50 protein-coding genes (1 of these 50 running past the window's edge) are annotated in these 56,453 nt (G+C 66.3%); 18 read left to right on the top strand and 32 right to left on the bottom strand.

Annotated features, from left to right (window positions below):
• From HPA01S_RS02720 to HPA01S_RS02700, 5 genes are all read left to right on the top strand, one after another.
• On the top strand, window positions 1–179 hold the final stretch of the coding sequence (locus HPA01S_RS02720; RefSeq protein WP_066266334.1) for an ABC transporter substrate-binding protein. 841 nt of this gene lie to the left of the window's left edge; 179 of the gene's 1,020 nt are visible here — the last part of the coding sequence; the start codon falls outside the window, past its left edge; it ends in the stop codon at window positions 177–179.
• Between the two features lie 23 nt (window positions 180–202).
• Window positions 203–1,225: a FecCD family ABC transporter permease gene (locus HPA01S_RS02715; RefSeq protein WP_370670978.1), complete on the top strand. Its 1,023-nt coding sequence runs from the start codon at window positions 203–205 to the stop codon at window positions 1,223–1,225.
• An 11-nt stretch (window positions 1,226–1,236) separates the two neighbouring features.
• On the top strand, window positions 1,237–2,070 hold the full coding sequence (locus HPA01S_RS02710) for an ABC transporter ATP-binding protein (RefSeq protein WP_066266735.1): 834 nt from the start codon (window positions 1,237–1,239) through the stop codon (window positions 2,068–2,070).
• Entirely contained in the window at window positions 2,067–2,543 is a 477-nt protein-coding gene (tsaA, locus tag HPA01S_RS02705; RefSeq protein ID WP_066266329.1) for a tRNA (N6-threonylcarbamoyladenosine(37)-N6)-methyltransferase TrmO, read from the top strand. The genes HPA01S_RS02710 and tsaA overlap by 4 nt, the downstream gene beginning before the upstream one ends.
• Window positions 2,544–2,629: 86 nt before the next feature.
• The gene (locus HPA01S_RS02700; protein WP_157084875.1) at window positions 2,630–3,802 is read left to right on the top strand and encodes an esterase-like activity of phytase family protein; all 1,173 of its coding nucleotides are present in this window, start codon (window positions 2,630–2,632) and stop codon (window positions 3,800–3,802) included.
• Between the two features lie 86 nt (window positions 3,803–3,888).
• Here HPA01S_RS02700 and HPA01S_RS02695 read toward each other — a convergent pair whose 3' ends face one another.
• The 9 genes from HPA01S_RS02695 to HPA01S_RS02655 all read right to left on the bottom strand — a co-directional run bounded on the left by HPA01S_RS02695 (window position 3,889) and on the right by HPA01S_RS02655 (window position 15,259).
• Entirely contained in the window at window positions 3,889–4,338 is a 450-nt protein-coding gene (locus tag HPA01S_RS02695) for a GAF domain-containing protein (protein ID WP_066266326.1), read from the bottom strand.
• A gap of 480 nt (window positions 4,339–4,818) precedes the next feature.
• A complete protein-coding gene (gene iolB / locus HPA01S_RS02690; protein WP_066266324.1) occupies window positions 4,819–5,661 on the bottom strand; it encodes a 5-deoxy-glucuronate isomerase in 843 nt (280 codons plus the stop codon).
• On the bottom strand, window positions 5,661–6,584 hold the full coding sequence (gene iolE, locus HPA01S_RS02685; protein ID WP_066266322.1) for a myo-inosose-2 dehydratase: 924 nt from the start codon (window positions 6,582–6,584) through the stop codon (window positions 5,661–5,663). Before iolE ends, iolB begins: the two co-directional genes overlap by 1 nt.
• A gap of 65 nt (window positions 6,585–6,649) precedes the next feature.
• Complete coding sequence (locus tag HPA01S_RS02680) at window positions 6,650–7,696, bottom strand: substrate-binding domain-containing protein (protein ID WP_084360410.1); 1,047 nt, start codon at window positions 7,694–7,696, stop codon at window positions 6,650–6,652.
• Complete coding sequence (gene iolD, locus HPA01S_RS02675) at window positions 7,693–9,552, bottom strand: 3D-(3,5/4)-trihydroxycyclohexane-1,2-dione acylhydrolase (decyclizing) (protein ID WP_066266315.1); 1,860 nt, start codon at window positions 9,550–9,552, stop codon at window positions 7,693–7,695. Before iolD ends, HPA01S_RS02680 begins: the two co-directional genes overlap by 4 nt.
• Window positions 9,549–11,534 (bottom strand): bifunctional 5-dehydro-2-deoxygluconokinase/5-dehydro-2-deoxyphosphogluconate aldolase, encoded by a 1,986-nt coding sequence (locus HPA01S_RS02670; RefSeq protein ID WP_157084888.1) that lies wholly within the window; start codon window positions 11,532–11,534, stop codon window positions 9,549–9,551. Before HPA01S_RS02670 ends, iolD begins: the two co-directional genes overlap by 4 nt.
• Window positions 11,535–11,657: 123 nt before the next feature.
• Complete coding sequence (locus HPA01S_RS02665; protein WP_066266312.1) at window positions 11,658–12,662, bottom strand: ABC transporter permease; 1,005 nt, start codon at window positions 12,660–12,662, stop codon at window positions 11,658–11,660.
• A gap of 29 nt (window positions 12,663–12,691) precedes the next feature.
• Window positions 12,692–14,266, bottom strand: coding sequence for a sugar ABC transporter ATP-binding protein (locus HPA01S_RS02660; RefSeq protein ID WP_218005316.1), 1,575 nt, complete (start codon window positions 14,264–14,266; stop codon window positions 12,692–12,694).
• Between the two features lie 30 nt (window positions 14,267–14,296).
• Entirely contained in the window at window positions 14,297–15,259 is a 963-nt protein-coding gene (locus HPA01S_RS02655) for a sugar ABC transporter substrate-binding protein (protein ID WP_066266310.1), read from the bottom strand.
• A gap of 240 nt (window positions 15,260–15,499) precedes the next feature.
• Here HPA01S_RS02655 and iolG point away from each other — a divergent pair, with 240 nt between their 5' ends.
• The 5 genes from iolG to HPA01S_RS02630 all read left to right on the top strand — a co-directional run bounded on the left by iolG (window position 15,500) and on the right by HPA01S_RS02630 (window position 19,307).
• A complete protein-coding gene (gene iolG, locus HPA01S_RS02650) occupies window positions 15,500–16,531 on the top strand; it encodes an inositol 2-dehydrogenase (protein ID WP_066266306.1) in 1,032 nt (343 codons plus the stop codon).
• A complete protein-coding gene (locus HPA01S_RS02645; protein ID WP_066266303.1) occupies window positions 16,528–17,562 on the top strand; it encodes a Gfo/Idh/MocA family oxidoreductase in 1,035 nt (344 codons plus the stop codon). The genes iolG and HPA01S_RS02645 overlap by 4 nt, the downstream gene beginning before the upstream one ends.
• A gap of 87 nt (window positions 17,563–17,649) precedes the next feature.
• Window positions 17,650–18,498, top strand: coding sequence for a MurR/RpiR family transcriptional regulator (locus HPA01S_RS02640; RefSeq protein ID WP_066266727.1), 849 nt, complete (start codon window positions 17,650–17,652; stop codon window positions 18,496–18,498).
• Between the two features lie 185 nt (window positions 18,499–18,683).
• Window positions 18,684–18,929 (top strand): hypothetical protein, encoded by a 246-nt coding sequence (locus HPA01S_RS02635; protein WP_066266300.1) that lies wholly within the window; start codon window positions 18,684–18,686, stop codon window positions 18,927–18,929.
• A 129-nt stretch (window positions 18,930–19,058) separates the two neighbouring features.
• Entirely contained in the window at window positions 19,059–19,307 is a 249-nt protein-coding gene (locus HPA01S_RS02630; protein ID WP_066266298.1) for a hypothetical protein, read from the top strand.
• Window positions 19,308–19,437: 130 nt separating this feature from the next.
• Here the strand turns inward: HPA01S_RS02630 and HPA01S_RS02625 are convergent, their stop codons facing one another.
• The 5 genes from HPA01S_RS02625 to HPA01S_RS02605 all read right to left on the bottom strand — a co-directional run bounded on the left by HPA01S_RS02625 (window position 19,438) and on the right by HPA01S_RS02605 (window position 23,378).
• Window positions 19,438–19,707 (bottom strand): hypothetical protein, encoded by a 270-nt coding sequence (locus HPA01S_RS02625; RefSeq protein WP_066266297.1) that lies wholly within the window; start codon window positions 19,705–19,707, stop codon window positions 19,438–19,440.
• Between the two features lie 529 nt (window positions 19,708–20,236).
• Window positions 20,237–20,560 (bottom strand): YnfA family protein, encoded by a 324-nt coding sequence (locus HPA01S_RS02620; protein WP_066266296.1) that lies wholly within the window; start codon window positions 20,558–20,560, stop codon window positions 20,237–20,239.
• Window positions 20,561–20,588: 28 nt separating this feature from the next.
• Window positions 20,589–21,908: a serine--tRNA ligase gene (serS, locus tag HPA01S_RS02615; protein ID WP_066266293.1), complete on the bottom strand. Its 1,320-nt coding sequence runs from the start codon at window positions 21,906–21,908 to the stop codon at window positions 20,589–20,591.
• A 52-nt stretch (window positions 21,909–21,960) separates the two neighbouring features.
• Complete coding sequence (gene ispH, locus HPA01S_RS02610; protein ID WP_066266291.1) at window positions 21,961–22,932, bottom strand: 4-hydroxy-3-methylbut-2-enyl diphosphate reductase; 972 nt, start codon at window positions 22,930–22,932, stop codon at window positions 21,961–21,963.
• A complete protein-coding gene (locus HPA01S_RS02605) occupies window positions 22,932–23,378 on the bottom strand; it encodes an FKBP-type peptidyl-prolyl cis-trans isomerase (protein WP_370670976.1) in 447 nt (148 codons plus the stop codon). The genes ispH and HPA01S_RS02605 overlap by 1 nt, the downstream gene beginning before the upstream one ends.
• Before the next feature lie 120 nt (window positions 23,379–23,498).
• Here HPA01S_RS02605 and radC point away from each other — a divergent pair, with 120 nt between their 5' ends.
• From radC to HPA01S_RS22945, 4 genes are all read left to right on the top strand, one after another.
• Complete coding sequence (radC, locus tag HPA01S_RS02600) at window positions 23,499–24,191, top strand: RadC family protein (protein WP_066266287.1); 693 nt, start codon at window positions 23,499–23,501, stop codon at window positions 24,189–24,191.
• A gap of 49 nt (window positions 24,192–24,240) precedes the next feature.
• Window positions 24,241–24,876 carry a Smr/MutS family protein gene (locus HPA01S_RS02595; protein ID WP_066266285.1) on the top strand — a complete coding sequence of 212 codons (636 nt, stop codon included), beginning with the start codon at window positions 24,241–24,243 and terminating at the stop codon, window positions 24,874–24,876.
• 307 nt (window positions 24,877–25,183) lie between these two features.
• The gene (locus HPA01S_RS22515) at window positions 25,184–26,596 is read left to right on the top strand and encodes an AAA family ATPase (RefSeq protein ID WP_084360409.1); all 1,413 of its coding nucleotides are present in this window, start codon (window positions 25,184–25,186) and stop codon (window positions 26,594–26,596) included.
• A 5-nt stretch (window positions 26,597–26,601) separates the two neighbouring features.
• A complete protein-coding gene (locus HPA01S_RS22945) occupies window positions 26,602–27,555 on the top strand; it encodes a hypothetical protein (RefSeq protein WP_157084874.1) in 954 nt (317 codons plus the stop codon).
• A 332-nt stretch (window positions 27,556–27,887) separates the two neighbouring features.
• Here HPA01S_RS22945 and HPA01S_RS02590 read toward each other — a convergent pair whose 3' ends face one another.
• The 10 genes from HPA01S_RS02590 to HPA01S_RS02545 all read right to left on the bottom strand — a co-directional run bounded on the left by HPA01S_RS02590 (window position 27,888) and on the right by HPA01S_RS02545 (window position 38,503).
• On the bottom strand, window positions 27,888–28,307 hold the full coding sequence (locus tag HPA01S_RS02590) for a group II truncated hemoglobin (protein WP_066266283.1): 420 nt from the start codon (window positions 28,305–28,307) through the stop codon (window positions 27,888–27,890).
• On the bottom strand, window positions 28,304–30,859 hold the full coding sequence (locus HPA01S_RS02585) for an ABC transporter permease (RefSeq protein ID WP_157084873.1): 2,556 nt from the start codon (window positions 30,857–30,859) through the stop codon (window positions 28,304–28,306). The genes HPA01S_RS02590 and HPA01S_RS02585 overlap by 4 nt, the downstream gene beginning before the upstream one ends.
• A 157-nt stretch (window positions 30,860–31,016) precedes the next feature.
• Window positions 31,017–31,649, bottom strand: a complete 633-nt coding sequence (upp, locus tag HPA01S_RS02580; protein WP_066266280.1) for a uracil phosphoribosyltransferase — start codon at window positions 31,647–31,649, stop codon at window positions 31,017–31,019.
• Window positions 31,650–31,775: 126 nt separating this feature from the next.
• Window positions 31,776–32,630 (bottom strand): formate dehydrogenase accessory sulfurtransferase FdhD, encoded by an 855-nt coding sequence (locus tag HPA01S_RS02575; protein WP_066266279.1) that lies wholly within the window; start codon window positions 32,628–32,630, stop codon window positions 31,776–31,778.
• 89 nt (window positions 32,631–32,719) lie between these two features.
• A complete protein-coding gene (locus HPA01S_RS02570) occupies window positions 32,720–33,115 on the bottom strand; it encodes a hypothetical protein (protein ID WP_066266273.1) in 396 nt (131 codons plus the stop codon).
• A gap of 40 nt (window positions 33,116–33,155) precedes the next feature.
• Complete coding sequence (locus HPA01S_RS02565; RefSeq protein WP_066266270.1) at window positions 33,156–34,385, bottom strand: formate dehydrogenase subunit gamma; 1,230 nt, start codon at window positions 34,383–34,385, stop codon at window positions 33,156–33,158.
• A gap of 11 nt (window positions 34,386–34,396) precedes the next feature.
• Window positions 34,397–34,651 carry a hypothetical protein gene (locus tag HPA01S_RS02560; RefSeq protein WP_066266268.1) on the bottom strand — a complete coding sequence of 85 codons (255 nt, stop codon included), beginning with the start codon at window positions 34,649–34,651 and terminating at the stop codon, window positions 34,397–34,399.
• Window positions 34,648–35,250, bottom strand: coding sequence for a formate dehydrogenase FDH3 subunit beta (fdh3B, locus tag HPA01S_RS02555; RefSeq protein WP_066266266.1), 603 nt, complete (start codon window positions 35,248–35,250; stop codon window positions 34,648–34,650). Before fdh3B ends, HPA01S_RS02560 begins: the two co-directional genes overlap by 4 nt.
• A 24-nt stretch (window positions 35,251–35,274) precedes the next feature.
• A complete protein-coding gene (locus HPA01S_RS02550) occupies window positions 35,275–38,250 on the bottom strand; it encodes a formate dehydrogenase subunit alpha (protein WP_066266263.1) in 2,976 nt (991 codons plus the stop codon).
• 19 nt (window positions 38,251–38,269) lie between these two features.
• Entirely contained in the window at window positions 38,270–38,503 is a 234-nt protein-coding gene (locus HPA01S_RS02545) for a hypothetical protein (protein WP_066266261.1), read from the bottom strand.
• A gap of 478 nt (window positions 38,504–38,981) precedes the next feature.
• Here HPA01S_RS02545 and HPA01S_RS02540 point away from each other — a divergent pair, with 478 nt between their 5' ends.
• Together HPA01S_RS02540 and HPA01S_RS02535 are read left to right on the top strand one after the other, a co-directional pair.
• Window positions 38,982–40,358, top strand: coding sequence for a sigma-54-dependent transcriptional regulator (locus HPA01S_RS02540; RefSeq protein WP_066266258.1), 1,377 nt, complete (start codon window positions 38,982–38,984; stop codon window positions 40,356–40,358).
• A 49-nt stretch (window positions 40,359–40,407) separates the two neighbouring features.
• The gene (locus HPA01S_RS02535; protein WP_066266256.1) at window positions 40,408–42,519 is read left to right on the top strand and encodes a sensor histidine kinase; all 2,112 of its coding nucleotides are present in this window, start codon (window positions 40,408–40,410) and stop codon (window positions 42,517–42,519) included.
• A 321-nt stretch (window positions 42,520–42,840) separates the two neighbouring features.
• Here HPA01S_RS02535 and HPA01S_RS02530 read toward each other — a convergent pair whose 3' ends face one another.
• From HPA01S_RS02530 to HPA01S_RS02495, 8 genes are all read right to left on the bottom strand, one after another.
• Entirely contained in the window at window positions 42,841–43,461 is a 621-nt protein-coding gene (locus HPA01S_RS02530) for a TorD/DmsD family molecular chaperone (RefSeq protein WP_066266722.1), read from the bottom strand.
• Between the two features lie 17 nt (window positions 43,462–43,478).
• A complete protein-coding gene (locus HPA01S_RS02525; protein WP_066266255.1) occupies window positions 43,479–45,551 on the bottom strand; it encodes a 4Fe-4S binding protein in 2,073 nt (690 codons plus the stop codon).
• Window positions 45,511–46,218, bottom strand: a complete 708-nt coding sequence (locus HPA01S_RS02520; protein WP_066266253.1) for a DUF3306 domain-containing protein — start codon at window positions 46,216–46,218, stop codon at window positions 45,511–45,513. Before HPA01S_RS02520 ends, HPA01S_RS02525 begins: the two co-directional genes overlap by 41 nt.
• A gap of 2 nt (window positions 46,219–46,220) precedes the next feature.
• Window positions 46,221–46,838: a DUF3305 domain-containing protein gene (locus HPA01S_RS02515; protein WP_066266251.1), complete on the bottom strand. Its 618-nt coding sequence runs from the start codon at window positions 46,836–46,838 to the stop codon at window positions 46,221–46,223.
• Between the two features lie 220 nt (window positions 46,839–47,058).
• On the bottom strand, window positions 47,059–48,363 hold the full coding sequence (gene boxA / locus HPA01S_RS02510; RefSeq protein WP_066266250.1) for a benzoyl-CoA 2,3-epoxidase subunit BoxA: 1,305 nt from the start codon (window positions 48,361–48,363) through the stop codon (window positions 47,059–47,061).
• Window positions 48,364–48,505: 142 nt separating this feature from the next.
• Complete coding sequence (boxB, locus tag HPA01S_RS02505) at window positions 48,506–49,933, bottom strand: benzoyl-CoA 2,3-epoxidase subunit BoxB (protein ID WP_066266244.1); 1,428 nt, start codon at window positions 49,931–49,933, stop codon at window positions 48,506–48,508.
• Window positions 49,934–50,071: 138 nt separating this feature from the next.
• On the bottom strand, window positions 50,072–51,739 hold the full coding sequence (boxC, locus tag HPA01S_RS02500) for a 2,3-epoxybenzoyl-CoA dihydrolase (protein WP_066266242.1): 1,668 nt from the start codon (window positions 51,737–51,739) through the stop codon (window positions 50,072–50,074).
• A gap of 151 nt (window positions 51,740–51,890) precedes the next feature.
• The gene (locus HPA01S_RS02495) at window positions 51,891–52,829 is read right to left on the bottom strand and encodes a helix-turn-helix transcriptional regulator (RefSeq protein WP_066266239.1); all 939 of its coding nucleotides are present in this window, start codon (window positions 52,827–52,829) and stop codon (window positions 51,891–51,893) included.
• 177 nt (window positions 52,830–53,006) lie between these two features.
• Between HPA01S_RS02495 and HPA01S_RS02490 the strand changes: the two genes are divergently transcribed.
• Window positions 53,007–54,584, top strand: coding sequence for a 3,4-dehydroadipyl-CoA semialdehyde dehydrogenase (locus HPA01S_RS02490; RefSeq protein ID WP_066266235.1), 1,578 nt, complete (start codon window positions 53,007–53,009; stop codon window positions 54,582–54,584).
• A gap of 106 nt (window positions 54,585–54,690) precedes the next feature.
• Window positions 54,691–56,271, top strand: coding sequence for a benzoate-CoA ligase family protein (locus tag HPA01S_RS02485; RefSeq protein WP_066266234.1), 1,581 nt, complete (start codon window positions 54,691–54,693; stop codon window positions 56,269–56,271).
• Window positions 56,272–56,453 lie beyond the last annotated feature (182 nt).

Genomic DNA, 56,453 nt, shown 5'->3' with positions numbered 1-56,453 from the left:
TCGGCTGGATCGACGGCCCGCCCGGCATCAACCGCCTGCTCGGCTTGCGCTGGTTGCTCTCGGTGCTCTACGCGCAGCAGCCCCCGACAGCGGCGGCCGAAGCCGAGGCACGTGCGTTCTACCGGTTGTTCTACGGCACACCAGACGCGGCACCCCTGCCGGCGGGCGCCCTGCCGTGAGCGCCGCAGCCACCGTGCCGGCGGTGCCGAAACGCACCTTGTCCACCCCCACGGCCATCGCGGCGGCCCTGTTGTTCTGCCTGGTGGCGGTGGCACTGGCGCTCACCAGTGGCAAGTACCCGCTCACGCTGCTGCAGCTGTGGCAGGCGCTGGCCAGGCCGTTCTCGCCGGCAGACGGCGCCCTGGTGTCCGAAGCGGTCCACACGGTGGTCTGGGAGGTGCGCCTGCCACGGGTGCTGGCCGGCGCACTGGTCGGCGCGGCGCTGGCAGCGGCGGGTGCCACCTACCAGGGCATGTTCCGCAACCCGCTGGTGTCGCCCGACATCCTGGGCGTTTCGGCGGGTGCGGGCCTGGGTGCCACGCTGGGCATCTTCCTTGGCGGCAGCGTGCTGCTGGTGCAGGTGCTGGCCTTCAGCGGCGGCATGCTCGCGGTGGCCGCGGTGTGGCTGGTGGCCGCTGCGGTGCGCCAGCACGAGCCGGTGCTGGTGCTGGTGCTCGCCGGCATCGCGGTCGGCACCCTGCTGGGTGCGGGCATCTCCCTGCTCAAGGTGCTGGCCGACCCCTACACGCAGCTCGCGTCCATCACCTTCTGGTTGCTGGGCGGGTTGAGTGCGGTCACGCGCGGTGACCTGCTCACCACCGCGCCGCTGCTGCTCGCGGGTCTGTTGCCCATGGTGCTGCTGCGCTGGCGCGTGAACCTGCTGAGCCTGAGCGACGACGAAGCGCTGGCGCTCGGTGTGGACGTGCGCCGCATGCGCCTGTTCATGATCGCCGCCGCCACGCTGATGACGGCGGCCGCCGTCTCCATCACCGGCATCATCGGCTGGGTCGGGCTGGTGGTGCCACACGCCGCACGCCTGCTGGTCGGGCCCGACTTCGGCCGCCTGCTGCCAGTGGCGCTACTGCTGGGGGCCGGCTTCGTGGTGCTGGCCGACACGCTCGCACGCAACACCACCGGCATGGAGCTGCCCCTGGGCGTGGTGACCGCGCTGGTTGGCGCGCCCTGTTTCCTCTGGCTGCTGGCACGCAGCGGGCGGCGCGCATGACACACACCGGCATGCCAGACACGCCCGGCACCCGCACGCCGATTGCGCTGCAGGCGCGCGACCTGCGCATTGGTCACGGCCGCCGCGTGGTGGCCGAGGGCCTCACGCTGGACATGGCACCGGGCGAAATCATCGCCCTGCTGGGGCCCAACGGCGGCGGCAAGACCACCCTGTTCCGTACCCTGCTGGGACTGCTGCCACCGCTGGGCGGTGAGCTCACGCTGGACCACAAGCCGCTGCAGCAATGGCCGCGCCGCGCGCTGGCGCAACGCATCGGCTACGTGCCCCAGGCCGGCGCCAGTGTGTTTCCCTACACTGTGTTCGACACCGTGCTGATGGGCCGCGCCGCGCGCCTGCCGCTGCTGGCCCAACCCGGTGCGGCCGACCGCGCGTTTGCAGAACACTGCATGGAGTTGCTGGGCATCGTGCAACTCGCGCAGCGCTCGCTCAATGAAATCAGCGGCGGTGAACGCCAGCTGGCCCTGATCGCGCGCGCACTGGCCCAGCAACCCGGCCTGCTGATCATGGACGAGCCCACGGCCAGCCTGGACTTCGGCAACCAGCAACGCGTGCTCGATCAGATCCAGCGCCTGCGCGGCGAAGGCATGGCCGTGCTGCTGTCCACCCACCAGCCCGAGCACGCCCTGGCCGTGGCCGACCGCATCGCCCTGCTGCACGCGGGCTGCATGAGCGGGCCGGGCCCGGTGGCCGAGATCGCCACGGCACACCGGCTCGCCGAGCTGTACGGCGTGACACCCCGGCAACTGCGCGACCGGATGCCACGCGCGTGGTCCGAGCTGCAAGAGTCCCATGCAACCCGGGACCCACTGGAGGACACACCATGATCGAATGCCAAGCCATCGGTACCGTGCGAAGCCGTTTTCTGGACCCGGTGGGCATGCCGATCCAGACCGCGGCGGTGCCCGACGAAGCCGGGCGCGTCGAGCTGTTGCCGGCCTTTGCACCGGGGCTCAAGGACATCGAGGGGTTCGAGTTCCTGATCCTCATCACGCACCTGCACCGCGTGACGCAGGAGCGTCTGGAAGTCGTGCCCTTCCTGGACGACGTCGCACACGGCGTGTTTGCCACCCGGGCGCCGACACGGCCCAACCGCCTCGGCCTGTCCGTCGTGAGACTCGAACGTGTTGAAGGCACGGTCTTGCACTTCACCGGCAGCGACATGCTGGACGGCACACCGGTGCTGGACATCAAACCCTACGTGCCGCGGTTCGATGCACGCGAGACGCAGCGCATCGGCTGGTTCTCCCGTCGCATCGACGCGGTGGCCGGTGTGCGCGCGGACAATCGCATGGGATGAGGGCTCGGCAGGGGCTTGCGGCGACCGACACCAGACCGTCATGCAAGCTTTTTAACGTGGGGACTTTGCACCGGAGCCTCCCCACCATGCGGATTCATCACGCGGGCTTTCTTACGACCAGGCTGGCCGGCATTGCGCTGATGCTCACACTGGCCTTGGGCAGCGGCGCGGCCATCGGCAAGGACGATGCGCCGGACACCATCGGCTCCCTGCGGTTGATCGGTATGTACACCATCCCGACCGGCACCCTGTTCGACGGCGTGGAGTTCGGTGGCATCTCGGGCATCGACCGCGCGCCCGATGGCCGCTACTGGGCCATCTCGGACGACCGGGGTGGCGAACGCGGCACGCCGCGTTTCTACGCGCTGCAGATTGGCTTTGACCTGAACGCATTCCACAACGTCAACATCGAGAAGATGGTTTACCTGCGGGGGCCGGACGGCGAGGTGCTGTCCAGCGCGGCACGCACCGTCGACCCCGAAGGCATCCGGCTGGCACCCAACGGCCACCTGTACATCAGCAGCGAGGGCAACTGGAGTGCCACACCGGGCGCACGGTTCCAGCCCTTCGTGCGCGAGTTCCGCACCGATGGCAGCTTCGTGCGCGCCTTCGACATTCCCCCGGCTTTCCACTACGTCGACAACACCACGTCGGGCGGGCGCAGCAACAAGCTGTTCGAGGCCCTGGCACGCACACCCGATGGCACGGTGTTCACCGCCAACGAAGACGCGCTGATCCAGGACGGCCCCACCAGCAGTCTGCACGCCGGCAGCGTGTTGCGCGTGCTGAAGCTCGACCCGGCCAGCGGCCAAGCCGTGGCGCAATACGCCTACGCGCTGCCGCGCATCCCGATGGACCAGGCGCCGACTGGCCGCTTCCCGCCCGACAACGGGCTGACCGAGCTGCTGGCGGTGTCAGACACCGAGTTCATCGCGCTGGAGCGCGCGTACGCAGACGGCGTGGGCAACACCATCCGCCTCGTGCTCACCCGCATCGAGCCGGACACTACGGACGTGAGCGATCTCAAAAGCCTGGTGAATACCAGCTACCAGCCGATGAGCCGCAGGCTGCTGCTGGAGATGCCCATCACACACGAAGGCGTGCGGCTCGACAACATGGAAGGTCTCAGTTGGGGGCCACCCCTGTCCAACGGACATCGCAGCCTGTTGCTGGTCTCGGACAACAACTTCTCGCCCCTGCAGTCAACGCTGTTCATGGCGTTTGAAGTGCGGCCCGGCCAGGGCACGCCGCAACGCTGAGCGTCCGTCCGTTCGTGCTCGTATGAGCACCGGCCCCACGAAGCCGCGAAGCCCCCAAAGCCCGCCATCGAGCGGGCTTCTTTCTTTCACATCAGCGTGCCGGGCGCCGATTGGCGCTCGTGGAGCAGCGCCATCACGGCGTCGCCCAGCAGCTTGAGTTCCGCGAGTTTCTCCGGGCACACCGTCCTGGGTCGCATGTCGTAGGCACACAAGGTGCCGATGGTCTCGCCGTCAACCACCAGGCGCGCCGCAGCGTAGAAGCGGATGTGCGGTGCGCCCACCACCAGCGGGTGTGCCGCGAAGCGGGGGTCTGCGGTGGTGTCTTCGGCCACCACCACGTCATCACCACTGTGCAGGACCACCTCACAGAACGAGGTGGTGGCGGGTGACTCGGTGAATGGCAGCCCGACGACGGATTTGAACCAGTCGCGGTGCTCGTCCAGGATGTTGACCATCGCAATCGGCACATCCAGCCCCTTCGCCAGCGCGCGGGTGAGATCGTCGTAGGCGGTCTCCGGAGCGGTCTCCAGAATCATCAAATGCTTGAGCCGTTCGAGACGTGCAGAGTGTTGACGCATGGCGGCCTCTAGGTTGGATGGAGCAAACCGATATTACCCGCCGAGTCGCCGTTCCCTGCCGGACGCCGCCTCCGTGCAAGTGCCCGCGCCGGTGTCCATCAAGGCGCCGAGGCGAAAGGCAACAGGAAGAAGGACGGTCCGGGGACGATCTGCGTCAACACAGGCCGACCCGAGCACTTCAGAACAAAAGAATCCCCGCTCGCTGGCGGGGATCCGGAATTGGTGTCCCGATACTTTGTACCCGTCAGGACCAGCGGTAAGGTGATGGTAGTCACGCCCCGGCAACAACGCGTAGGCCAGGCGCCATGCCCGGTGTAGGACTGCGCCGACAGGTGCTCGTACACGTTGTGTTCGCAGCCTCTTCGTGACGGTTCACCGCACCCACCGTGGCGATGTGAGGGGCAGCGGCGTTGGCGCCCTTCACCGCCTGCAAGCGGTTCAAGCCTGCGGCACGTCGGTCCGCGGTGATGCAGCGGTCTGCAACATCCATTCGTGCGCCGGGTCGTTCTTGAAAACCCACTGCCGCCCGGGCCCGGCCATCACGTTCAGGTAGTACAGCTTGTAGCCGTGTGGCGCCACCACCGGGTGGTAGCCGCGCGGCACCATCACCGTGTCGTGGTTCTCCACCGCCATGGCTTCGTCCAGGCTGCGGTCGTCGGTGTACACGCGCTGGAAGGCGAAGCCCTGTGGCGGATCAACCCGGTGGTAATAGGTCTCTTCGAGCTGCGTCTCTTCCGGCAGCGCATCGCGGTCGTGTTTGTGAGGCGGGTAGCTGGACGAATGGCCGGCGGGCGTCACCACTTCCACCACCAGCAGGTGGGCGGCGGTCGGGTCGTTGTGCGGCAAGATGTCGCAGATGTAGCGCGTGTTGCTGCCCTTGCCGCGCTCGGACCGGGTCATGCCCGCCGGGTCGAGCCGGCGCACCTGGCGCTGCGTCGGCCCCGCCGGCGCGCTGCACAGCGCCACTTCCGCAGCGCGGCTGGCCTGCACAGTCACCTGGCAACCACCCGGCACAAAGAGCGCCGCCGGAGCAACGGGATCGAACACGCTGTCGCGCGTGCCCATGTCGGCATACGGCACACCGTCCACCTCCACCTGGGCGGTGCCGGTCAGCACCACCAGACACAGTTCACGATCACCGGTGTGCAGTGTTTCCTGTTCGCCCGCGCTCAGCCGCAAGACCCGGAAACCCACGTGCTGCCAACCGGCCGACGCGGGCGTCACCTCCACCACCGTGCGCCCCTGCGGCGCGGCCTTGACCAGAAGCGGGCTGCGTGCCATCAAACCACCTCCGCCGTCCTGGCGTTGAGCCGGGCCACGATGTCGCGCAGTGTCTCGAAGCCCTTCTTGGCATAGCGGTAACTGGGCGCCACCGCAGGGTCCTGCTCGGCCTCGACCACCAGCCAGCCCTGGTAACCCCCGTCGTGCAGCACGGTGAGCACTTCGTCAAAGTCGATACCGCCATCGCCCGGCACGGTGAAGGCGCCATTGAGCACGCTGTCGAGGAACGACCAGCCATCGTTGCGCGCACGTCGCACCATGTCGACCCGCACGTCCTTGCAGTGCACATGCACCACCCGGTGCACATGCCGCCGCAGCAGGTCGGCCGGCTTTTCCGCGCCGCCGAAAAACGCGTGGCCGGTGTCGAACAGCAGACCCACGCAGGCGGGATCGGTGAGCGCCATCAGCGTGTCCACATCCCGGGGCGTCTCCACGTACGCACCCATGTGGTGGTGGTAGGCCAGCGTGATGCCGTGCTTCACGCTCAGGTGCTCGCCAAATGCGTTGAGCTTTCGCGCGTACTCCTTCCATTGCCCGTCGTGCAGGAAGCTGGGGCGGCGGTTCAGTGCGGTGCCGCGCTGGCCCTGGATGGAGCCGGCGACCTCACCGTAGACCACCACATCGCAGCCGTTGAGGCGCAGCTTCTCCATGTGCGCCTCGCAGTTTTCGATTTCGCTGTCGAGCTGGCCGGTCGCCAGTGTGCCGGAGTACCAGCCCGACACACAGGCGAGGCCGTGCTCCGCCAGCCGGCGCTGCAGCACCATCGGGTCTTTGGGAAAGCTGCTGCCCAGCTCGAAGCCGGCATAACCGATCTGCGCCCCTTCTCTCAGGATCGAGTCGAGTGCGGTGCCTGCACCCAGCGACGGCAAATCGTCGTTGATCCAGGACAGCGGGTTGATGCCGATTCTGACGTTCCAAGACATGAGGAAACTCCTTTTTGGTATGTATGTGTATGTGTTGTTCGTGTGTGCGGTTCAGGGCGCGGATGTCACCGGAACTGGCCACTGAAGCGCTCGACCCTGTCGACGTTGATCCGGTTGACAAATCCCGGCCCGGAGTGGACGTGGCGGGTATCGCCGCTGCGCAGCGACAAACCGTACCGGGACATGCGCTGGTGCAGGACGGCATTGCTGTACACCGCCATCTTCAATGCCATGACACTGGTGCCTTTTGGCCAGCGCACCACCTGCGCCATCAGGGCGATCGACAGGTAACCCTGCAGATACGGTTGCTGGTCAATCGAAAAAAGCACCGAGCCGCTGCGGATGCCCTCCACGATGTCGGACGATATGTCGAAGGACACCAGCGGCGGCACCTTGCCAGACTTCACAAGCCGCGAGGCCGCGAGCACGGGGTGCGCCGACGTGGGTCCCAGTGCCAGAAAAACGTCAGCGCCTGGTGTCTTCTGCAACGCAGCGGCCACGGTGGCCTGGTTGCCGGCGCCATCGCCGGTGAGCGGCACCACCGTCATGCGCCCCTGCTCACCCAGGCCCGCCAGAAAGCCTTCGCAGCGCTCCGCTGCCGCGGGGTTGGACGGGTAGTGGTTGAAGCAGATGAAGGAATGGGCACCCAGCTTCGCCATTTCCTGTCCAGCGGCTTTGCCGGCAATGAACTCCGGCTGGCCAATGTGCAGGATCGCGCCCACGCTCTCGCTCTGCGCTTCCGAGCCCGAGTTGACGGTGATCAGGGGCAGCTTGCGCTCGCGCAAGGCCATCAACGCTGGGCTGAGCTTGGCGTAGTCCGCGATCGTGGAGATGACCCCGACATACCGGCTGGCATCGAGGCCATCCAGAATTTTCACCATGCCGGCAATGCTGCCGTCCGACGGATTCAGGTAGTCGACCTCGACACCAAAATCCTCACTGGCATGTTTGATTGCGTTGCGCACCACGTTCCACCAGACATCGCTGTCTGGTGCGTGGCTCACGAAGGCCATGCGCAGCGGCGCGCGTGCGTCATCGGCCCAGGCCATCGACGCAGCCGACAGAGCGCCTGCAAGCAGCAGGCGTCTAGTCTGCGATGGCTCGCGTTTCATCTCGCCTGCACCTTTTTGGCCGAGGCATAACGCTCGCGCGCCTGACGCACCTCGGCACGGGAAGACACCTCCGGCACGGCCACCTCCCACCAGCAGCCACCGTCACCGGTATGGCGTTCGGCCGTGGTGTCGATAACCAGCACCGAGGTGCGATCCGACGCGCGTGACTCGGCCAGCGCGGCCCGCAAGCCCTGCACGTCCGGCACATGCACGGCGTGCGCGCCCATGCTGCGCGCGTGCGCAGCAAAGTCGATGTTGCTCGCCTGGCCGCCCTCGGGCACGCAGTCGTCGAGCATGTTGTTGAAGGGTTCACCACCGGTGGCGCGCTGCAGGCGGTGAATGCAGCCATAACCCCGGTTGTCCAGCACCACCACGATGAGCTTTCTGCCCAGCAGCACCGCCGTGGCGATCTCCGAGTTGAGCATCATGTAGGAGCCGTCGCCCACCATCACCACGACTTCCTTGTCGGGACAGGCCAGCTTGACGCCCAGGCCTCCGGCGATCTCGTAGCCCATGGTGGAGTAGCCGTATTCCATGTGGTAGCCACCCGGTACGCCCGCGCGCCAGAGCTTGTGCAATTCGGCCGGCAAGGTGCCGGCGGCGCACACCACGATGTCGTTGCGTGGCGAGTCGGCAGCCGAGTCGCGCACCGCGCCGATCACTTCCGCGTCGTAGGGCAGCGCATCCTGCGGTGGCGCAGCGCGGGTCAGCGCGGTCACGCGTTCGCGCCAGGCATCGGCGCTCTGGCGGTTTCGTGTGGTCCACGCGGGATCGGCGAGCCATTGGCCCTGCAACTGCTGCAGGTGCTGCAAGGTCAGCTGCGCGTCGGCCACCACCGTCACGCCATGGTGTTTGGCGGCATCGAGCGCCTGCACGTTGATGCCGAGCACAGGCCGGTTGGCGAACAGGCTGTTGGACCCGGTGGTGAAATCCTGCAGGCGGCTGCCCACGGCCAGGATCAGGTCGGCTTGCGCTGCGGCTTCGTTGGCTGCGGGCGAGCCGGTGACACCGATGGCCCCCAGGTTGAGCGGATGGTCCCAGGCCAGGCTGCCCTTGCCAGCCTGGGTTTCGGCGACCGGAATGCCGAAGCGTTTCGAGAACTCGGCCAAAGATGCGGAGGCCCCGCTGTAGAGCACCCCGCCGCCAGCCACGATGAGCGGCTTGCTCGCGCGGCGCAACAAGTCCACCGCGCGTTCCAGCTCCCAGGCATCCCCAGGCAGGCGGCGAAAACGCAGGGTCTCGGGTTGCAGGAAGGCCGTGGGGCAATCGAAGGCCTCGGTCTGCACGTCCTGCGGCAAGGCCAGGCACACCGGCCCGCAGTTCGCCGGGTCGGTCATGACCTGCAGCGCGCGCGGCAAGGCGGTGAGCAGCTGCTCAGGCCGCATGAGGCGGTCAAAGTACCGCGTGACCGGACGCAGGCAGTCGTTGACGCTCAGGTCGCCGTGGTGGAAGTCTTCCAGTTGCTGCAGCACCGGATCGGGTGCACGCGAGGCGAACACGTCGCCCGGCAACATGAGCAGTGGCAGCCGGTTGACGTGCGCCATGGCGGCGGCGGTGACCAGGTTGGTGGCGCCCGGCCCGATGGAGGTCGTGACCGCCATGATGCGGCGGCGGAAATTCGCCTTGGCAAACGCCACGGCGGCGTGGGCCATGCCCTGCTCGGTGTGCGCGCGGTAGGTCGGCAAGGCATCGCGTTCGGCCGCCAGTGCTTCGCCCAGGCCCGCGACGTTGCCGTGGCCGAAGATGGCGAACACGCCACCCAGATAAGGCACCACGCTGCCGTCTGCCGTTTCCACCCGCAGTGCAGCGATATGGCGCACCAGCGCCTGGGCCATGGTGATACGCGTCGTGCTCATGCGGTCACCTGCAGAGGTGCTGGCGCGCCGGTGACGGCTGGCGCGCGTGAATCGCCCCAGGCCTCCACCAGCAGGCTGAATTTGCGCGCCACATCGGACACCAGACCCTCGTCGTCGAGTTCGCCCTTGAGCCAGCGCAGGCTTGCGTCGGCCCACAACGTGCGTCCGACCATGAAGCCCTTGACGACCGGATTGGTCGCGCCCGCGAAGCTCTTCACGAGGTATTCCATCGGTTCGTTCAGGCCCAGGATCACCACGCCCCGGCAGGCCGGATCGCGTTGGGCGATCAGCTCCGCCAGGCTGTCCCACGCGCTCGGGTGCAGCGGAGCGAGCTTCCACCATTCGGGCTTGAAGCCCAGGTTGTACAGCCGGCTGATGGTGCGCAGCACCGCCTCGTCGCGCGAGATGGTGCCGTCTGCCGCCGGCAACGAATCGCGCGGTGGAATGATCTCCAGCAGCAGCTCATGGCCGCTGGCACGGGTCGCTTCCCACAGCGTGCGCAGTTGCTCTTCCTGCTCAACCCGCAGGCTGCTGGCGTCATCGGGGTGGTAATACACCAGGCACTTGACGACATGTTCGGCCGGCCAGTGCACGAACTGCGAGGCCACCGAGGCGGTGCCGTCAAAACGCAGGGGACGCGACAAGGGGCGCTCCACCGGGCGACCCACCCACCAGCCCCGTCCGGTGGCCGCGGCCAGCGCGTCCACACCGTAGGTGCCGTCGATCAGCACGCCCACCCGGCCTTGCAACGCATGGCTGGCTTCCACCCGTTCAACCACAGTGACCAGCAGCCGCTTGAGTTCGTGCAGCCGCGCTTCGTCACACCCGGCCTGTTGCGCCAGCTCGAGGAACTGGGCCCGATGGTCAAACGCCAGTACCGCGAGCGAGGGCCAGGCATGCCGCGCCACCGTGGTGCGGTGCAGGTGCGCCAGCCCGGCATCGGCATCCACTTTGGGCAGGCGATCGCCGGCCATCCAGTGGTCGATCTCAGCCGGTGTGGGCATGGCGTCGGAACAACCGTGGCGCGAGACCACGATGGCACCGCAGGCATTGGCCAGGCGCGCGGCCTGTTCGAACGGCATGCCGCGCAACAGGCCGGTCATCAAGCCGGCCGCGAAGGCATCGCCAGCGCCGAGCACGTTCAGCACCTCCACCCGTTCGCCACGCACAGTGGTGGCGTCTTCGATGCGCTCGGGCACCGCATCCGGAATGAAGCAGCAGCCCAGTGCACCGAGCTTGACGACCATGGCGGCCGGTGTCACCGCGCGCACCGCGCGCAGCGAGGCCATCAGGTCGTTCGGCACACCGCCCGCGATGAGGAATTCCTCTTCGGTGCCGATCAACAGATCAAACTGCGGCAGCATCGCCTGCAGGCGATGCGTCACCGAAGCGTCGGCGACGAAGCGGTTGGCGCCCTCGCCTCGTTTCGTCAGACCCCACAGCACCGGCCGGTAGTCGATGTCGAGCACGCGGAGCACGCCGTTTCGCGCAGCGTGTTCCAGCGCGAAACGCGATGCGGCCAGCACCCCCTGCGTGCTCAGATGGGTACCGGTGATCAGCAGGGCGCGGCAGTCGGCGATGAAGCTGGCGTCGATGGCGGCCGCGTCGAGCGCCATGTCTGCGCAGTTCTCGCGATAGAACAGCAGCGGGAAGGTGTCGCGGTCTTTCAGGCCCAGCAGCACCAGGGCGGTCAACCGGTCCGGGTCGATCTGCACCTGCGAGGTGTTGCAACCTTCGCGTTGCAGGCTCTCGATGAGGAAGCGCCCCATCTGCTCGTCGCCCACCCGCGACACCATGGCGGCGCGCAGCCCCAGGCGCGCCGCGCCGAAGGCGATGTTGGCCGAACTGCCACCGAGGTACTTGGAGAAGCTAGTGGCGTCCTCCAGGCGGCTGCCGTACTGCTGTGCATACAGGTCGACGGCAAGCCGGCCCAGGCAGGCCAGGTCAAAACGCCGACCAGCGGGAATGGAGAACGGATACAGGTGGTTCTTGGACATGGTGGTTCAGGACGGACGGATACACAACGGCCACACGCATCCGGCGCGAGGCGGAGCATGGGTCGGATCAGGGTGTCGCATGGCAAGCTCTAGCAGCTGTTGCCGGTGTCAGTGCCTGGCGCCGCGGCGCGATTTGGCGTAGGTGTCGAAGGCCACCGCGATCACGATGATCACGCCGATCACGACCTGCTGGTAGTAGGCCGAGACGTTCATCATCACCAGGCCGTTGAGCAGCACACCCAGCAGCAGGGAGCCGATGATGGTGCCGCCCACGCCACCCAGGCCACCGAACAGGCTGGTGCCGCCGATCACCACCGCAGCGATGACGCGCAATTCGTACGACACGCCCGCCACCGCTTCGGCCGAGCCCAGCCGCGCCGCCAGCAGAAAGCCGCTCAGCCCGGCGAGCAGGCCGACGATGACGTACACGCTGGCCACGATGCGTTTCACGTTCAGCCCCGACAGGCGCGCGGCCTCCGGGTTGCCGCCGACGGCATAGACCGAGCGGCCATAACGGGTGTAGCGCAGGGTGATGTAGCCGACCAGGCAGACGATGAGGAACACCAGCACCGGCACCGGCAGGCCGAACACATCGCCGCGGCCCCACCAGCGAAAACCTTCGTCGAAGCCGGAGATCGGGCCACCGTCGTTCAGGATCAGGGTGGCTCCGCGCCAGATCGTCATGCCCCCCAGAGTCACGATGAAGGGTGGCACGTTGAGCGCCGTGATGGTCTTGCCGTGCAAATAGCCTGCCGCGGTGCCGACGGCGCAGGCCGTGATCAAGGCCACCAGCCATCCGTAGGGAAAATCCACCCCCAGCGCGACCACCGCGGTGGCCGCGCACATGGCGGCGAAGGCGAGCAAGGAGCCCACCGCCAGATCCACGCCGGCGGTCAGGATCACGAAGGTCATGCCCACCGCGATGATGCCGTAGATGGACACCTCGGTGAGGATGTTGGAGACGTTGCGCATCGAGATGAAGCGGGGGTTCTGCGTTGCAAAGAGCACCACCAGCAGCACCAGAAACAGCAGAACGCCATAGCGCTCCAGAAAGCCCACCAGATCGAACTTCGCCTCTTGAGTCGCGTTCGCGCGTGCCGTGATATCGGTCATGTGTTGTCCCCTGGATATGTCTGTAACGTTCATGCGGCAAGTGGCTGCACGGTTCTGAGCTGCCTGAGCATGCCCAACGGGCGCTCGATACCGAGTGCCATCAGGCTCATCAGCTGTTCTTCGGTGGCCTGGTGCGCCGGCACGGAGCCGGTGATGGCACCGTTCTTGAAAGTCACGATGCGGTCGCTCACGGCCATGATCTCGGGCAACTCCGACGAGATCACGATCACCGCGACACCTTGTTCGGCCATGTCGAACAGCACCTGATGCACCTCGGCCTTGGCGCTCACGTCGATGCCGCGGGTGGGCTCGTCAACGATCAGCACCTTGGGGTGCAGCGCCATGCAGCGCGCCAGCAGCACTTTCTGCTGGTTGCCGCCGGAAAGGGTGCCGATCATCACCTTGTCGCTGGCCATCTTGATGGACAGCTTGCGGCGGTATTCCTCCACCATCCGGGTCTCGGCCGATTCGTCCACGAACCAGCGCAGCTTCGACAACCGGCCCAGGCTGGGCAGCGTCATGTTCTGGCGGATCGAGTGGGCGAGAAAACAGCCTTGCTGCTTGCGGTCTTCGGGCACCAGCATGATGCCGGCGCGCATGCCGTCCTGAGGGGAGCGAAGGATGAGGCGCCGGTTCATGACGCGCACCGTGCCCGAGTCGCAGGGATCGGCGCCGAAGATCACGCGGGCCAGTTCGGTACGACCTGCACCCACCAGGCCGGCAAAACCGACGATTTCACCCGCGCGCACCTGCACCGAGAGGTTGTTCAGCGGCGTGGAGCTCACCCCCGCGACAGGCCGGGTGCGCGTGATGCCATCAACTTGCAACACCACCTCACCCAGCCTGTCCGGGGGCTTCCGCTTCGCTCCCACGACCTCCCTCCCCACCATTTGCTTCACGATGTCGTTGACGCTCACGTCAGCGACCGCACCCGAGGTGACAAAGCGGCCGTCGCGGAACACCGAATAGCGGTCGCAAAGGGCTTTGACTTCGTTGAGCTTGTGCGATACGTAGATGATGCTCAGCCCGCGCGCGCGCAGGTCGCGCACGATGTTGAGCAGTTGATCCACCTCACGACCGCTCAGCGCGGCCGTGGGTTCGTCCATGATGATCAGCTTGGCCTGCAGCGTCATGGCCTTAGTGATTTCGACCAGTTGCTGCTTGGCCACGCTGAGCGTTCGCACCTCGTCCCGGGGGTTGAGGTCGACGTTGAGGTCGCGAATGATGCGACCGGCCTCGGAAAACAGCCGGGCCCAGTGGATCAGCCCGTTGCGCAGAGGCTCGCGGCCGATGAAGAGGTTTTCTGCCACCGTCAGACCCGGCAGGAGGTTGAACTCCTGGTAGATCGTGACGATGCCGCGTTGCTGGCGTTGCAACGGCGTGTCGGACGCGCTCAGCGTCTGGCCGTCAAACACGATGCTGCCTGTATCGGCCGCCTGCGCACCGGACAGGATCTTCAGCAAGGTCGACTTGCCAGCGCCGTTTTCTCCCAACAGCGCGTGCACTTCGCCGCGGCGGACCTCAAGCTGCACACCGCCCAGCGCCTTGACGCCGGGAAACGATTTGCAGATGTCCTGCACGCTCAACAACGGGCTCTCCATCATGACTCCTTAAACGGGCCTCGTCGGTCGGTGTTACTTCACTTCGCCGATGCGCGCCGCTGCCGACAGGTTGTCCGAGGTGATCAACACGGGTTCGATCGCGGAAGAGCGGATTGCCGTCTTGTTCCTCAGCTGGCCCACCAGCAACTGGAGCGCGGTGCGGATCTGCTTGCCCGGGCTTTGTTCGACGGTGACAGCCATCTCGCCATCGCGCACCTTGCGGAGTGCATCGGGCGCGGCGTCATAGCCCAGCACCTTGATGCCCGCCTTGGTCAGGCCCGCCGACTGGATCGCCTCGACCGCACCCAGCGCCATGTCGTCGTTGGCGGCCAGGATCACTTGCGGCGGGTTGCCGCTGAGCGAGGTGAGGATGTTCTGCGTGACCGTCAGGCCCTGGTCGCGTGCCCAGTTGGCGGTCTGCTCGGCCACGATCTTGTACTTCGGACCGGCCTTCGCGAACGTGTCGCGAACGCCCTTGGCACGGTCGATGGCGGAGCTGCTGCCGGGCTGGCCGGTCAGGAACACGATGCGTGCGCCGTTGGGGAAGTTCTTGACCACCCACTCGGCCAGCATGCGCCCGCCGGCCACGTTGTCGGCGCCCACGTGGGGAATCGGCGTCTTCGCGCCATCGACACGACGGTCCACCGTCACCACCGGCACCTTGTCGGCCAGGATTTCGTTGATGGCAGGCACCATGGCCGTGACATCGGTGGGCGCAATGATGATGCCGTCCACCCCCTGCGTCAGTGCGTTGGCCACATCAGAAGTCTGCTTGGGCGAGCTGCCCTGGCCATCAACCACCGTCAGCTTGACGTTGAGCTTCTTCGCTTCGTCCTGCAGCTCGCGGTTCATGAACACAAAGAACGGTTCGGCCATGTTGTGAAACAAAGCCGCCACACGTTCGTTGTCTGCGTGGGCCGGCGTGACCGAAACCAGTGTCGACGCGGCCACGGTGCAAATAGCACACACAGCGCGCAAGGAAAAACGAGTCTTCATGGATCTGTCTCCTGTTGAAAAGAATGGTCCGCCGGATCCAGAACCGGTTTTGACAACCAGCCCCCTTCTCGATCCGACGCAGCGTCATCTTAAGAAGACTCACCCGAAAATGAAATATCTTTTCTGTTTTTTTTCTAAGTGAAAACCCTATTCTGTTTTTGTCGACGGATCAGGAAAATCCCGGGCAATCCCTTAGCCCTTTCTTTCATCCCGTTCCCTTCCTTTACCCATCTGTCCAACATGAAACACGTCGCAGTTCTGGGTGCAGGCCGCATCGGCCGCATCCACGCCACCAACCTCAGCCAGCTCGCTGGCATCACGCTGAGCGCGGTGTGCGATACCGCTCCGGATATGGCCGAGTCGCTCGCGCAACGCCTGAACACCCAGGCACGATCCATCGACGCGGTCTTTGCCGACCCGACCATCGACGCGGTGGTCATCGCCTCGCCCACCAGCACGCACAGCGACCTGATCCAGCGCTCCGCGCAGGCGGGCAAACACATCTTTTGCGAGAAGCCGATCGACCTCTCGACGCAGCGCGCGCTGGCCTGCGCGACCAGCGTCGAACAGGCCGGCGTGGCCTGCATGCTGGGCTTTCAGCGCCGCTTCGATCCCACCTTCGAATCCATCCAGCAGCGGCTGGCGCGTGGCGACATCGGCAAGGCCGAGATGCTGATCATCACCAGCCGCGATCCCGGCGCACCACCGGTGGACTACCTGCGCCAGTCGGGCGGCGTGTTCCGCGACATGCTGATTCACGACTTCGACATGTTCCGCTGGATGCTGGACGACGACGCGGTGTGGCTCAGCGCCACCGGCGCCTGCCTGACCGATCCCGCCATCGCCGAAGCCGGCGACATCGACAGCGCCGTGGTCAGCATCCGCACGCGTTCGGGGCGTCTGTGCCAGATCAACACCTCCAGGCGCGCCGCCTATGGCTATGACCAGCGCCTCGAAGTCCTGGGCTCCACCGGCCTGCTCGCCGCGGGCAACGTGCGCCCGGTCGAAGTCACGCACATGGACGCGAACGGCACCACGGGCGCGAACCCGGAAGCCTTTTTCCTGGAGCGCTATCGCGTGGCCTACCAACGCGAACTGGCCCACTTTTTCGAGACCCTGCAATCGGGCGGCGCATTCCGCACGAGCATCCACGACGGTGTTGCCGCCCAGCGCCTCGCCGACGCGGCCGCACAGTCGCTGGCCACCGGCCAGGCCGTGCAGCTCGATGCGGCCGAAGGATCTTCCAAGCCACGCAGCGGAGCCGCAGCATGACGTCACGCGCGCCGCTTCGCATCGGCATTGCCGGCCTGGGCCGGCTCGGCTGGCGCCACGCAGAGAACATCGCGTACAGCATCCGCGACGCCCGTCTGGTCTGCGCCTGCAGCCCGGTGCGCACTGAACTTGAGGCCGCCAGCTCACGGCTGGGCGTCGAGCGCACCACCACCTCGTTCGAGGAAATGATCCAGTCCCCCGACATCGACGCCGTCGTGCTGGTCACCCCCACCTCACTGCACGCCGAACAGACCATTGCGGCGCTGGAAGCGGGAAAACACGTGTTCGTCGAGAAGCCCCTGGCGCTGGACGTGGCGGACTGCGAGCGGGTGCAGGCCGTGGCCGCGCGCCACCCTGGCCTGGTGGCCATGGTCGGCTTCGTGCGGCGTTTCGACCCCAGCTACCGCGAGGCACATGACCGGCTCCAGCGCGGCGCCATCGGCAAGCCTTTCTTCGTGCGCTCGCAGACCTGTGACCTGAACGACCCGTCCGGCTTTTTCGTGCAGTACGCCGCACACTCGGGCGGCCTGTTCATGGATTGCAGCGTGCACGACATCGACCTGGCGCGCTGGATGCTGGGCAATCCACGCGCCGAGCGCGTGTACGCCACCGGCACCATCGCCATGCACCCGGGCCTGGCCAAGCACCAGGACGTCGACAACGGTTTCGCGCTGGTCGACTTCGAAGGCGGCGGTCGCGCGGCGTTCTATGCCTCGCGCACCTTCGCCCATGGTCACGAAACGCAGACCGAAGTGATCGGCACCGCCGGCAAGCTGCTGGTCGGCCATGGTGCCGCGCGCGACCGCCTCGTCACCAGCGACGCGCAAGGCACCCACCACGCCAGCGTGGCCGACTTCTTCGAGCGCTTCGAAAACGCCTTTCTGCAGGAGATGACGGCCTTCGTCAGCGCCTGCCGGGGTGAGACGGCGCTGGAGCTGACGCTGGCCGATGCCACCGAAGCCAGCCGCATCGGACAAGCCATCACCCGCTCGCTGCGCAGCGGGCAGGTCGAACGGGTCCTGCAGCCCTGAGGGCGCGGGCCACGTGGGGCGTCAGCAGTCTGGTGACATGAACTCTAGAATGGGTAGAAAAGTTTTTTCAGCATGCTGACCTGCCCCATGATCGTCACCGAATACCCCCCCACCACGGCCCCTCAGCTGCTCACGGCGATCTCGGCCCAATACGGGTCCTTGAGCCGTCAGCTCAAGCTGATCGGCCGCTACGTCGAAACCCACCGCGAACACCTGGGCATCGAGGGCATTCAGGAAGTGGCCGCGGCCTGCAACGTGCAGCCCTCTGCCGTCGTCCGGTTTGCCAAACACTTCGGCTTCTCCGGCTACTCGGAAATGCAGCGGCTGTTCCGCACCGCGATCTCGCAACAGATCGCACCGGGCCGCAACTACCAGGCACGCATCCGCGACGTGATCGAGGTCGGCGCGCCGATGACCAGCATCCAGATCGCGCAGGACTTCCTCAAGGGCAGCATCGCCGGCATGCAGCAATTGCAGGAGTCGCTGGAACGAACCGATCTGGACCGCGCAGTGCAACTGCTGGCAGACGCCGATGCGGTCTGGCTGGTGGGCATGCGCCGCTCCTACCCGGTGGCGGCCTATCTTGAGTATTCGCTGCAGCACACCGACAAGCGCGTGACGCTGGTCGGAGGCCTCGGCAGCATGCAGGAAGGCCAGTTGCGCGCCCTGCGTACGGGTGAGGTGATGCTGGCGATTTCCTTCGCGCCCTACGCCCAGGAAACGCTGTCCGTGGTCAACGCTGCCCACGCCGCCGGTGCGCGTGTGATCGCCATCTCCGACAGCCGCCTGAGCCCCCTGGCCGAACTGTCCGAGGTGGTGTTGACGGTACAGGAGAACGCACCCTTTGGCTTCCGCTCGCTCACCAGCGTCTTCGGCCTGGCCCAGAGCCTGTTCATCGCGCTCTCGTACCGGCTGGAACTGCTGCCCAAGCCCTGATGGCCCTTTGGCGCCGCTGACGTGGAGACCGACGTGATATCACCGGAAATCGCTAGCGCTTTAGAACGTGTGGCACCCGTTTTTTTCGACGATTCACCCCCCATTTTTAGTAGGAAGTGAAAAAATAGCGCTTTTTCACTATCCTACGTATCTGCAGCAACACAGAAACGACGCCGAGGAAAAGCATGAGACTGATCAGGCTGTGCTGGAGTGATACCGCCCGTGTGGCCAAGCACGGGCAGGATGCCTCAACCAAGTGGTTCACCTGCGATCCGAGCACGCTCAAGGACTTCGAGGCCCTCTGTGAAGCCGGCAACCGTGACCACGGCGTGGATTCGCACTGGATTGAACAATGGGAAATGGTGGGGATCGACAGTCAGCGCAAACGTCAGCGGGCCACCGCCCGCCCTGCCACGCAGACCACGATCTGAAGATGGCCGCCCGAGCGGCCCAATGACACACGTTCACGTTGCCGCGCGCCAGGTCTGGATGCGCAGGCACAAAAAGGCGCTCGCTGCGCAGCGATGGTGTGCTTCGACTCAACGACCCTGGAGACGCAGATGAACACCCGGCCCAGTGAGCACCATCACATTCCCAGAACCGAACAATCCCTGCACATGGCGCGCATCTGCTGTGCGCCCGAAGTCAGCAAACTCAAGAAGGAAGACATCACCTCCAGCCAGTGGGGCGAGGTGGATGCGGCGCGGCTGGAAGGCCTGCGGGCCTTGGTCATCGCCGGCAACGAGTTGTTCGGATTCGGTACGCACTGGATCGAAATGCGCGAGGCACCGCCCGAGCCCACCAGATGACGCCACCCAACCCCCACCTTCACTGCCACCGCCCGCAATCTTGCGGGCTTTTTTACGCCCGGTGCCGCGGCACCAGTCAGCCCCGGCGGGCAGTGCAATGGCGCAGCGGCGCGCCGCCTCCCGCCTCTCATCAAACAGGGGGCTGTGTCCTGCCGCGCCAGTGACGCACCGTGAACGGCAGGAAGGGCCGGTGGTCCTTGGCGGCGGCCGCGGCATCGGGCGTGGACCCGAAGTCGCCCCAGCCCGGCTCGTCCGGGTGCGCGCCCCAGTGGCGGTAGCCGTGCTGCAGCACGCCATGGCTCTCGCCGGGAATGCCCAGGGCCGTGGTCTCGTAAACGCCCTCGCGGGCAGGGTTGCCGTTGGTCTCGGTCGTGAACCAGGGTGTGAGTTCGGTTGACATGGTGTGACCTCGGAGAAAACAGGGCTTCCAGCATAGAAGCGGGTGTTTGCGACGACTGTTCGCTGGCCCACCTTGGCGCCGGGAGCACGCCAGGCATCCACGGTTGCACAAGGCTTTTCAGGTTGCGCCGCAAGCTTTTCTCATGGCATGGATTCCGGGGCCTACAAACGTCTCAGGCGTTGTCCTACAAGCCGTTGGTGCTTGCTCCGACGCGCCGCACACGGGCCAGCGGAGACACTGGCTTCACGGCACCCAAACGCCAACACAACACACAGGAGCCCACCTTGTCCCACCTCACGCAACATCGGCACCCGCCCCTTTGCAGCGAACGCAGCCTCTCCTTGCAGGCCCAGAGGAGCAACGGGCACATGACCTGGCACAGCCGCCACAGCGCTGTGCCGGTCTCCTGACCAGTCACGCTGTCACACATCATCTCCAGTCACTCGCGAGAGTGAGCCTCCCCCCCGAGGTTTTGCCCGCTTAGGCGGGCTTTTTTACGTCTGTCGCCGGTACGGGTGTGGCCGGGGTATCAGGCCTTGGGCTGGTACACGATGATCGCCATGCCCAGCACGGCCACGGCCACGCCCGCCGCGTCCCAGGCGGTGGGGCGGATGCCGTCCACCGACCACAACCAGGCCAGCGCCACCGTCACGTACACGCCGCCGTAGGCCGCATAGACGCGGCCCGAGGCCGCTTCGTGCAGGGTGAGCAGCCAGACAAACAGCACCAGGCTGAGCGCCGCGGCCGGCAACAGGAGCCAACCCGGGCCCTGCTGGCGCAGCCAGAGCAGCGGCAGGTAACAGCCGACGATTTCGGCCACGGCGGTGGCCATGTAGAGCAGCAGGGTCTTCACCGTCGGTGTGCCCCTGGCTGCTGCTGGCTCACTGCGGCGTGAGCAGCGCCAGCCCGCCCATGTAGGGGCGCAGCACCTCGGGCACGGTCACGCTGCCATCGGCGTTCTGGAAGTTCTCCAGCACCGCCACCAGCGCACGGCCGACCGCCAGGCCCGAGCCGTTGAGCGTGTGCACCAGCTCGTTCTTGCCGGCCGCGTTCTTGAAGCGGGCCTGCAGGCGGCGCGCCTGAAAGGCCTCGCAGTTGGAGACCGAGCTGATCTCGCGGTAGGTGCCTTGCGCCGGCACCCACACCTCCAGGTCGTGCGTGCGGCTGGCGCCAAAACCCATGTCGCCGCTGCAGAGCACGATCACGCGGTATGGCAGGCCGAGCTTTTGCAGCACGGCTTCGGCGTGGCCGGTCATGGCGTCGAGGGCTTCGTAGCTCTTCTCGGGGTGCACGATCTGCACCATCTCGACCTTGTCGAACTGGTGCTGGCGGATCATGCCGCGCGTGTCGCGCCCGGCGCTGCCAGCTTCAGAGCGGAAGCACGGGGTGTGTGCGGTGAGTTTGATCGGCAGTTCGGCCTCGGCCACCACGGTGTCGCGCACGGTGTTGGTCAGGGTGATTTCGCTGGTGGAGATGAGGTAGAGCGCCTGCGTGTCGGGCACTTCCTCGCCTTCCTGGCCGCCCTTCTTCACGGCGAACATGTCACCCTCGAACTTGGGCAGCTGGCCGGTGCCGAGCAGCGTTTCGGCGTTGACGATGTACGGCGTGTAGCACTCGGTGTAGCCGTGCTCCTGCGTCTGCACGTCGAGCATGAACTGCGCGAGCGCGCGGTGCAGGCGTGCGATCGGGCCACGCATGAAGGTGAAGCGCGAGCCGGCGAGCTTGCTGCCGGTCTCGAAGTCCAGGCCCAGCTTTTCGCCGATGTCGACGTGGTCACGCAGCTCAAAGTCGAACTGGCGCGGTGTGCCCCAGCGGCGCAGCTCCACGTTGGCGCTTTCGTCGGCGCCCACCGGCACGCTCTCGTGCGGCAGGTTGGGCACCGCCAGCAGCAGGCCTTGCAATTCGGTCTGGATCACATCCAGCCGCGCCGCCGAGCTTTCGAGTTCGGTCTTGAAGGCCGCCACTTGCGCCATGGCCGCATCGGCCTCGGCGTGCTGGCCCTTGCCCTTGAGCATGCCGATCTGCTTGGACAGCGTGTTGCGCTGGCTCTGCAGTTCTTCGGTGCGGGTTTGCAGCGCCTTGCGCTCGGACTCCAGCGCCTGGTAGGCGGCCACGTCCAGGTAGGGCTGGGGTTGCTTGCGGGTTTGCAGGCGCGCGACGACCCCGTCGAGGTCTTTTCTCAGTTGAACGATGTCTAACATGCAGCGATTGTAGTTTTGCGCCCCGATGGAGCGCGGGCAGGCGCGAGCGCGTTCAGCGCAGGTGTTCCAGCGGATTGGTGTCTTCGCCTTCGATCTTCAGGCCCTTGGGCAGCGGGAACTTGATGGTTTCGGTCAGGCCGTCCATGGTGCGCACGGAGATCGCACCCAGCTCCTTGATGCGCTCGATCACCTGGCGCACCAGGATCTCGGGCGCCGAAGCACCGGCCGTCAGCCCCACGCGGGCCTTGCCCTCGAACCACTCGGCGCGCAGCTCGTCGGCGCTGTCCACCATGTGGCTGGGCGTGCCGAGCTTGACCGCCAGCTCACGCAGGCGGTTGCTGTTGGAACTGGTCGGGCTGCCGACCACGATCACGATGTCCACCTGCGGGCTCAGGATCTTCACCGCGTCCTGCCGGTTCTGCGTGGCGTAGCAGATGTCCTGCTGCTTGGGCTCGCGCACGCTCGGGAACCGCGCTTTCACGGCGTTGAGGATTTCCGCCGCGTCGTCCACCGACAGCGTGGTCTGCGTCACCACCGCCAGCTTCTCGGTCTGCGCCGGCATCGCGCGGGCCACGTCGGCCACGTCTTCTACCAGGTGGATGCCGCTGTCGAGCTGGCCCATGGTGCCTTCCACCTCGGGGTGGCCCTTGTGGCCGATCATGATGAACTCGTAGCCTTCGCGGTGCAGCTTGGCCACCTCCACGTGCACCTTGGTCACCAGCGGGCAGGTGGCATCAAAGATGTGAAAGCCGCGTTGCTTGGCCTCTTGCTGGATCGCCTTGCTCACGCCGTGCGCGGAAAACACCAGCGTGGCACCCGGCGGCACATCGGACAGCTCTTCAATGAAGATCGCGCCCTTGGCCTTGAGGTCGTTCACCACGTAGGTGTTGTGCACGATCTCGTGGCGCACGTAGATGGGCCGGCCGAACTTGGCCAGCGCGCGCTCGACGATTTCAATGGCGCGGTCCACGCCGGCGCAAAAGCCGCGCGGCTCGGCCAGCAGAATTTCCTGGGATCCGGTCATCAGAGCACCCCGATCAGTTGCACTTCAAAGCGCACCGGCTGACCGGCCAGCGGATGGTTGAAGTCGAACAGCACCGCGCCGTCTTCACGCACCTCCACGGCCGAACCGGCGTAACTGCCAAGGCCGTCGGGCGTGGGGAACTGCACCACGTCGCCGGCGGCGTACTGCTCGTGCGGGTCACCCAGCTCGTTCAGCAGCTTGCGCGCCACCCACTGCACCATGTCGGGCTGGCGTTCGCCAAACGCCTCGCCGGCGGCGAGGTCGATCACGGTGCGCGTGCCCTCCTCCAGGCCGATAAGGCGCTGCTCGATGGCCGGCGACAGCTCGCCCGCGCCCAGGCTGAGCGTGGCGGGCTTGCCCTCGAAGGTGTCGATGATCACCTGACCCTGCGGACCGGACATGCGGTAGTGCAAGGTGAGAAAAGAGCCGTCTTGGACTTGGGGCATGGCGTGGGGGGACAACATATGGGGGAGAAGTGTGCGGCAAAAGGGCGCACGCGGGCAGCCGACCTCGGTCACCCAAGGCCCGTATTGTAAAAAGCGGGCTGGATCAGGGAGAAACCATACATGCAAAGCCTTGTCACGCCCGGGCTCAAGAGCCTGCCGAGCGATTCGCGTCCGCGCGAAAAGCTCCTCTCACGCGGCCCCGCCGCACTCAGCGACGGTGAACTGCTGGCCCTGCTGCTGCGCACCGGCATCGCCGGCAAACACGTGCTGCAGCTGGCGCAGGAACTGCTGGACCGCTTCGGCGGCATCGGCGGCCTGCTGCACACCGGCGCCGACGCGCTCAAACAGATCAAAGGCCTGGGGCCGGCCAAACGCGCCGAAGTGGTGGCCGTGCTGGAGCTGGCGCGCCGCGCACTGGCGCAGGAGCTGCGCCAGAACACCGTGTTCGACAGCCCGCAGGCGGTGCGCGAGTACCTGCAGCTGCAGCTCGGCGCCCGCGCGCACGAGGTGTTTGCGGTGCTGTTCCTGGACACGCAAAACCGACTGATTGCGCTGGAGGAGCTGTTTCGCGGCACGCTCACCCAGGCCAGCGTCTACCCGCGCGAAATCGTGCTGCGCGCCCTGCACCACCACGCCGCGGCCGTGGTGCTGGCGCACAACCACCCGAGCGGCGTGGCCGAGCCATCACACGCCGACATCGAGCTCACCCAGACCCTGCGCGCCGCGCTGACGCTGGTGGACGTGCGCGTGCTCGACCACTTCATCGTCACCCGGCAGCAGGCGCTGTCGCTGGCCGAACGGGGCCTGATGTAGCAAGCCCCCGCGCACCGGCCGGCGGTGTGGCCTCGGTCACAATGGCCGCATGAAAGTCCACACGCTGGCCGAGCTCAAGGCCTTCAAGCGTGCCATGGCCGAGCGGGCAGCGGCCGAGGCCGCACAACGCGAAGCCGAACGCCTCGCTGCCTTGCAGCGCGAACGCGAGCGGCGGCTGTTTGAGCTGGCGGTCGGGCCGGTGCAGCCAATCCCGCAGCCAGGCCGCATCGAACCGCGCCCCGTGCCGGTGGCGCCGATCCCGGTGCAGCGGCAACGCGACGAAGCCTCGGTGATGCGCGAGGCGCTGTCGGACGAGTTCGACATCGAGACCCTGCTGCACACCGACGAACTGCTGAGCTACCGCCGCCCCGGCCTGGGCCCCGAGATCGTGCGCAAGCTGCGCGAAGGCAGCTGGAGCATTCAGCGCCAGATCGACCTGCACGGCCTGCGCATCGACGAAGCGCGCGACGCCCTCGGCCGCTTCATTCGCGAAACCCACCAGGCCGGTCTGCGCTGCGTGCGCGTGGTGCACGGCAAGGGCCTGGGCTCACCCGGCCGCACGCCGGTGTTGAAGAGCCGGGTGCAACGCTGGCTGGTGCAGAAGAACGAGGTGATCGCCTTTGTGCAGGCGCGGCCGGCGGAGGGTGGGGCTGGGGCGCTGGTGGTGTTGTTGCGGTCGGCTTGAGGGAGTGGCTTTGGGCCATTGCCGTCGCTTGGCTCTCGGCCCGTTATGTCTGTTTTGCAGCGACTGCCGACGGTCGAGGCCAGCTTCCGTAGGGCAGCAATGTGCCCAAAGCGGCAATCCGCCGGACAGGCTGCGCAGCCTGCAGATCGGGGGCGTATTGCTGTCGCGGTAGCAACCGTGGTTGCATTTGGTTGCCGATACGTTGCTTTAGCTAAGATCGGCTGGCACACACCCTGGCTAAGGGACGTGCGAGGGGGGCCGAAGCCTGCCAAGTCAAGGCTCAAAAATAACCCATTTCACTGACGACATGAAACAAGATCCGACCATCGCAAGCGTCTCGGTAGAGGGTCTGCACGACCAGTTCGATTTCCATATTAACTTGCTACCTGGGTTGAATGTCCTATATGGAAAGAACGGGCGCGGCAAAACCACGCTTCTACATCTGCTCGCCAACATCTTAGAGCTCGATTTTCAACGCTTCACGTTTTTGCAGTTTCACCGCATAACGGTTGCGACCTCACTTGGTGATTCGATCGACCTCATCAAGGATGAGCCCGGGACGCTTCCCAAGGTGTTCCTCAATGGAAACCTGACTTCGCTGAGTTCAACGAACAGCCTATCAGAGCTTGAACTGGAAAGGTTGCGCGAAGCCCTTGGCGAACGCCCAACATATTTACCTGCATTCCGATCAATTCTTGAACGAGCGCGTAGCGATCAGGAACGCTATTACAGAAACGCTGCAGCCGAGCGTCGGGACGCAGATTACGAACTAGTTGCAGCAAGTGAACTCACGGCGCTGCGCGCGCACTACGGGCGTCAAGGGGTAGGTATAACGCCCCGGCAAATTCAGGATGAAGCTGTCGCAATCGCCGAAAAGACCATACTTTGCCGCCAATGGTTCGGAAAGTTTGTTCCGGTGATTCGATACCCGTCCGTAGCCGACGTTGAGGATGCCCTCAGCGAAGAATGGCGGCGAGCAGCGCTCGAAGTTTCATCAAAAGAACAGAGGATGTTCGAGGAAACGTTCGTCCAAGTCTTTAGAATTGTTTCTGGCTTGGAGAGCATACCCACAACAGAAACCAACGATGATATTATATCGTCTATTTCCAGCCTCTTGATGGATCAAGAGATACAGGCATCAAACAGCGAATCTCGCGCGGTGTTCGACAAGCTACTAATGTCGGCGCACTCCTTAAGCTCCAGCAACACACCGATGCGCGGTGTTGATAATTCGCTGCTAGGTCTCTATCGGCAGTTGCTTGAGACAAGGAACTCCGAAAGAAGGGTTGCATTCCAAAAGAGCCGCGAGTTTGAGCAATCGATCAACAGGTTCCTTGATAACAAGACTCTCAAGATTGGAAATACAGGATCGCGCCCGCGTCTTCGACAGCAGGTATTGGTTAATACGTCAGCCGGTCCAGCTTACGGCTTATCCGCATTATCTTCAGGCGAGCGACAGATTTTGACAATGCTTTATTCGGCAAGTCGCACGCGATTTGCTTCGGGAGCGTTCCTCATTGATGAGCCGGAACTATCTTTGCACATCGACTGGCAACGGATCATTTTGAAAGAGCTACGGAATCAGTCTCCAGATCGACAAATCATTGCTTGCACTCATTCTCCCGAAGTGGGCGCGGATCACTTCCTTGAGAACCAAGATTTCGAACCTGAACACAGTCCAAGAGGCCAGGATACTTTATTCACAGATGAGGAGCTGTGACCGTTATGGGGCGCACATATTCGGTCAACGGCTACCTTAATGCCGCGTTGAGACGAAGTGGCAAAACCTTGCTGGTCGAAGGTCCTGGAGATAAGGCCCTTCTCCACAGGCTTATCGCAGAGCGACTTCCGAACTTCAGTCCGCTTTCAAATATCGACCATGCCGGAATGGTAGAGGATCCGTTACTTGCCGGCTCTGGTAACAAGTCGCGCGTCGTAACCGTGAGAGATTCGGTCGATATCCTTGCATCGCATTCCCCCAAGATTGCATCTAAACTTGGAACACTAACGGATCGAGAGTGGGATGGATTAGCGATAGACGATTATTCGCCCCAACCTGAATGGCATCCCCCAGTTCAATGTGAGCGCCATTTTACAACTCTGGGACATTCCATTGAAAATTACAACTTCGACTACGGATGCATCAAGGAATATATTAAGTTCCACTTCGCCGAGTTCGCTACCGAAAATGTCTTTGTCGCACTCGAAAAAGGCATTCCGGCTACCCTCGTATTGGCTGCGGTGCTTTCAATAAAGCTTAAGAACGAATCTCAGCTATCTCGCAGTAACGGGTTAATTGATTTGCCGCACATTCGTGAGGGCAACGAGCGAATTTACTTGGATGCATCGTTTTCTGCCGCATGCACTACACGCGGCATAAGCTGCGCAGAAACTATTGTTCTAGATGTGAATCAGGGGGTCGACGCTGCTTGGGAGGCGCTCCATCGCAGCCATTCGACTAAGTGGATCCCCCATGGTCACATCGGGAATGATGTTTTGTGGGTCGGTGCAGCATATATAGCTTTGAGGAATGGATTCCCTAGGGAACTCGCGGCAGAACTTGCGAAGGGCGGCAGGAAGCAGCGCGACTTGTTTCAAGCGCAGTGGCTTTCAAAGGAACCAGCGTCAAAGCGTGAGCCGCTTGACGCAACTTTGGACTGGCTAAACCAAGCGGCGTAACGGCTCTGAGGGGCGATAGGGAATCGCCCCTCAGAGCATCGTTCCGCGACGACGCGCGCCCCTATATCGGCCTGATCTAATTTGGAGGGCGGTCTCAAATCCGAAGTGAAACACTCCGTATCCTGTAAGGTCCGCGAGTGCCAAGAACTGAATACCGCCAACTGCAACCCGAAGAGCACCTGACACTGGCCAGCCTGCAACAGAATTCGCCGTGGATCCAGAACTTCGGCTTTGGGCACATTGCTGCCTCGCGACTGAGCAATGCGAGCGGCGGCAGCCAGCCTGAAGCGGGTGTTGCGACCGACTGCTTCAGGCCAAGACCTGTCCAACAACTACGCCGGCGAATTCCGCATCCAGTCCGCCGTCTGAAAGAAGCTGGTCTTGAGGCGTTCGCGCAGCACCGCGTCCACCCCGGTATCCCCCATGGCCTGGTCCATGCAGGCCAGCCATTGGTCTCGCTCCTGGATGCCGATGGCGAACGGCATGTGGCGCATGCGCAGGCGCGGGTGGCCGAAGCGTTCGGTGTAGTGCTGCGGGCCGCCCATCCAGCCGCAGAGAAACCAGAACAGGCGTTGCCTTGCGTTGTCCAGCGTGCTGCCGTGCGCGGCGCGCAGTTCGCGGTAGCCGGGTTCGAGGTCCATCAGGTCGTAGAAGCGCTCGACCAGGGCGTGCAACTTGTCTTCGCCGCCGATCCATTCAAACGGTGTTGAATGCCGTGCGGCTTCTTCGGGTTGGTACAGGGGAACATTCATACAGAGGCCTTGCGAAGCGTTTCAACCACGGGCGTGCGCAGCACACTGCGCAGCCCCCACCAGCCCGCCATGAGGGCGAGCACGGCACCAGCGATGGCGCCACCCAAAGGTACCCAGGGTGACGCGGTCCAGGAGAACTGGAACACAAAACGCGCCAGCGCCCAGCCCACACCCACCGCCACCACCGACGCCAGAAAACCGGCCAGCAGGCCGACGCCGAGCAACTCCACACGCTGCACGTTGCGCAGCAGCGTGGAGCCCGCGCCGACCGCACGCAGGATGGCGAACTCACGTTCGCGTTCACCGCGGGTGGCGGTGATGGCCGACAGCAGCACCACCAGACCGGCCGCCAGCGTGAAGGCAAACAAAAATTCCACCGCCGCGATCACCTGGCCCAGCACGCGCTGCACCTGGGCGATGGTCTGGCTCATGTCGACGTTGGTGATGTTGGGAAATTCGCGCACCAGCGCGTTGTCGAAACCGTTCGGCGTGCCCCCCGCCACCTCGGGTGCGCGGAAGGCGCTGATGTAGCTCAGTGGCACGTCGGGCACCTGCGCCACCGGGAACACCACGAAGAAGTTCACCCGCATCGAACCCCAGTCGACCTTGCGCAGACTGGTGATGCGGCCTTCGGTGATCTGCCCTGCAATGTCGAAGCCGAGCCTGTCGCCCAGCTTCAGGCCCAGCTGTTCGGCCAGGCCTTCTTCCACGCTCAGTGCATCGGCTTCGTTGTCGGTCCAGCGGCCGGCCACGATGGGGTTGTGCTCGGGCAAGGTGGCGGTGCTGGAGAGGTTGAACTCGCGGTCGACCAGGCGCTGTGCGCGGTCTTCCTTGAAGTCTTCCGGCGACACGTTCTTGCCGTTGACGGTGACCAGCCGGCCACGGATCATGGGGTACCAGTCGTAACGCTGCACGCCGGCTTTCTGCAGCGCCTGCTGGAAGGCTTCACCCTGCTCGGGCTGCACGTTGATGACGAAGCGGTTGGGCGCGTCGGGTGGTGTGGCGTTGCGCCAGCTGGAAATGAGGTCGGTGCGCAGCAGCACCAGCAGCACCAGCGCCAACAGGCCGACCGCGAGCGCGCTGATCTGCACCACCGCGTACGCCGGGCGCGCCGACAGCTGGCGCGTGGCCATGACCAAAGCACGCGGTGCCGTGGCTTCGTTGACGCTGGCGCGCAGCACACGCACGGCGGCGTAGCTGGCGGCGGCAAACAGCAGCACCGCGCCGGCAAACCCGCCAACGGCGATGGCGCCGAGCAAGAGGTCGCGGCTGGCGGCCAGCAGCAGCGCGGCAAAACCCAGCACACCCAGGCCGAGCACGGCCAGCGTGGCGGGCTTGAGCTGGCCAACGTCGCGCCGGATCACGCGCAGCGGCGGCACCTGGGCCAGCTGCAGCACCGGCGGCAGGCCAAAGGCCAGCATCAGCGTGAGGCCCATGCCCAGGCCGAGCAGCACCGGCGTGAGGCCGGGCGCCGGCAGGCTGGACTCGACCAGGCCGGCGAGCAGCAGCACGAACACGTGGTGCACCACGAAGCCGATGAGCACGCCGAGCGCGCTGGCAAACAGCCCGACCAGGGTGAACTCCAGCGTGTAGGCGCGCGCCATGGTGCCTTGCGAGAGGCCGAGCACGCGCAGCATGGCGCAGTCGTCCAGATGGCGCGAGGCGAAACCGCGCGCCGCAATGGCCACCGCCACAGCACACAGCAGGGCCGCCAGCAGGGCCACGAGGTTGAGGAATTTTTCAGCCCGGCCCAGCGTCTGCTGCATCTCGGGCCGCCCGCTCTCCAGCGACTCCAGCCGGATGCCGCGCACCCCGGGCTGCGCCACCGCTTCGTCGGCCCAACGGGTGAAGGCGCCCACACTCGCTGGAGTGCCCGCCACCGCGAGGCGGTAGGTCAGGCGGCTGGCGGGTTGCACCAGGCCAGTGGCGGCGAGATCGGCGGTGTTGAGCATGACGCGCGGCGCAAAGCTCATGAAGCCGGCACCGCGGTCGGGCTCGACCACGATCAGGCGCGCGATGCGCAGCGAGGCATCACCCAGCAGCAGCGGATCGCCCACCTTGAGGTCGAGCGCCACCAGCAGGGGTTCGTCCACCCAGACGGTGCCGGGGGCGGGAATCTCGCGCGTGGCGCTGTCGGCACCGCCGGGTGCCTCGGCCACGCGCAGGCTGCCGCGCAGGGGATAGCCCTCGCCCACGGCCTTCAGGGCCACCAGGCGTGCGGCACCGCCCTCTTCGTCGCGCGCCCGGCCCATGGTGGGAAAGCCCAGTGTCTGGGTGGTGGACAGGCCGAGTTCACGCGCCTGTGCCTCGAACGCGGGGGGCATGGCGTGGTCGCTGCTGACGACGGCGTCGCCACCGATCAGGGCACTGGCGTCGCGCGTGAGGCCGCCCTGCAGGCGGTCGGCAAAAAACCCCACGGCGCTGAGCGCGGCCACCGCCAGGGTGACGGCAATCATCAGCAGGCGCAGCTCACCGGCGCGCCAGTCGCGCCGCAGCGAAGACCAGCCCAGGGTCCAGAAGCGGATGGGCAGGGAGGCGGTGGGCTGTGTCATGGCACGGACCTTATCGCATTCGCAAAAGCCACACACGCCATTCGGCGAGGCCGCGGCATGCGTGCCCCTTCCAGAACACCGCGGAACTGGCTTCGCCAGGCCGCAGGTGTTGCCCCCCGAGGGGGTGACGCGCCGCAGGCGCGGCGCGGGGGGAGCTTTATTTGGTGCCGAAGATCCGGTCGCCCGCGTCACCCAGGCCGGGCACGATGTAGCCGTGCTCGTTCAGGCCGCGGTCCACCGCCGGGGTGTAGACCGGCACATCGGGGTGGGCGTCGTGGAAGGTCTTGAGGCCTTCGGGACAGGTCACCAGGCAGACGAAACGGATCGAGCGCGGCCCGGTCTTCTTCAGCCGGTCCACCGCCATCACGGCCGAGTTGCCGGTGGCCAGCATCGGGTCGAGCACGATCACGTCGCGCTCCTGCATGTCGTGCGGCATCTTGAAGTAGTACTCCACCGCCTGCAGCGTCGCCGGGTCGCGGTAGAGGCCGATGTGGCCCACGCGCGCGCCGGGAATCACCTGCAGCATGCCGTCGAGGAAACCGTTGCCGGCGCGCAGGATGGAGGCCAGTACCACCTTCTTGCCGTCGATCACGCGCGAGGTCATCTTCTCCAGCGGGGTCTCGATTTCGATGTCCTGCATCGGCATGTCGCGCGTGATCTCGTAGGCCAGCAGCGCGCTGAGCTCGTGCACCAGTTCGCGGAAGCTTTTGGTGCTGGTGTCCTTGCGGCGCATCAGGGTCAGCTTGTGCTGAACCAGGGGGTGGTCAATGAGATGGACGTCGCGGCTCATGGGGGCGTTCTTTCGAAAGGCGGGGCACCGTGGCACAGCACGGCGGTGGATGGGCGGTGCGCCGAGTTTAAATGTCCTGACCACCCGGCCGCGGCCGGTGCACCCGAGCCGGCGGGCAAATTGCGCTTACAGCGAAACCGGTTGCGGGCGCAGTGGCGCTGGCGGCGGCACGGCGTCGAGCGCCAGCCGCTGTGGATTGGCGTAACACAGGAAGCGCTGGTTGGTGGCGCGGCCAATGGCGCACAGGCCCACGCGCTGCGCCACATCCAGCCCCATCTGCGTGATGCCGCTGCGCGAGACCACCACCGCCACACCCATCTGGGCCGACTTGATCACCATCTCGCTGGTGAGGCGGCCGGTGGTGTAGAAAATTTTCTCGCCGGTGGGTGGCGTCTGCTGCAGGCTCATCCAGCCGGCGATGGTGTCCACCGCGTTGTGGCGGCCCACGTCTTCCACGAACAGCTGCAGCTCTTCGCCGTAGAACAGCGCACAGGCGTGCACCGAGCCGGCCGACTTGTAGGTGCTCTCCTTGAGGCGGATGGCGTTGACGATGGCGTACAGCTGCGACTGCTTGATGCCCGCCTCGGCCGGCAGGCGGATGTTGTCAATCTCGTCCATCAGGTGGCCGAACACGCTGCCCTGGCCGCAGCCGGTGGTGACCACGCGGTGCGAGGTGCGCTCTTCGATGCGCTCGATGCCGCTGCGCGTCTTCACCGACGCGGCGTTCACCTCCCAGTCGACCGTGATGGACTCGATGTCCGACGCCGAGCCGATCAGGTTCTGGTTCAGCAGGTAACCCAGCACCAGCCACTCGGGCCGCGCACCCAGCGTCATCAGCGTGACGAGCTCGCGCTTGTCCACGTACACCGTGAGGTCGCGCTCGGCAGGAATGAAGATGGTTTCGCGCGTGCCGCGCTCGTTCATGACCTCGACTTCACGGGTCAGCGGCGCACGCGCCTGGGTCAGTTCAGGGAGGGACATGGGCGAAGACTAACGCATGAAAAGGGCCGACACCCTGGGGTTCGGCCCTTGGCGGAGGCTGAAGCGGGTTTTCGGAATCCCGCGCAGGCTCACTTCGCGCCCGTCGCAGCGCCGGCTGGCGCCTGGCTGCTGGGCGGGCTGACGGCTGTGGTGGCCGGGGAATGTGCACCGGCAGCCTCGGCCGGCTTGGGTGCCACGTAGGCGAACTGGCCGGGGTTGTTGCAAGCGGGCGCGGCGGCTTCGGCCGGCTTGACCGCCTTGCCGGCGCTGGCCGCGGTCTTGAAGTAGTTGCTGGCGGCGCGGTCCATCGACAGGCAGAGCTGGTAGGCATCGACCTTGGCGGCCCAGGCCGTCTTGGCGGCGGCTTCGGCCGCCTTGGCCTTGGCCTCTTCGGACAGCGGTGGCGGCGCAGGCAGCTTGGCGTGGGCCGCGGTGGCCAGCAGCAAACCCAGGCACAGGTTCAGGCTCAGGAGGGAAGGTTTCATGGAGTTGTCCTTGTCGCTGGAGATGCTGCTGTGCCGGGCTTCAGGCCTTGACGGCGCGCGAGGCCTCGGCCGCGCCGGCCGCGTCCACCGGGCCGCTGGTGCGTTGCGCGGGGATCTTGCCGGCCTTGATGTCGCGGTACCAGAGCTCGTGGTGTTCCTTGGCCCAGGTCTCGTCCACGTAACCGGTCTTCATGGCCTTGTAGGCGCCCTTCATACCGATGGTGCCGAGGTAGATGTGGCCCATGAACAGCGCCATCATCAGCACCGCCGCGGTGGCGTGCACCATGTGGGCAATCTGCATGTTGCCGCGGGTGTAGGCCACCGAAGGCAGCAGCTTGTCGAGGAACAGGCCGGAGCCGACCACGATCAGGCCGAAGAAGAACACGCCGCCCCAGAACACGATCTTCTCGCCCGCGTTGAAGCGGTGTGAAGGCACTTCCTGGCCGCTGAACAGGCCACCGCCCTTGAGCAGCCACTGGATGTCTTCCTTGGCCGGCAGGTTGTCCTTGATGAAGGTCACGATCACCACCAGCAGCGTCACCGCGAACAGCGGGCCGGCGAAGTTGTGCAGGTTCTTCAGCGCATAGGTCAGCCAGCCGAACAGCGTGCCGCCCAGGATGGGCAACAGGAAGAACTTGCCGAACGCCATGATGATGCCGGACACCGCCAGGGCCACGAACGCGATGGCGTTGAGCCAGTGCGCGGCGCGCTCGAAGTAGGTGAAGCGCTCGATCACGCGGCCGGTGGGTGCACCGTGCGTGGGGATTGCGCCCTTGGCGGCGTAGAACAGGCCGATGGCCAGCAGCACGATCAGCAGCACCGAACCGCCGTAGGGAATGATCCACTGGTTGCGCACCTGCCGCCAGGCTTCGCCCGCGTTGGTCAGGCGCGCGCCGGGGTAGTTCACGAACGGCTGGATCAGGTTGCCGGCTTCCAGGTAAGGCAGGCTGGAGTAACCCGTCACGCCCTTGCCGACGTCGCGCCACATGGGCGCGTTGTTGCCCGGCTGCACCTGGCGGCGTTCGGCGTTGGTCTGTTCGCGGTAGCCCGGGTCGGTGCTGGCGTCGGGGGCGATCTGGAAGATGTTGGCGTCGCGGATGCCACCCATCTGCGCAGCGGCAGGCGTGGCAACCGGTGCGGCGTCTGGCGCCGGCGCGGCGGCCTGCGGCGCCTGGGCGTTGGCCCAGCTCGCGCTCAGCGCCAGCAGCGCGACCGACCAGATCCTGGGCGACGACAGGCGCCGCAAGCCTTGAGTCAGGAGGCTGTACATGGTGTGGGGCCTCAGGGTGTTTTGCCGCCCATGCGGGTGTAATCGTTCTGGCCGTACTGCGCGCGCGCCTTCAGCCGTTGTTCCCAGCTGGTCTTGTCGCCCGCGGTCCAGCCGCTGCTGACGTACTGGCTCTTGCCCACGCCCTGGTAGGGCGCTGCATCGTGTTTGACGCCGGCGGCAGTCATCTCCTGCGGCTTCTCGCCACAGGCCGAAAGGGCCAGCAGGGAAGCCGCGATGGCGACGCTGAGTGTGAGCCGGCGCATCATGACTTTTCTCCCTGGGCGCTGCCATAGGCCGTGCCCCAGCCCCAGACTTCCGCGCCCTTGCCACGTTGCAGCACGCGGTTGCGGAAGATGTCGGCCACCACGTCGCCGTCGCCGGCGAGCAGGGCCTTGGTCGAGCACATCTCGGCGCAGGCCGGCAGCTTGCCTTCGGCCAGGCGGTTGCGGCCGTATTTCTCGAACTCGGCCTGGCTGCCGTGGTCTTCAGGGCCACCGGCGCAGAAGGTGCACTTGTCCATCTTGCCGCGCACGCCGAAGGTGCCTTGCGAGGGGAACTGCGGTGCGCCGAACGGGCAGGCGTAGGAGCAGTAGCCGCAGCCGATGCAGACGTCCTTGTCGTGCAGCACTACGCCTTCGTCGGTGCGGTAGAAGCAGTTGACCGGGCAGACCGCCATGCAGGGCGCGTCGCTGCAGTGCATGCAGGCCACCGAGATCGACTTCTCGCCCGGCACGCCGTCGTTGAGCGTGACCACGCGGCGGCGGTTCACGCCCCACGGCACTTCGTGTTCGTTCTTGCATGCCGTGACGCAGCCGTTGCATTCGATGCAGCGCTCCGCGTCACAGATGAATTTCATTCTTGCCATTGTTGTGCTCCAGGTCTCGTGGTCTTACGCTTTTTCGACGTTGCAGATCGTGGTCTTGGTTTCCTGCATCATCGTCACGATGTCGTAGCCGTAGGTGGTGGCCGTGTTCACGGCCTCGCCCCGCACGATCGGGAGGGCACCGTCCGGGTAGTACGGCTTCATGTCCTGGCCTTGCCAGCGACCGGAGAAGTGGAACGGCAGGAACACCGTGTCGGGTCCCACACGCTCGGTCACCAGGGCCTGCACGTTGATGCGCGCGCCGGTCGGCGTGCTCACCCACACGCGCTCGCCGTTGCGCACACCGCGCGCTGCAGCAGCCGCCGGGTTCAGCTCCACGAACATCTCCTGCTGCAGCTCGGCCAGCCAGGGGTTGGAGCGCGTTTCCTCGCCACCGCCCTCGTACTCGACCAGACGGCCCGAGGTCATGATGAGCGGGAATTTCTCGTGCAGCTTGTCGTCGACGTTCTTCGTCTGCAGCGACTTGTAGAGCACCGGCAGGCGCCAGCGCGTCTTCTGGTCGTCGTGGCTCGGGTACTTGGCCACCAGGTCGGGGCGCGTGCCGTAGATCGGCTCACGGTGCTGCGGCACGGCGTCGGGGAAGTTCCACACCACGGCGCGCGCCTTGGCGTTGCCGAACGGGTGGCAGCCGTGTGCCATGGCGACGCGGATGATGGCGCCGGTCGGGTCGGTCTTCCAGTTCTTGCCTTCGGCGGCCTTCTGCTCGGCCTCGCTCAGGTCGGCCCACCAGCCCAGCTTCTTGAGCAGCACGTGGTCGAACTCGGGGTAGCCGGTGGTGATTTCAGCGCCGAGCGAATACGAACCGTCTTCGGCCAGCAGGCTCTTGCCTTCGCGCTCAACACCGAAGTTGGCGCGGAAGTTGCCACCGCCGTCCATCACGTGTTTGGACGTGTCGTACAGGTTGGGCGAACCCGGGTGTTTGATCTCCGGCGTGCCGTAGCACGGCCAGGGCAGGCCGAAGTAGTCGCCGGTCATGTCGTAACCGGTTTCCTTGTCCACCACATTGCCCTTGGCCTTGAGCGTCTTCACGTCGAAGGCGTTCATGTTGCGCATGTGGGCCTTGAGGCGTTCCGGGCTCTGGCCGGTGTAGCCGATGGTCCAGACCGACTTGTTGATCTCGCGCAGGATGTCTTCCGGCATGGGCTCGTCCATGCCCTTGACCTTCTGCATCTTGTAGTTCTTGCTGAGCTCGGTGGCGAAGCCGAGTTTTTCAGCGAACTGGTGCATGATCATGTGGTCGCTGCGGCTCTCCCACAGCGGGTCGATCACCTTCTCGCGCCATTGCAGCGAGCGGTTCGAGGCGGTGCAAGAACCACTGGTCTCGAACTGCGTGGCGGCCGGCAGCAGATAGACCGCGCGGTTCGGGTTCAGGTCTTCGGCCTTGCCGGGCATGGCGGCCATCGACGCGGTGGCCGAGGGGTACGGGTCCACCACCACCAACAGGTCGAGCTTGTCCATCGCGCGCTTCATCTCCAGACCACGCGTCTGCGAGTTGGGCGCATGGCCCCAGAAGAACACGCCACGCAGGTTGGCTTCCTGGTCAACCAGCTCGTTGTTCTCCAGCACGCCGTCGATCCAGCGCGACACCGTGATGCCGGGCTTTTCCATGTTGCCGCCGGTGTACTTCTGCTTGATCCACTCGTAGTCCACGCCCCAGGTGGCGGCGAAGTGTTTCCACGAGCCGGCGGCCAGGCCGTAATAGCCGGGCAGCGAGTCGGGGTTGGGGCCGACGTCGGTCGCGCCCTGCACGTTGTCGTGGCCACGGAAGATGTTGGTGCCGCCGCCGCTCTTGCCGATGTTGCCGAGCGCAAGCTGCAGGATGCACGAGGCACGCACCATGGCGTTGCCGATCGAGTGCTGGGTCTGGCCCATGCACCAGACGATGGTGGCGGGTTTGGCTTCGGCGAGCATCCTGGCCACCTTGACCATCTGCTCTTCCTTCACACCGCAGGCTTCTTCCACCGCGGCGGGGTGCCACTTGGCCATCACCTCGGCCTTCACGGTTTCCATGCCGTACACGCGGTCGTTGATGTACTGCTTGTCTTCCCAGCCGTTCTTGAACACGTGGTACAGGATGCCGAACAGGAAAGGAATGTCGGTGCCCGAGCGGATGCGCACGTACTCGTCGGCCTTGGCCGCGGTGCGGGTGAAGCGCGGGTCGACCACGATCATCTTGCAGCCGATTTCCTTGGCGTGCAGCATGTGCAGCATGGACACCGGGTGCGCTTCGGCGGCGTTGGAGCCAATGTACAACGCGCACTTGCTGTTCTGCATGTCGTTGTACGAGTTGGTCATGGCGCCATAACCCCAGGTGTTGGCCACGCCGGCCACCGTGGTGGAGTGGCAGATGCGCGCCTGGTGGTCGCAGTTGTTGGTGCCCCAGAAGCTCACAAACTTGCGCAGCAGGTAGGCCTGTTCGTTGTTGTGCTTGGAGGAACCGATGAAGTACACCGAGTCGGGGCCGCTGGCCTCGCGCAGTTCCTTCATCTTGGCGGTGATCTCGTTGAGCGCGGTGTCCCAGCTGATGCGCTGGTACTTGCCGTTGACCAGCTTCATCGGGTAACGCAGGCGGTACTCACCGTGGCCGTGTTCGCGCAGGGCCGCGCCCTTGGCGCAGTGCGCGCCGAGGTTGATGGGCGAGTCGAACACCGGTTCCTGGCGCACCCAGACACCGTTCTCCACGATCGCGTCGGCCGCACAACCCACCGAGCAGTGGGTGCACACGGTGCGCTTGACTTCGATGGTGCCGGTGCCGTCGATGGACTTGCCACCGGCTGCGGCTTCGGCCTTCTTCACCAACGTCAGCTGGCTGGCCGCCAGGCCGACGCCCACACCCAGGCCGGAGCGGCGCAGGAAGGAGCGGCGGTCCATCGTCGGCAGTGCGGTGGACAGGCCGCGTTGCAGCTTGTGCACGAAGCCCGATGGCGAGGAGGACGCGCGCGTGCCGTGCACGCCCGACGGGGATTTTTTGGTCAACAACATGGAAAGAGCTCCTGTTCGCTCAGATGCGCGTGGTCTGGTAATACCGCTTGACGTGCTCGCTGAGCGAGTAGCCGCCGCCATTGGCCGGCGCTGCCGGCTTGGGCGCTGCTGCGGTCGCCTCTTCGGGCAACACACGGGGCAACAGGGTGGCCGCGGCAGCGAGTGCGCCGACGGTGGACGCGCCCGCAAACAGGGTGCGGCGCTTGAGGCTTGGACGGGCTTCTTCAGACGTGTTTCGTGGGGACTTGTTCATGCATGTCTCCTGTTATGAACGGCCGCACATCACAACATGCGGGCCTTTTGCATAAGTCGAATCTAACCCGCAGCCACCACCTATGCAAGGCAGTCACAAGGGGTACGCGCCCGCGAAATGAGAGCCATTCTCATCGCCAGAAATCGCAGCGCGGAGCACGCGCGCGCTGGCCGATTCATAGCCAGAACCGTGCCATGTTGGCGCAGCGATGCGCGCCCCCGCGATACCCCGGCCAAGCCATGCGCGGCATTCCCTGTGTGCATGCGGATCACGCGCCTGTTGACTCCTGCGCGTGCCACGTCATGCCCGGGGAAAAGCCATGCCTGGTGGGCGCTGCAGCACACGGCCGCACCTCGCGCTTGCGACAACTTGTCGCACGCCCGTCGCCGCAACCTGGCGCGAGCACACGCTGCGCAGGCCCTCGAAAACCCGCAATACCCCACTGATTTCGTCAGCTTCATCCGTAGAATCGCCGCACGTGGACACCTCATTTCTCCCCCCTTCCCCCGAACGAACCCTTGAAGGCTGGCCCGACTGGTCGATCCTGATCGTCGACGACGAACAGGGCATGCTCAACTTTCTCGTCAAGACGCTGGCACCACGTTGCCACTTCGTGATGAGCGCGGGCAGCGCCGAAGACGGCGCGCAGTGGCTGCGTGGCCACCATGTGGACCTGGTGATCCTCGACATCTCCCTGCCGGGCAAAAGCGGCGTGGTCTGGCTCAAGGAACTGCGTGAGCAGGGCTTCACCGGCGAGGTGATCCTCATCACCGCCTTCGCCGATCTGGACACCGCCATCGAAGCGCTGCGCGCGGGCGCGTCCGACTTCATCCTCAAGCCCTTCCGTGTGCCGCAGATCCTCAACGCGGTGAAGCACTGTTATGAGCGCTCGCGGCTGCGGCGCGAGAACTTCGTGCTGCGCCGCGCGGTCACCAGCGCACCCGGGCGCGGTGCCGTGCTCGGCAGCTCGGAGGCCATGCAGCAGTTGCGCACCTCGATCGACCGCGTGGCCGCAGTCGACAGCACGGTGCTGCTGCAGGGCGAGTCGGGCACCGGCAAAGAGCTGGTGGCGCGCGAGCTGCACGCCCGCAGCAGCCGCGCCAGCGGCCCCTTCGTGCCAGTCAACTGCGCCGGCATGTCGCCCGAGCTGATCGAGAGCGAACTGTTCGGCCACGCCAAGGGCGCCTTCGCCGGCGCCACACGCGCGCGCGACGGCCTGTTCCACTACGCGCAGGGCGGCACGTTGTTCCTGGACGAAATCGCCGAGCTGCCGCTGCCGATCCAGGCCACGCTGCTGCGTGCCATCGAAGACCTCAACATCCGCCCGGTGGGCAGCGAACAGCTGGTGCCGCTGAACCTGCGCATCGTCGCCGCCACCAACCGCCAGCTCAGCGACGAGGTGGCCGCGGGCCGCTTCCGCAAGGATCTGTTCTTCCGCCTGGAGGTGGTGGACCTCACGCTGCCGCCGCTGCGCGAACACAAGGACGACATCGCCGAACTGGCGGCGCACTTCATCGACCAGCTCGCGCCCTCGCTCGGCGTCGATCCGCTGACGATCAGCGAGACCGAGATGGACTTCCTGCACCAGTACCACTGGCCGGGCAATGTGCGCGAGCTGCGCAACCTGATCGAACGCTCGCTGATCCTGGGCAGCCTCAACGTGTCGGCGCTCTACCCCGGCGACGCCCGCGCCCCTGACACCCGCACCGTGCCGACCGACCTGCACACGCTGGAGAAGCTGCACATCCTCTCGGTGCTCGAATCGGTGCAGGGCGACAAGACACGTGCCGCGCAGTTGCTGGGTGTGTCGCGGCGCACGCTGGAACGCCGCGTGGCCGAATGGGGTAGCCCGTGAACACACCCCCGCCGCGCTTCGCGCGCCTCCGGATGGGGAAACATTCCGCATGAGCGTCTGGCGCACGCCCCGCTGGCTGGCCGGTTCGGTCCGCAACAAGCTGCTGGCGATGGCGCTGCTGCCGCTGCTGGTGGCGTTTCCGATGCTGGTGATCGCGCTGGCCCTGTGGGGCAATGTGGCGTACGACCGTTTGCTCATCACCAAGGTGCGCAGCGACCTGGCGGTGGCGCATGGGTACTTCGAACAGGTGCTCAGCGAGGTGGGCTCGGGCACGCTGGGCGTGGCCGCCTCGCAGTCGCTCTACACAGCCCTGCACGCCGCCACGCCAGAGCCAGACCGGGGGCAGGCGCTGAACCAGCAGCTCGCGCTCGGCCGCGAGCGACTCGGCCTGGATTTCCTGCTGCTCTATGACCCGCAAGGCCGGTCGCTGGCGCGCGCCGTGCCCACCGGCCAGGGCCGGGAAGACACGGCCGCACCGGCTCCGCTGATGCCGCCTGCGCTCGGCGATTCGCTGAACGTCAGCCGCACCAGCGCCAACGCCAGGCTGCTGGTGCTCGGGCCTGACGAACTGGAGGCGCTCGCACCACACCTCGCGGCACGCCTGCGCATTCCGCTCGTGGCCACGCGCAACGCCGCACCCGACACGCGCGACGCCGAGCACCGCGCGCTGGTGATGCTCTCCACCCACCCGGTGCGCAACGCCAGCGGCCAGACCATCGCCGTGCTGGCCGGTGGCCTGCTGCTGAACCAGAACCTGGATTTCATCGACCACATCAACCGCATCGTCTACCCCGAAGGCTCCCTGCCCTTCGGCAGCCAGGGCACGGCCACGCTGTTCATGGACGACGTGCGCATCACCACCAACGTGCGCCTGTTCCAGGACCAGCGCGCCATCGGCACGCGTGTCTCGCAGACCGTGCGCGACGCGGTGCTGGAGCGCGGCCAGACCTGGCTGGACCGCGCCTTCGTGGTCAACGACTGGTACGTCTCGGCCTACGAGCCTCTGCTGGACGCGCACGACCAGCGCATCGGCATGCTCTACGTCGGTTACCTGGAAGCGCCTTTTCGCCTGGTGCGTTACGCCATGCTCGGCGTGATGGGCCTGATCTTCCTCGGCGTGATGGCGCTCTCGGCCTGGTTCTCGCTGCGCTGGGCGCGCAGCATCTTCCAGCCGGTGCAGCGCATGAACCGCACCATGCAGCTGGTGGAAGAAGGCCAGACGCAGGCGCGTGTGGGCGCCATTCCCGCGCGCGACGAACTCGGCGCGTTGGCCGGCCACCTGGACGAACTGCTCGACACCATCGACGACAAGACCGCCGCGCTGCAGCGCTGGGGCGAGCAGCTCGACCACAAGGTGGCCGAGCGCACGCAGGAGCTGGAGGCCAGCAACGCGGCGCTGCAGCTGGCGCAGCAGCAACTGGTGAAGAGCGAGAAGCTGGCCGCCATCGGCCAGCTCACGGCGAGCATTGCGCACGAGATCAACAACCCGATTGCGGTGATGCAGGGCAACCTGGATTTGATGCGCGAAACGCTGGGCGAGGCCGGTCGCCCGGTGCGCGCCGAGTTGCAGCTGCTGGACGAACAGGTGGAGCGCATGCGCATCATCGTCACGCAGCTGCTGCAGTACGCGCGGCCCACCGAGTACGCCGGGTATGTCGAGGCGCTGGACATCCACCGCACGCTGGACGACTGCCTGGTGCTGGTGGGCCACCTGCTGGCGCAGACGCGCATCGAGGTGCAGCGCGAGTCACATGCCACGCGGCGCGTGGGCTGCAACCGGCAGGAGCTGCAGCAGGTGGTGATCAACCTGCTGATCAACGCGATCCAGGCCATGCCGCAGGGCGGTGTGCTGCGCCTGGAAACGCAGGACTGGACCGACCCGCAAGGGCGCCCGGGCGTGCGCCTGTGGGTGCTGGACAGCGGCGCGGGGCTCTCACCCGCCGTGCTGGAGCGTTTGTTCCGCCCCTTCTTCACGACCCGCAACGACGGCAACGGCCTGGGCCTGTGGATCAGCCAGGGGCTGGTGGAGCGCTACGGCGGGCACATCACGGCCACCAACCGCGAGGGCACCGCGGGCGCTTCGTTCTGCGTGTCCCTGCTCACCGAACCGCAGGCACCTGCCGCCGCGCCGACCGGGGATGGGCGGCCTGGGGGGCTTTGAGCTCTGTTGCGCGGAAGGCTTCGCGCCAAGGGGGCTGGGTGGTCGCGTGGCCCGGCCCAGCCAGTCGCCGGCTTGTCGCGGGTGCACGGCGTGACAGGCACACCAACGTTTGCATGCACAGGTGCGTTGCAGGACGGTGGTGGTGCCCGCATGCGCAGGCCCTCGTTCGCGGTTGCCACAGAGGCTGAGCACCCGCCAAGGCGTTGACACCGTGCTGCAGGCGGACCCGGGCAGACACCCGCGACAAGGCCGGAGCAGGCGGGTGCCGCCACCGGCCTGGCGCGAGGTCTTTGAACGAGACCTCAGCGCGCCCCCATCCCGTCACACCAGCATGTCGAAACCCTGGGTCTCCACGTTGAAGAAGGCCCGGGTGAAGCCGGCCAGCGCGGCATAGAAATGCGCCTTGGGGTGCGCCGCGATGGCGTCGCACAGCTGCGGCAGCCAGGGCTGCAGGTGGGTGGTGTAGAAGGCCTGCTGCTGCGTCAGGTTGGCCACCGCCACATCGTCGCCGGCGATCAGATAGCGCATCACCTCGCACAGGTAGGCCACGTGGTCTTCGGTCTCGGGCATGGTCTCGTCGCGCGCCAGGCCGAGCGCGGCCAGGTCGGTGCGCAGGATGGCCAGCGGCTTCTCGTTCAGGAAGCCGCTCAGGTAGTGCGAGCCGAACAGGTACACCTCGGGCCGGCCGACGCCGCCGAACAGGGCGTCGTACTCCTGCGCCACCTCGTCGTCGCTCAGTGCGCGCGCGGCGGCCACCACCTCGCGCCAGGGCTCTTCCAGGAATCCACCGGCAGCGGGTGCTTCGGTGACGGCGACACGCAGTTGCGACATCAGCTCGGCCGGCGGCGGCGCGTAGTACAGCGCGGCCAGCAGGCCGTAGACCTCGGCGCGGGCGGTTTCTTCGTCCAGCGACGAGGACGAGACGGGAATGGCGTTGTTCATGGCGGCGTGCGCTTGCTTCAAAGGTCGTGAATCCGGGCTTCGTCCGGGTTGGAATACAGGTCCACCACGCGGCAGTCGCCGCACATCTTCAGGCGCTCCAGCGCCTCGCCCTGGAACATGGCGTGGCCCGAGAGCTTGGCCAGCATCACTTCAATGCCCTTGAGCGTGCCGAACGGTTTGGCACAGCGGATGCAGTGATAGGGCTGCGCCTCGTTGAGCACACGCAACTGCTTGCGCTGCTCGCCCAGCAGCAGGCGCGGCTGCAGCGTGATGGCGTCTTCCGGGCAGGTGCTGGCGCACAGGCCGCATTGCACGCAGTTCTTTTCGATGAAGCGCAGCTGGGGCCGCTCGGTGTTGTCCTGCAGCGCGTTCGCCGGGCAGGCGCTCACGCAGCTCAGGCACAGCGTGCAGGTGTCCTTGTTGACGGCAATGGTGCCGAGCAGCGATGCACCGGGCAGCGCAATGGCTTCCGCGGTGTTGCTGCGCTGGCTGGCGCTGTCCTGCAGCAGGTGGTCGAGCGCGAGCTCGACGGTGGCGCGCTTCTCGGCCTGGATGGCAAAGGTGGCGCGGCGCTTGACGGTCTGCGCGGGTGCGTCGCCCAGTGCGGCGTCCAGCGCGGTCAGGTCGCTGGCCTCGATCAGGCGGAAGTGCTGGCCGCTGTAGCCCAGGCCGGTGACGATGGCCTGGGCCACCGCCATCTGTTCGCGCACCGCATCGCGGTACTGCGGCGCTTCTTCGCCGGTCATCAGCACCCACACCTGGGACGCGCCATAGGCAAAGGCCGAGAGCCAGACATCGAGCCCGACCGAGGCGCTGTGCCACAGGGGCAGCGGGATCACGCGCGCAGGCACACCACGCACGCGCTGCCGCTGCATCGAGGCGCTGCGGCCCAGCTCGCCCACCAGCGCGGTGCCGGCCTTGTCGCTGTGCAGCAGCACGGCCGCGTCCTGGCCGCCGGCCTTGGCGTAGGTGGCCAGCAGGGTGCGCAGCTTCACGCCCTGCTCGCTGGCGCGTGGGTAGGCGTAGGTCAGTGCGCCCGTGGGGCACACGGTGGTGCAGGCGCCGCAGCCCACGCAGAGGTTGGGGTTGACGACGATCTGGTTGCGCTGGATGTCGCTGGACACCGCGAGCGCCGAGCAGACCTCGACGCAGGCGTTGCAGGCCACGGTGCCGTTGCGGCCGTGCGCGCACAGCTTCTGCTTGTAGGTGAAGAACTTGGGTTTCTCGAATTCGCCCACCAGCTCACGCAGTTGGATCACGGTGGCCATGGCGCTGTCGGCGTTCAGGCCGCCGGCCAGGTGAAAATAGCCTTGCGGGTGCGCGTGCTGGCTGAAGGCCGGCGCGTCGCGCAGGTCGAGCACGATGTCGAAGCGCTCGCTGTGTTGTTGCGGCTCGCGCTGGAAGTTGATGGCGCCGACCGACTCGCAGGCCTTCACGCAGGCGCGGTGGCCACTGCACTTGGCCATGTCGATCTGGTAGTCGGTGCCGATGGCGTCTTCCGGGCAGGCCGACAGGCAGGCGTTGCAGCGCGTGCAGAGGTCGAGGTCGATCGGATTGTTGGCGCTCCACTGCACGTCGAACGCGCCGAGCCAGCCGCGCACCTGCTGCAGCGCACCGGCGATCACCGGGTAGCGGCGCTCCTGCGCACCACGGCCGCCGGTGGCCATCAGGCTGACCTGCAGCACGTCGCCCACCATCGCGGCGATGCGTTCGCCCTGGTCGAGCGCGCCGATGATCAGCAGCCGCCCTTCGCTCTTGTAGGTGACGGTGGGCACCGGCTCGGGATCGGGCAGGCGCGCCGCGGCCAGCAGTGCGGCCATCTTCGGCATGGCGCGCGCGCCTTCGCGGCCCCAGCCGCCGGTTTCGCGGATGTTGACGAAGTGGATCGGGCGCACGTCGAGCGGCACTGCGCCCTCGGTCTGCTCCGCCAGTTCGGTGAAGAGACGGCTCTCCTGCGTGCAGGCCACCACCAGCTCGTCACCGTTTCGGCTGGCCTTCTGGAAGGCGGGCGCGTCGCGGCGGCACAGGCTGGTGTGCAGGGTCAGGTCTTCATCCAGTGCGTCGCCCAGAACCCGGGGGTTCAGGGACATCGTCTCGTTGCAATTGCAGATCAGCGTGGTCATCGTGGGGGTGTTCCGGTGTGTCGGACACGGGGGAGTCACCGGCGAGGGGGTCGCCGGCAGCGTCGGGTGCGGCCTGTTGTTCGGCCGTTTCCGCTTGTTGTTGTGTGGGTGTGTGGTTCGGGGATGCACTGCCGGTGGCCGCTGCGGGCGCTTTGGCCTCGTCGGGGTCGTCCACCAGCTTCAGGAAACGCGCGCCCACCATGCTGGCCAGTTCGGCGGCCGACAGCGGGCTGGGCTTGGAGTAGTCGTCGATGTAGATGTCGAGCCCGTCCATCACGTTGTAGTGCGGATCGGTGAACAGCTTCTTCACCGCGGCGTTGCGCACGTTGGCGGGCACATCGCGGGCCACGAAGGCCGAATAGTCGGACTGGGGCGTGAGGCGGGCGACGTCGTCCAGCGTGAGCACGGGCGGGGCTTCGGCCTGCGTTTCGCCTTGCACTTCGGCTTGCGCTTCGGTGGCTGGAGGCGCAGACGCATCCAGCGCAACGGGTGCGGCCACCCTGGCCGCAGGCACGGGCACCGGTGCAGCCACCGCGGCCGGCGCCTCGGGCGCCACCGGCTCGCCCGAGCGCACCTGCACCTTGCGGCGCGACCAGCGCGAGAAGAAACTGCCGTTGTCGTCGTCCGTCGCCATGTTCAGCGTCCCGGTGGCCCACCGCCACGGATCTTTTCGGTGCTGATGCGCACCGGCTGGCCGAAGCGGTCGGTGAGCGGCTTGAAGCTGTCCGGGCGCTTGCGTTTCTTCGGCTCGGGCTGGTAGGTCACGTCGACAAAAGCGCGCAACCATTCCACCACCTCGGGCGGCGCGGGCACCTGGTCGACCCGTTCCTGGGCGTCGAGCCAGCGGCCGGCGTCGTGGTAACTCAGGGTGACGATCTGCGGCACGGCCATGGGTTCGCCGTCCAGCAGGCGCTCTTCGTCGGCGCGCCAGAAGACCCAGAAGCAGGGCTGCGGGCTGTGGACGTTGAGCAGGTAACCCTCGGCGTCGTCGCGGAACAGCTCGACGCGAAAACCGGGGAACAACCAGTGCGTGGCCTGCCCATCGTTGCCGGTGGCGTCCACCGGCTCCACCGCCTGCGGTTCGTGCGAGGTGTGCGCGGCCTGCGGGCCGGTCTGCTCCGGATCGCTGCGCACCATCACGTCGGCCAGCACCCAGCGCCAGGCCTGCCAGCGGCTCATGGGGCCGATGACGGGCTCGCGCCGCATCACCACATCCACTTCGATGGCGGGGCGTTGGCGGGCGGAGGGCGACATATGTTCAATCTTCATACGAAGACCGACTGTAAGCCATACCCCCGGGAGAAGTGCCCTTCAGGCCGTTTCACCCCGCCCCGCGCTGCGGCATGCGCGGGGAAACCCTGAACCTTGGCACGCCAGCGCGCCCAAACCAGGACACCGAGGAACCGGCTTTGCCGGGCCTCAGGTGTCGCCCCCTGGGGGGTGACGCGCCGCAGGCGCGGCGCGGGGGGGGACGTCAGTACGTCTCGAGATGCAGCCGGCCTTCGCGCTTGAGCGTGTCGCCCAGCGTGTCCCACTGCAGGCCGGCGCCTTGCGCCACGTCGCGCAGCGCCAGCACCACGCCCTCTTCCATGCTCTTCAGCCCGCAGACATAGAAACAGGTGTTCGGATCCTGCAGCAGGGCCGCCAGATCGGCGGCGCGCTCGCGCATCACGTCCTGCACGTAACGCTTGGGCTGGCCCGGCGTGCGGCTGAAGGCGAAGTTGATGTCGATGAAATCCTTCGGCAGGCTTTGCAGCGGGCCGAAGTACGGCAGCTCTTCCTGCGTGCGGGCGCCGAAGAACAGCATCAGCTTGCCACCCTCGAACTTGCCCGACGCGCGCAGGCGCCGGCGCCACTCGGTCATGGCACGCATGGGGGCGCTGCCGGTGCCGGTGCAGATCATCACGATGTTGGAGCGCGGGTGGTTGGGCATCAGGAAGCTGGTGCCGAACGGCCCGATCACCTCCACCTTGTCGCCCACCTTCAGGTCGCACATGAAGTTGCTGGCGACGCCGCGCACCGGCTTGCCCTGGTAGTCCTCCAGCACGCGCTTGATGGTGAGCGAGAGGTTGTTGTAGCCGGGGCGTTCGCCGTTGCGCGGGCTGGCGATGGAGTACTGGCGCGCATGGTGGGTGCGGCCCTTGGCGTCGGTGCCGGGTGGCACGACGCCGACGCTCTGGCCTTCCAGCACCGGGAAGGGCATGGCGCCGAAGTCGAGCACGATGTGGTGCGTGTCGTAGTCGCTGCCGGCGGTCTTGCCGACCTCGGTCACGCGCACGTTGCCGACCACGGTGGCGGTGACGGTTTTCTGGTTCGCCTTGGGGCCGTACAGGTTGACGAAGGCGTGCGCCGCCGACCACGGCGGCAGCGTGGCGCCAAAGGCCGACGAGTTGAAGACCTCCTGGCCGCTGCCGGCGTCTGCCACCACGGCGGGCGCGGCGGCTGGTGCCGGGGCGGGCGTCACGTCGGCATCGGCCTCCGCAAAACCTTCCAGCTCTTCCGGCGGCAACTCGGCCGGCAGCTCTTCCCAGGTGAGCTGCTCTTCGGTCGTGTAGGCCCGCACGAGCGGCATGGTGCGCCAGTTGTCGATCGAGCCGGTCGGGCACGGCGAGATGCAGGCCATGCAGAGGTTGCACTTGGCGGCATCGACCACGTAGTTGTTGTCGTCGTGCGTGATCGCCTGCACCGGGCAGGTGGCTTCGCAGGTGTTGCAGCGGATGCAGATCTCGGGATCGATCAGGTGCTGCTTGATGACAGCAAGTTCGGCAACAGCGTTCATGTGTGTGTCTCCGTGGGGGCTTGAGACAGTGTAGGAGAGGGAGGGATCAAATCAAGGTCGCCGCGGGTCCGGGTTTCCCGGCCCGCAGGCGACGCCCCCTGGAGGGGGTGACGCGCCGCAGGCGCGGCGCGGGGGGAGTCCATCAACCGAATCGGACGTATTCGAAGTCCACCGGCTGGCGGTTGATGCCCATGACGGGCGGGGCGATCCAGCCGGCGAATTTGCCGGGGTCGACCACGCGGCCCATCAGCGAAGCAACGAAGGCGAAGTCTTCCGGCGACGGCAACCACTCGTTCTTGCGTGCGGCCCATTCGACCTCGCTGACCACCTGGCCTTCGGGCGACATCTTGATGCCGGCGAGTGCACCGATCTGGCGGTTGAAGGCCTTGTGCGGCACGGTCAGGCGGGTCGGGATGCCGGCTTTCTCCAGCACCTTGTTCCAGCGGTTCACGCCGGCCACCGAATCCTTGATGAAGTCGTCGCGCAGCACTTCGTTGAGCGCGTTGAGCATGGGCACGTCCTTCTCCAACAGCTGGCCGTCCTTGACTTCCAGCACCTTGTAGGTCTGGCCCTTGAGGATGTGGTCGTCGGTGCGCTTGCCTTCTTCGTAGCGGCCCTTCAGGCCCGAGCTGTAGAAGATGGCGGCGTTGCTCGACTGGTCGGCGCCGAACAGGTCGATGGTGACGCTGTAGTGGAAGTTCAGGTAACGCTGGATGGTGCCCAGGTCGATGGCGCCGGCGGCGCGCACCTTCTGCGGGTCGTCGGTCTTGAGTTCGTTCATCACCTGCGCGGTGCGCGTGAGCACGCGCGAGACGCCGCTCTCGCCCACGAACATGTGGTGGGCTTCTTCGGTCAGCATGAACTTGGTCGTGCGGGCCAGCGGGTCGAACGCGGACTCGGCCAGCGCGGAGAGCTGGAACTTGCCGTCGCGGTCGGTGAAGTAGGTGAACATGAAGAAGGCCAGCCAGTCGGGCGTCTTCTCGTTGAACGCACCCAGGATGCGCGGGTTGTCCTGGCTGCCCGAGGTGCGCTGCAGCAGCGCCTCGGCTTCTTCACGGCCGTCGCGGCCGAAGTGCTTGTGCAGCAGGTAGACCATGGCCCACAGGTGGCGGCCTTCTTCGACGTTGATCTGGAACAGGTTGCGCAGGTCGTACATCGAGGGCGCGGTCAGGCCCAGGTGGCGTTGCTGCTCGACCGATGCCGGCTCGGTGTCGCCCTGCGTGACGATGATGCGGCGCAGGTTGGCGCGGTGTTCGCCAGGCACGTCTTGCCAGGCTTTCTCACCCAGGTGGTCACCGAAGTGGATCTTGCGCTCGGCGTCGCCCGGGTTCAGGAAGATGCCCCAGCGGTAGTCGCGCATCTTCACGTGGCCGAACTGGGCCCAGCCTTGCGGGTCTACGCTGACCGCGGTGCGCAGGTACACCTCGTGGTTGGTCGAACCTTCCGGGCCCACGTCGTCCCACCAGTTGATGAAGTTGGGCTGCCAGCCTTCGAGCGCGCGCTGCAGCGTGCGGTCTTCGCTCAGGTTGACGTTGTTGGGGATCTTTTCGCTGTAGTTGATGCTGGACATGGCGGTTCTCCTGGGGCGGTTATCGGTGGGAAGACACGGATCGAGGAACGAGGGTCAAGGGGCGACGGGGGTCCGGCTGGGCCGGCCCGAGGCGCCGTCCCCCTGGGGGGAAGACGCCGCAGGCGGCGCAGGGGGGCCTCAAACTCTGTTGAAGTCGAAGGCGGCTTTGTCGCCCTTGCCGTAGACCTTGAGCGCACCCTTTTCGCCAACGGCGTTGGGGCGGATGAAGATCCAGTTCTGCCAGGCGGTGAGGCGGCCGAAGATGCGGGTGGCCATGTTTTCCTTCTGCGCAAACCGCAGGTTGGCTTCCAGGCCGGTAAGGGCGTCGGGCGACATGGCCGCGCGTTCTTCGAGCGCCATGCGCACTTCGTCGGCCCAGTCGATGTCGTCGGGCGAGGCGGTCACCAGGCCCAGGGCCAGTGCGGCGTCGGCGTCCAGCGCCTGGCCCACCGCGGCGCGCGCGGCTTCCATCGGTGCCGTCTCTTCGTAGAAGCGGCGTTGCAGGCGCGACTGTTCGTTGACCATCGGCAGGAAGCCGAAGTTGAACTCACCGAGCTGCAGCTTGGGTGCCGCAGCGGCGTCGTCCGGCAGGGCCAGCATGTAGGCGCGGTCGGCGGCGAAGGCCAGCTCGGCCAGCGAACCAGCGAAGCAGGAGCCGGACTCGATCAGCGCGAACAGGCTGCGCGAGGACACGTCCAGGCGGGCGAAGGTGCGGCGCATCAGGCCCAGGGTCTCGCGCACCAGCCAGTGGTTCTGGTTGGCCACCATCAGCGCGTCGCTGGCCAGCACGGCCGCGGCGTCGCCTTCGGTCTTGAGCAGCCAGGTGCCGATGTCGAGTTCGTTGGTGCGCAGGTTGAGGATGGCGTCGTCGAGTTCACGCGCCATCTGCAGCGGCCACCAGCTGGCGCCAGCGGCCTCGATGCCGGCGATGTCGCCCGGCTGCGCGCCGCTCGGGGCCTTCACGGTCAGGGTGACGTTGCGCTTGGCGCGGTCGATGGCGACGTTTACATACTGGTAGCTGATGCCGTCGGCGCTGTCGGTGCGTTCCACGCGCGGCAGGGCCACGCCCTTGCCGGCGGCAGGGCGGTCGCTCTTCGCGGCCAGCGCGGCGGCACGTTCCTGCACGTGGGCGGCGAACTGCTGCGGCTTGGCGATGGAGTCGACCAGGCGCCAGTCCACGGCCTTCTGGCCACGCACGCCTTCGCTGGTGGTGCAGAAGATGTCGGCCAGGTCGTGGCGCACGTGGCGCTTGTCGGTCACGCGGGTCAGGCCACCGGTGCCGGGCAACACGCCGAGCAGCGGCACTTCGGGCAGGGACACGGCGGAGGAGCGGTCGTCCACCAGCACGATTTCGTCGCAGGCCAGGGCCAGCTCGTAACCGCCGCCGGCGCAGGCGCCGTTGAGCGCGGCGACGAACTTCAGGCCGCTGTATTTGGACGAGTCTTCAATGCCGTTGCGGGTCTCGTTGGTGAACTTGCAGAAGTTCACTTTCCAGGCGTGGCTGGAGAGGCCGAGCATGAAGATGTTGGCGCCGGAGCAGAACACGCGGTCCTTGCCGCTGGTGACGACCACGGTGCGCACTTCGGGGTGCTCGAAGCGCACACGGTTCAGGGCGTCGTGCAGTTCGATGTCCACACCCAGGTCGTAGCTGTTGAGCTTGAGCTTGTAGCCAGGGCGGATGCCGGCGTCTTCGTTGATGTCCACCGCCAGCGTGGCAACGTCGCCGTTGAAAGAGAGCTTCCAGTGGCGGTACTGGCTTGGGTCGGTGCGGTAGTCGACGGTGGTCGGGGTCGCGGTGGCGTTCATGGGGTGTCTCCTGGCAGGGTCTCGGGTCTGGGGCATCCGCAGGTGGCTGCGGCGGAATCAGGCCGACAACCTGCACTCAAACGCCGGTCCGGACCTGGTGATGTGAATAATAGTTCACCAACCCGAAACCGTCAATGCACTTTTCTGCATGTCACTCCACCAGGCCCAGCGCATCGCGCACCTGGCTGCGCAGCGCAGCGAACGCGTCCTCGAGGTTGTAGGCGCTGGTGTCGAAAGCCATGTCGGCCTTGGAATAAAACGCCGAGCGCCCGGCCAGGATGCGCTTGAGGTCTTCCATCGCCTCGCGGCTCGCGGCCATGGGCCGCATGTCGCCCTGCGCGGCCACGCGGCCCATGTGGTCGGCCGGGTCGGCCTGCAGCCAGACGGTGGTGCAGTGGGACAGCAGCAGGTTGAAGTTGGCCGCGTCCGAGACGAGGCCACCCGGCGTGGCGATCACCACCTCGGGGTAGATCTGGATCGCTTCTTCCAGCGCCCGGCGTTCGTAGCGGCGGTAGGCCGGCGTGCCGTAGAGGGAATGGATCTCGTTGATGCTGCAGCCGGCGAACTTCTCGATCTCGCGGCTGAGTTCGATGAAGGCAAAACCCAGGTCGTCCGCCAGCCGCTGGCCGAGCGTGGACTTGCCCGCGCCACGCAGGCCGATGAGCGCGATGCGCGCCTTGCGCCCGGGGTCGCCGCCGGGGGCGGCACCGCCGCCCAGCAGGCTGCCGATGGCGACCCGCGCCCGACGCAGGTCGGCCTCGTTGCGTTTTTCCAGCAGCTCACGAATCAGCAGCCATTCCGGTGAGCTTGTGCTCACATCCCCGAGCAATTCGGCGAGCGAACACTGCAGCGCCTGAGACACCTGCAGCAGCACCAGGATGGAGGCATTGCCCGTGCCGTACTCCAGATTGGCCAGGTGCCGCTCGGACACATCGGCCGCGATCGCCACCGCCTTGCGCGTCATGCCGCGGCGCGAGCGCAGGGTGCGCACGCGTTCGCCGAGCGCCACCAGAAAGGGGTGGCGCTCCTCTTCCACAGCGGGAGGTTTGACCTCGCCAGAGGCCATCACGCCGGTATCGTCGACGTCCATGGGGTGCAGACCTTTCTAGGGTGGTGCCGGCAGGGTAAACACGGGAGGGGCTTGCCAAGCGCCAAGACGTGCACTTTAATGCATACTTCGCAAAACGCAAGATAATGCATTTATAGCGCCATTCGCCTCCCGCAACCAGTGCGGGGGACCCGACCCATTCCCCGAGAGAGACAAGCCATGACGACCTCCCCCCTGCTCCCCAACTTCCTCGGCGGCCAATGGCAGACCGGCAGCGGCGCCGGCACGCCCCTGTTCGACCCGGTGCTCGGCACCGAGCTCGCCCGCGTGAGCAGCGCCGGGCTGGACCTCGCCGCTGGCTTCGCCTTCGCGCGCGAACAGGGCGGCAAGGCCCTGCGCGCCCTGAGCTACGGCGAACGCGCCGGCATGCTGGCTGCCATCGTCAAGGTGCTGCAGGCCAACCGCGACGCCTATTACGAAATCGCCACCGCCAACTCCGGCACCACCACCAAGGATTCCGCGGTGGACATCGACGGCGGCATCTTCACGCTGGGTTACTACGCCAAACAGGGTGAAGCCCTGGGCAGCGCACGCGCCCTGCTCGACGGCGAACGCATCCGCATGGGCAAGGACCCGGTGTTCCAGACCCAGCACGTGCTGCAACCCACACACGGCGTGGCGCTGTTCATCAACGCCTTCAACTTCCCGAGCTGGGGCCTGTGGGAAAAAGCCGCGCCCGCCCTGCTCTCGGGCGTGCCGGTGATCATCAAGCCCGCCACCGCCACCGCCTGGCTCACGCAGCGCATGGTGAAGGACGTGATCGACGCCAACATCCTGCCGCCCGGCGCGCTGTCGGTGGTCTGCGGCTCGTCCGCCGGCCTGATGGACCAGCTGCAACCGTTCGACGTGGTGTCCTTCACCGGCTCGGCCGACACGGCGCGCATCATCCGCAGCCACCCAGCCGTGGCCGAACGTTCGGTGCGTTGCAACATCGAAGCCGACAGCCTGAACAGCGCCCTGCTCGACCCGGCCGCCACCGCCGACAGCGAAGCCTTCACCCTGCTGGTGAACGAGGTGGTGCGCGAGATGACGGTGAAGGCCGGCCAGAAGTGCACCGCCATCCGCCGCGTGTTCGTGCCGCGCGCGCTGTACGACGACGTGGCCAAGGCCCTTGGCGCCAAGCTCACCAAGACCAGCGTGGGCAACCCGCGCAACGAGACGGTGCGCATGGGTTCGCTGGTGAGCCAGGAACAGAAGGCCAGCGTGCTCGAAGGCATCACCAAGCTGCGCGCCGAGGCGGAAGTGCTGTTCGACGGCGCCAGTGCCGCCCTGGTCGATGCCGATGCCGCCGTGGCCGCCTGCGTCGCCCCGGTGCTGCTCGGCTCGCGCGAACCGGCGAAGGCGAAGGTGCTGCACGAGGTCGAGGTGTTCGGCCCGGTCGCCACGCTGATGGCCTACGACAGCATCGAACAGGCCTACGAACTCATCCGCCGTGGCGAAGGTTCGCTGGTGTGCTCGGTCTACAGCGCCGACCCGGCCTTCACCGCCAGCGCTGCGCTCGAACTCGGCTCGGCCCATGGTCGCGTGCACGCCATCTCGCCCGACGTGGCAGCCAGCCAGACCGGCCATGGCAACGTGATGCCCATGTCGCTGCACGGCGGCCCCGGCCGCGCGGGTGGTGGCGAAGAACTCGGCGGCCTGCGCGCGCTGGGCTTCTACCACCGCCGCAGCGCGGTGCAGGCAAGCAGCGCGGCGCTGGACGTGCTGGCGGCATCTGCCATCGCGTTGAAGCTCTGAATTCGCGCCCTCCCCCGCAGGGGGATGGCTGAGGGAGCCCCCACCCCACCCTCCCCCAAACGGGAGGGCGTCGGACAATCCACGAACACCGCAGGAGACAAGCCCCATGACCACAACCACCGTCGCAGCCCCGCCCGAGCGCTTCAACTTCGCGCGCCACCTGCTCGACGTCAACGCGCAGCGTGCGAACAAGACCGCGCTGATCGACGACCAGGGCACGCTCACCTACGGCCAGCTCGACGACCAGGTGCGGCGCTTCTCTGCCGCGCTCACGGCGCTCGGCCTGCGCCGTGAGGAACGTGTGCTGCTGCTGATGCACGACAGCAGCGACTGGGTGGTGGCTTTCCTCGGCGCGCTGCACGCCGGCGTGGTGCCGGTGGCAGTGAACACCCTGCTGACCGCGCAGGACTACGCATACATGATGGCCAACAGCCGCGCCCAGGCCGCGCTGGTGTCGGCCGCGCTGTTGCCCACACTGCAGACCGCGCTGGACAAGCTCGGCGCACAGGGTGGGCACGAGGTGAAACACATCATCGCCTCACGCTCCAGCGAGGCCCTGCCCGATGGCGTGCACCATTTCAACACCCTGGTCGGCAGCCACGCGCCCGCCACTGAGGCGGCCGACACGCATGGCGACGAGCCGGCCTTCTGGCTCTATTCGTCCGGCTCCACCGGCGCGCCCAAGGGCGCGGTGCACACCCAGGCCAACCTCTACTGGACCGCCGAGCTGTATGGCAAGGCCGTGCTGAATCTGCGCGAGAACGACGTGGTGTTCTCCGCCGCCAAACTGTTCTTCGCCTACGGCCTGGGCAACGCGCTGACCTTCCCGCTCAGCGTGGGCGCCAGCGTGGTGTTGATGGCCGAACGGCCAACACCGCAGGCCTGCTTCAAACGCTTCACGGAGCAGAAGCCCACGGTGTTCTACGGCGCGCCCACCGGCTACGGCGGCATGCTCGCCAGCCCTGACCTGCCGAAGAAGAGCGAGGTTGCCCTGCGCCTGTGCTCCTCGGCGGGCGAGGCGCTGCCGCAAGACATCGGCCAGCGCTGGACGGACCACTTCGGCGTCGAGATCATCGACGGCATCGGCTCCACCGAAATGCTGCACGTGTTCCTCTCCAACCGCCCCGGCGACGTGCGCTACGGCACCACCGGCAAGCCGGTACCGGGTTACGAGATCGAGCTGCGCGGCGAAGACGGCCAACCGGTGGCCGACGGCGAGATCGGCGACCTCTACATCAAGGGCCCGACCGCGGCGCTGATGTACTGGAACAACCGCGACAAGACCCGCGACACCTTCCAGGGCGGCTGGACCAAAGCCGGCGACAAATACACACGCGACGCTGACGGTTACTGCACCTATGCCGGCCGCAACGACGACATGCTGAAGGTCAGCGGCATCTACGTGAGCCCGTTCGAAGTGGAAGCCACGCTGGTGCAACACCCCGCCGTGCTCGAAGCCGCGGTGATCGGCAAGACCGACGCCGACGGCCTGACCAAGACCAAAGCCTTCGTGGTGCTCAAGGCCGGCGCTGTGGTGAACGAGAGCGAGCTGCAAGCCTTCGTGAAGAGCAAGCTGGCGCCCTACAAGTACCCGCGCTTCATCGAGTTCCTGCCAGAGCTGCCGAAGACGGCGACCGGCAAGATCCAGCGCTTCAAGCTGCGCGAGCTCGACAGCGGAGCGGCGTGAGGCGTTGACCAGGCGTTGATCCAGCCACTGGCGCGCGGGCCCTCACCCCAGCCCTCTCCCAGAGGGAGAGGGAGCAAGACAAGCACGCCGGAGAGGAAGCCCGTTCCCGTTCCCGGCCCCGGCCCCGGCCCCGCTCCCCTGCCGTCAGACCGGGCTGAGCAGCGCAGGGGCGCGGGGAACAA

The sequence above is a fragment of the Hydrogenophaga palleronii NBRC 102513 genome (assembly GCF_001571225.1).
Lineage (GTDB): Bacteria > Pseudomonadota > Gammaproteobacteria > Burkholderiales > Burkholderiaceae_C > Hydrogenophaga > Hydrogenophaga palleronii.
Note: the sequence above shows the minus strand (reverse complement) of the source record. Positions and strands in the feature narration are given on the sequence as shown.

What these genes read in the sequence shown, in the direction of transcription:
- HPA01S_RS02710 (WP_066266735.1), top strand. Translation starts at nt 1,237, where the DNA reads ATGCCAGACACGCCCGGCACCCGCACGCCGATTGCGCTGCAGGCGCGC.
- tsaA (WP_066266329.1), top strand. Translation starts at nt 2,067, where the DNA reads ATGATCGAATGCCAAGCCATCGGTACCGTGCGAAGCCGTTTTCTGGAC.
- HPA01S_RS02700 (WP_157084875.1), top strand. Translation starts at nt 2,630, where the DNA reads ATGCGGATTCATCACGCGGGCTTTCTTACGACCAGGCTGGCCGGCATT.
- HPA01S_RS02695 (WP_066266326.1), bottom strand. Translation starts at nt 4,338, where the DNA reads ATGATTCTGGAGACCGCTCCGGAGACCGCCTACGACGATCTCACCCGC.
- iolB (WP_066266324.1), bottom strand. Translation starts at nt 5,661, where the DNA reads ATGGCACGCAGCCCGCTTCTGGTCAAGGCCGCGCCGCAGGGGCGCACG.
- iolE (WP_066266322.1), bottom strand. Translation starts at nt 6,584, where the DNA reads ATGTCTTGGAACGTCAGAATCGGCATCAACCCGCTGTCCTGGATCAAC.
- HPA01S_RS02680 (WP_084360410.1), bottom strand. Translation starts at nt 7,696, where the DNA reads ATGAAACGCGAGCCATCGCAGACTAGACGCCTGCTGCTTGCAGGCGCT.
- iolD (WP_066266315.1), bottom strand. Translation starts at nt 9,552, where the DNA reads ATGAGCACGACGCGTATCACCATGGCCCAGGCGCTGGTGCGCCATATC.
- HPA01S_RS02665 (WP_066266312.1), bottom strand. Translation starts at nt 12,662, where the DNA reads ATGACCGATATCACGGCACGCGCGAACGCGACTCAAGAGGCGAAGTTC.
- HPA01S_RS02660 (WP_218005316.1), bottom strand. Translation starts at nt 14,266, where the DNA reads ATGATGGAGAGCCCGTTGTTGAGCGTGCAGGACATCTGCAAATCGTTT.
- HPA01S_RS02655 (WP_066266310.1), bottom strand. Translation starts at nt 15,259, where the DNA reads ATGAAGACTCGTTTTTCCTTGCGCGCTGTGTGTGCTATTTGCACCGTG.
- iolG (WP_066266306.1), top strand. Translation starts at nt 15,500, where the DNA reads ATGAAACACGTCGCAGTTCTGGGTGCAGGCCGCATCGGCCGCATCCAC.
- HPA01S_RS02645 (WP_066266303.1), top strand. Translation starts at nt 16,528, where the DNA reads ATGACGTCACGCGCGCCGCTTCGCATCGGCATTGCCGGCCTGGGCCGG.
- HPA01S_RS02640 (WP_066266727.1), top strand. Translation starts at nt 17,650, where the DNA reads ATGATCGTCACCGAATACCCCCCCACCACGGCCCCTCAGCTGCTCACG.
- HPA01S_RS02635 (WP_066266300.1), top strand. Translation starts at nt 18,684, where the DNA reads ATGAGACTGATCAGGCTGTGCTGGAGTGATACCGCCCGTGTGGCCAAG.
- HPA01S_RS02630 (WP_066266298.1), top strand. Translation starts at nt 19,059, where the DNA reads ATGAACACCCGGCCCAGTGAGCACCATCACATTCCCAGAACCGAACAA.
- HPA01S_RS02625 (WP_066266297.1), bottom strand. Translation starts at nt 19,707, where the DNA reads ATGTCAACCGAACTCACACCCTGGTTCACGACCGAGACCAACGGCAAC.
- serS (WP_066266293.1), bottom strand. Translation starts at nt 21,908, where the DNA reads ATGTTAGACATCGTTCAACTGAGAAAAGACCTCGACGGGGTCGTCGCG.
- ispH (WP_066266291.1), bottom strand. Translation starts at nt 22,932, where the DNA reads ATGACCGGATCCCAGGAAATTCTGCTGGCCGAGCCGCGCGGCTTTTGC.
- HPA01S_RS02605 (WP_370670976.1), bottom strand. Translation starts at nt 23,378, where the DNA reads ATGCCCCAAGTCCAAGACGGCTCTTTTCTCACCTTGCACTACCGCATG.
- radC (WP_066266287.1), top strand. Translation starts at nt 23,499, where the DNA reads ATGCAAAGCCTTGTCACGCCCGGGCTCAAGAGCCTGCCGAGCGATTCG.
- HPA01S_RS02595 (WP_066266285.1), top strand. Translation starts at nt 24,241, where the DNA reads ATGAAAGTCCACACGCTGGCCGAGCTCAAGGCCTTCAAGCGTGCCATG.
- HPA01S_RS22515 (WP_084360409.1), top strand. Translation starts at nt 25,184, where the DNA reads ATGAAACAAGATCCGACCATCGCAAGCGTCTCGGTAGAGGGTCTGCAC.
- HPA01S_RS22945 (WP_157084874.1), top strand. Translation starts at nt 26,602, where the DNA reads ATGGGGCGCACATATTCGGTCAACGGCTACCTTAATGCCGCGTTGAGA.
- HPA01S_RS02590 (WP_066266283.1), bottom strand. Translation starts at nt 28,307, where the DNA reads ATGAATGTTCCCCTGTACCAACCCGAAGAAGCCGCACGGCATTCAACA.
- HPA01S_RS02585 (WP_157084873.1), bottom strand. Translation starts at nt 30,859, where the DNA reads ATGACACAGCCCACCGCCTCCCTGCCCATCCGCTTCTGGACCCTGGGC.
- upp (WP_066266280.1), bottom strand. Translation starts at nt 31,649, where the DNA reads ATGAGCCGCGACGTCCATCTCATTGACCACCCCCTGGTTCAGCACAAG.
- HPA01S_RS02575 (WP_066266279.1), bottom strand. Translation starts at nt 32,630, where the DNA reads ATGTCCCTCCCTGAACTGACCCAGGCGCGTGCGCCGCTGACCCGTGAA.
- HPA01S_RS02570 (WP_066266273.1), bottom strand. Translation starts at nt 33,115, where the DNA reads ATGAAACCTTCCCTCCTGAGCCTGAACCTGTGCCTGGGTTTGCTGCTG.
- HPA01S_RS02565 (WP_066266270.1), bottom strand. Translation starts at nt 34,385, where the DNA reads ATGTACAGCCTCCTGACTCAAGGCTTGCGGCGCCTGTCGTCGCCCAGG.
- HPA01S_RS02560 (WP_066266268.1), bottom strand. Translation starts at nt 34,651, where the DNA reads ATGATGCGCCGGCTCACACTCAGCGTCGCCATCGCGGCTTCCCTGCTG.
- fdh3B (WP_066266266.1), bottom strand. Translation starts at nt 35,250, where the DNA reads ATGGCAAGAATGAAATTCATCTGTGACGCGGAGCGCTGCATCGAATGC.
- HPA01S_RS02550 (WP_066266263.1), bottom strand. Translation starts at nt 38,250, where the DNA reads ATGTTGTTGACCAAAAAATCCCCGTCGGGCGTGCACGGCACGCGCGCG.
- HPA01S_RS02545 (WP_066266261.1), bottom strand. Translation starts at nt 38,503, where the DNA reads ATGAACAAGTCCCCACGAAACACGTCTGAAGAAGCCCGTCCAAGCCTC.
- HPA01S_RS02535 (WP_066266256.1), top strand. Translation starts at nt 40,408, where the DNA reads ATGAGCGTCTGGCGCACGCCCCGCTGGCTGGCCGGTTCGGTCCGCAAC.
- HPA01S_RS02530 (WP_066266722.1), bottom strand. Translation starts at nt 43,461, where the DNA reads ATGAACAACGCCATTCCCGTCTCGTCCTCGTCGCTGGACGAAGAAACC.
- HPA01S_RS02525 (WP_066266255.1), bottom strand. Translation starts at nt 45,551, where the DNA reads ATGTCCCTGAACCCCCGGGTTCTGGGCGACGCACTGGATGAAGACCTG.
- HPA01S_RS02520 (WP_066266253.1), bottom strand. Translation starts at nt 46,218, where the DNA reads ATGGCGACGGACGACGACAACGGCAGTTTCTTCTCGCGCTGGTCGCGC.
- HPA01S_RS02515 (WP_066266251.1), bottom strand. Translation starts at nt 46,838, where the DNA reads ATGTCGCCCTCCGCCCGCCAACGCCCCGCCATCGAAGTGGATGTGGTG.
- boxA (WP_066266250.1), bottom strand. Translation starts at nt 48,363, where the DNA reads ATGAACGCTGTTGCCGAACTTGCTGTCATCAAGCAGCACCTGATCGAT.
- boxB (WP_066266244.1), bottom strand. Translation starts at nt 49,933, where the DNA reads ATGTCCAGCATCAACTACAGCGAAAAGATCCCCAACAACGTCAACCTG.
- boxC (WP_066266242.1), bottom strand. Translation starts at nt 51,739, where the DNA reads ATGAACGCCACCGCGACCCCGACCACCGTCGACTACCGCACCGACCCA.
- HPA01S_RS02495 (WP_066266239.1), bottom strand. Translation starts at nt 52,829, where the DNA reads ATGGACGTCGACGATACCGGCGTGATGGCCTCTGGCGAGGTCAAACCT.
- HPA01S_RS02490 (WP_066266235.1), top strand. Translation starts at nt 53,007, where the DNA reads ATGACGACCTCCCCCCTGCTCCCCAACTTCCTCGGCGGCCAATGGCAG.
- HPA01S_RS02485 (WP_066266234.1), top strand. Translation starts at nt 54,691, where the DNA reads ATGACCACAACCACCGTCGCAGCCCCGCCCGAGCGCTTCAACTTCGCG.